This is a genomic window from Bacillus cereus group sp. Bce019 (genome assembly GCF_051781745.1).
Classification (GTDB): domain Bacteria; phylum Bacillota; class Bacilli; order Bacillales; family Bacillaceae_G; genus Bacillus_A; species Bacillus_A cereus.
Map to the genome: position 1 here is coordinate 171,576 of NZ_JBPWJX010000005.1, position 44,649 is coordinate 216,224.

The window sequence follows — 44,649 nt, forward strand, 5'->3', positions numbered from 1 at the left end:
CAGCTCCTTATATTCTACAATTTGTTACAAATTCCTTTTAAAAAAGAGATGTCCCAATTTCGGACATCTCTTTTTATAATAAAGGTGATAATAATCGGTACGTTGATTCAACAATTCGTCTATGAAGACGTCTTTTATGAAAATGATCACCATGAATTTCACTTGATTCTTCTAAATCATCTTTAAAGTCTTGAACAAGTTTTCGAATGCTATCTGTATCATATAAAAAGGCATTTACTTCAAAATTCAAATGAAAACTTCTCATATCCATATTAGCTGTCCCAATTGAAGCTAAATCAGAATCAACGATGACAATTTTACTATGAAGAAAACCTTTTTCGTATTCATATATCTTTACTCCTGCATCTAAAAGCTCTGGGAAGTACGATCTCGATGCGTAAAAGACAGTACGCTTATCCGGTTTACTCGGCATTAATAAACGAACATCAATACCAGCAAGTGCAGCAACCTTTAATGCGGATAAAATATCATCATCCGGAATAAAATACGGCGTTGCAATCCAAATAGATTTCCGAGCAGAAGCGATCATTGCGAAATATAAATGCTTAATCGTTTCCCACTTATTATCGGGGCCACCTGCAACTAGCTGCACTCCTCCCCAATGATCACCCTCAACTGCTTTTGCTTGTAAATATTCAGGGGCTAGCACAGCCTCTCCAGTCATATAAAACCAGTCTTGAAGGAAAATAAGTTGTAAACTTTGAACCGCTTCACCACGTAAATACAAATGCGTATCTCGCCAAAAGCCAAAATATTTATTTTTCCCTAAATACTCATCACCGATATTTAATCCGCCTACAAACCCTTCGTTCCCATCAATCACAACAATTTTCCTATGATTTCGATAATTAATCTTATCGTTTAAAATCGGAAAGCGCACAGGAAAGAATGGAATCATTTCTACACCTGCATCGTTTAATTCTTCAATATACGATTTCGATAACTTAAAACTTCCAACCGCATCATATAAAAAGCGAACAACAACGCCTTCTTTCGATTTTTGTATTAAAATATCTTTAATTTCTGTTCCTAATTTATCATCACGCACAATGTAATATTCCATATGAATGTGATGTTTCGCTCGTTTTAACCCATTTAAAATAGCCCGAAACGTTTCATCTCCATTTGTTAATGTCCTCGTTTCAGTTTGAAATGAAATATTTAAAGCTCCTAATCGATCCGCTAAACGAAATAACAGTTCTTGATGCTTATGATTGCGTAAAATTCGTTCTTCGTAATCTTCATGCCCTTTATATTGTAAAAACGCCTGTTCATCAAGTAACGCCTTCTTTTGGAACATTCTTTTTCTCCGAAAATTTTGTCCAAATAATAAATAAGCAAAGAAACCAAATACCGGAAAAATTCCTAAAACAATTAACCATGTAAGTGTTTTAGATGGATGGCGATTTTCTAAGAAAATAACGCAACCAATTAAAAATGCAGATACTGTAAATAAAATACTAATAATACCTAAAATCGAAACATCTTTTATCCCAATCACATCTGAATAAAATGCTACATCAATAAACATACGTAACGAAACAAATAATGCGAACAATAGCATTATAAAGAAAATCAGCTTTAACGTATTTTTCATCTCTTACCTCCTAACTAAGAAAGCTTTCCTATTCTTCATATAAAAAGCCGATTTCATACTACAGAAATCGGCCTACGTTTTAGCAGGAAAATTATTGCGAATCGTTTCAAGCGCATGCTCTTTCACAATTTGTTTTCCATACTCACTTACACGATGAATTGTTAAAGTTGATTCTTCTCCATATTCTAAAATAATACTTAAAATACGATCGATTTCTTCTTCATCATGTAGCACTTCATCGAATTCCACATATACATAATAGCGGTCCTCAAATGAATACAGCTCATCTTTTATATCTTCAAAGATAAGACGATGACTTAATGAAATGACATCTTCAAAATCATTAAATTTAATTAAAAAGCCAAACGTACCATCTTCATTAAAGTTTGTTCCTGTTTGTTCTTCTACCTCTTCGACTAATTCTTGTTGGAATAATGATTCGATGCCTTCATCTAGAGGAATATCTATAATTTTGTCTACCCCTATCGGTAGTTCCAGCTTTTGTCCGTCCTTTGAAAGCTCTGCTTTCGTGACAAGTACTTCAATCCCTTTATCGACTGCTTGCACTTGAATCCATAACGGTCCATCAATAAAGAAATCGTCATGATCACGAGCTTCGTCCATCATCTCCCAAAAGAGCTCTTCACTTCGTTCGCGATCATACCAAATTTCTTCACGATTAAATCCTCTATCCTCTATATCAATGTACGTAATAAAAAATTTCATCGTATGATCATTAATTCTTTCAATATCCAAAATACAACTCTCCCTTCCTGCTTAGAATTGTTATGAAGGGATTCCCCACTCATATGACAAATCAATAGATTCTTGTACTCTCATTTTATGATAAGATTCTCCAGAATGGAAATAAAATCGATTTATTTTACAAAAATAGTTATATGCCTATCTTTACTCGATAAACTACATAAATATATTATTATAGCGATTTCTTACTTACAAAAAATTTGGACATACATTTCCACATTCCCCCGTACACTGTAATAAAGTGAAACTTCTATTAGAAGAGATTATTTAACAACAACTTTCTTCATCACATACATATAGTTCGCTTATTAAAACATCATAAATGGAGGCAGACGAATGGACTTAGAGTTTTTAACATCCGTACTAATGATTGTCGGTATCGATGTTGTATTAGGTGGTGACAATGCAATCGTCATCGCACTAGCTAGCCGAAATTTACCTGAATCGAAACGAAATAAGGCTATTTTGATCGGTACTCTTTTAGCGATTGTACTAAGAATCATCCTTACTATACTAGCTGTCTATTTACTCGACATTCCATTTCTACAATTGATTGGCGGGGTTTTACTTACATTAATTGCAGTCAATTTATTAACCGATAATAGCAACGATCTTTCTTCTATTCAAGGAAAAACAACTTTATTTCAAGCTGTGCGGACAATTGTTTTCGCGGATCTCGTTATGGGGTTTGATAATGTTATTGCCATTGCAGGTGCAGCTCACGGGAGATTTTTACTCGTTATAATCGGCTTACTCATTTCTATCCCGATTATTATTTGGGGCAGCAAACTTATTTTAATACTTATGGAACGATTTCCATTCCTCATTTATTGCGGTGCAGCGATTCTTGCCTATACTGCAGGAAAAATGGTTACACATGAAGACAGACTCGCAACCTTTTTTCATAACAATCCAAGTTTCACTACAAGCATTCCTTATTTGTTCATTTTCACTATTTTATGCATCGGCTTTATCGTACAACAAGTTCGATTACGCAATGTGAAACATTAAAAAAAACCTTCTACTATATAACAGGTAGAAGGTTTTCATATTATTATAATTAATTTACAAGACGTTGTGCTTCACGTAATTGGAACGTTCTTACTGTACGTGGTAAGAAACGACGAATTTCGTCTTCGTTGTAACCAACTTGAAGGCGTTTCTCGTCAATCATAATTGGACGACGTAAAATCCCTGGATAGTCACGAATCATCTTATATAAATCTTGAAGTGGTAAAGACTCTAAGTTTACATTCAATTCTTGAAAAACTTTCGAACGAGTAGAAATAATCTCATCCGTTCCGCTTTCTGTCATACGTAAAATCTCTTTAATTTCCTCAATCGTTAATGGATCTGAGAAGATATTACGTTCTGTATAGGGAATATGATTTTCCTCTAGCCATAATTTCGCCTTTCTACAAGACGTACAGCTTGGAGAACTATATAATGTTACCATACAAAGCTCACTCTCCTTAAAGAGTACAAATTCTGTACTAAATACAGTTTTAATTTCTAACTTCAGCAATTTTTCGCGATAACTTGTCTTATTGAAAAGTACAAAAATCGCATTTCATGTAAGCAACAACTTATAATAAACAACAATTACTTTTAATAAGTAACTTCTATAATCATTATACAATAGATTTTGCAAGAAATATACAGTAAATTTCCTGCTAGTTGAGAAAACTCTTCCGTGTATTTCACTGCTATGTAACATGATTACGCTCACTTCAGCTGTACTTTAACAATAACTTTCAATCCTTTTACTACTCACTTCTCATGGATTTTTCATATAATATATAGTTATTTATCTATAATCTTCCCTATGAAAAAGAGAACGTTTTCTTACTTTTTCTTGATAAATCAATTAAGAAATGTAAGACTATACAAATGAGAATAAAAAGGAACATTTGTTCTTATTTTAACAAATATCCTCCCTCCTGTCTACACGATTTCTAAAGTAAATTAAATATTTTTCTGACATTTCTTTCTTTTTCATTTTTTATCTCATACAATAAACATACAGACAGGCAAAGGGGGAGTTTTCAAATGATTGCTTTTTTTATTGATTTTATTACGGTTGCTGCCCTCATCATCGGAATAACAGCATTGATTGGTGTCATTACAAATAGCATCGGCGAAAAGCTCTTTGGTGGAAAAGAAAAAATGAAGTTTGTTAACAAAAGTTTGGATGTACAATCTGGCTGGAACCAAGTTGGCGGAAAAGGCATTTATAAGAAACGAACGTATTAAAAAAAAGCAGGCAATCACCTGCTTTTTTTCTTATTTCTCTACTGACGCCCATTTAAAGCTTAAATCGCCGCCATATTTATGGTTATACATATTTTTAATTGAATCTCTTTGTAAATATGCTCTACCACGTTGATATACTGGAACGATCGCAGCATCATCAAGTAACATTTTTTCTGCTTCTAATAAGTTCTTCCAACGAGCATTTACATCGCTTCCATCTTTTTTCGCCTTCATAATGATTTCATCGTATTTTGGATTAGAGTACTTCATCTTATTTTGTGACCCATCTGTTACAAACATATCAAGATATGTAATTGGATCTGGGAAGTCCGCACTCCATCCAGAGAATGACATGACATAATCGCCCGCATCTTCTAATTTTAGTTTTTGTGCGAATGGTTGTTGTTTAATTTTTACTGTTAAACCTGGTAAATTCTTTTCTAATTCACCTTTTAAATATTCACCAGTTTTCTTTGATAACTCTACATCTTCATTTAATAATTCTAATTCGATTTCATTTTTACCAAGTTCTTTTTTACCAGCTTCCCAATATTTCTTCGCTTCTTTCACGTTTGGTTTTACAATATCCCCGTTTACAGCACGGAAATCTTTTTTATCTGGTCCTTTAATAAAGTTATCAGGAATTAATCCTGTTGCTGGCTTAGAACCGTTATTTAATAATGTATCCACGAATGGCTTACGGTCAAAAGCAAGTGAAATTGCTTTACGAATATTTTTATTTGCTAAAGCTGGATCTTTTTGATTTAAACGAAGGAAGAATACAGATGTATCTTCTACTGTTTGGAAATCTGGTTTTCCTTTATATTTATCAATAAACTCCGCTAATAACGACGCTCGATCAATTGCATTTGTTTCATATAAGTTAATTGGCGTAGATGTATCTTTTACAATATTAAAGTTTACTTCTTCAATCTTCACTTCTTTATTGTCCCAATATGACGCGCTCTTTGTCATTTTAAAGCTACGTTCATGTTGCCAATCACTTAATGTAAATGGTCCGTTATAAAGCGTTGTATCCGCTTCCAAACCAAACTTCGTACCTTGCTCTTTCACAAACTTTTCATTCACAGGATAGAAGATTGGATATACCATTAAATCTACAAGGTATGGAATTGAATTATCTAATTCCACTACTAATGTATAATCATCAATCGCCTTTACCCCTAATTGATCCGGACTCATCTCTTTTTTATTAATTTTCTCTGCATTTTTTATATCATACATAATGTACGCTGATTTCGCAGCTGTATCTGGGTTAATCGCTCTTTGCCATGCGTATACGAAATCTTTTGCCGTCACAGGATCACCATTTGACCATTTTGCGTCTTCACGTAATTTAAATGTATATTTTTTACCATCTTCTGATTTTTGGAATTCCTTCGCTACACCAGGAACTAGCTTATCATCTTTTCCTAAACTGTATAAGCCTTCCATCGTATTACCCATTACTCTTGAAGAAACTGCATCAGCTGATAACGCTGGATCCATCGTTGGAATTTCTTGCGTTTCAATTAAGTTAATAACTTGCTTCGCACCGCTTTTCCCGCTATCCCCTTTTGCGTTCGCTTGCGGTTCATCTTTTTGGTAGCTACATGCCCCTAACATCATGCTCATCGCTACTGTTGATACTACAAAAACTGGCATCTTTTTTTTCATACTTCCACCCTCCATAAAAATGTTAGCCCTTTCATTTTCAAACAGAAAGAAATATATATATGTTCTAATAATTCATATTATACACACAAATATATTTTTTGTATATTTATATTTCTATTTCATTAAAATTTCCTGTTAAAAAATAAATCTTTGTAAACGTTTCATATTGCTGATTATTCTTACTAAAGTGTTAAAAACAATATTTTTTATACTTTTCTAAATTATCAGAGAAAAATGAATTTTATATCTCATAATACTTTATGTATAATTATCCTTTTGTTTTTATCATAAAATAGCACTCTCTTCATAATAAAAATATGTAGGCTAAAATGAGTGCAAAGGTTAAGAAAGTATGTTACGATACATTTTGCTAAAAATAGATATCGGTAAAGAGGGGACGGACATGGCAGCAATTCAGGCAAAAAACGGGCCTACTGAGAAATTAAGTTTATTCTTATTAACATGGCCTATTTTTCTAGAAGTTTTTCTTTTTATGTTAATGGGGATCGCTGATACTTTCATGTTAAGTGCATTATCAGACGATGCTGTATCTGGGGTTGGTGCAGCGAATCAATACCTCCATATCGCTATTTTGGTACTAGAAGTCATCGGGAACGGCGCAGCTATCGTCGTATCTCAATACCTCGGTTCCAAACGCTTTATGGAAGCATCTAAAATATCAGCATTAGCCGTCACATTAAATTTAATAGTTGGGCTCGTTATAAGCGCTGGTTTTCTTTTATTTTCGAAACATATGATGCTCGCAATGAACTTACAAGGCGATGTACTAACGTATGCGCAAAACTACTTATCTATCGTCGGAGGAGCCATCTTCCTACAAGCTATTATTAACTCATTAGCCGCAATTATCCGTGTACACGGTTTCACAAAGCAAGCGATGTTTATTTCACTCGGAATGAATATGATTCATATCGCTGGAAACTATGTACTCATTTTCGGGAAATTTGGTTTCCCTGAGCTCGGTGTACAAGGGGCTGCCATTTCTTCTGCTGTCAGCCGACTTATAGCGCTTATTGTTTTCTTCTGGTTACTATACCGCGTTATGGAATATCGTGTAAAATTACAATATTATTTCACCTTATCAAAAGAATATATCGGGAAAATTTTAAAAATCGGGATTCCATCTGCTTTTGAGCAAGTTATGTATCAAGCTTGTCAAATTGTCTTCTTATACTATGCAACATATTTAGGAACGGAATCGTTAGCGGCTAGACAATACGCTACGAACATTTCTATGTTCACTTATTTATTCGCTATTGCAATTGGTATGGGAACAGCCATTATTATTGGCCGCCTCGTTGGTGGTGGCGAAAAAGATGAAGCATACGAACGCTTGTGGAAAAGTGTAAAATGGGCGATTGGTGTAACTTTATGTATGGTCACTCTCGTTATTACATTCCGTACACAATTAATGGGACTGTTTACAGATAATCCGTACATTATCGGGTTAGGCGCAAGTGTTCTTTTACTAAGTGTACTACTTGAAACGGGACGTACGATGAATATCGTCATCATTAATTCGCTTCGTGCAGCTGGTGATGCAAAATATCCTGTTTTAATCGGTGCATTCTCTATGGTGTTAATGAGTTTACCACTAGGTTACTTTTTCGCCTTTCATTTAGATATGGGGCTCGTTGGTATTTGGCTAGCAATCGCCATCGACGAATGGACACGTGCCATTATTATGTTCTTCCGCTGGAAAAGTAGAGCATGGGAGCGTTATGCACTTGTTAAACCTGAAGAACAAGAGGAGAATGTTTCTGTTCAAGTTCAGTAATTTTGCATATGGATATCACTAATGATACATGAGATTTATATCGGCGATTCTTTAAATATATCGACTGACCGACAAATGCATACAATTCTTTTATATAGTAGAAAAAGAGCCATCCTTCCATAACAGAAGAATGGCTCTTTTTCTTATTGATAAATCTCTTTATATTTCTTGTACTCCGCTTCCGAACATAGTACGAAATGTCCTGGGCGAATTTCACGCATTGTTGGTGCCTCACTACCATAATTATGCTGTGATGGATCATATACGATACGTTTACGATTGCGCTCATAATCTGGATCTGGAAGTGGAATCGCTGATAATAGTGATTTCGTATATGGATGAATTGGATTCGCATATAATTCATCACTTGTTGTTAACTCAACGATTTGGCCACGGTACATTACACCAATACGATCACTAATGTATTTTACCATTGATAAATCATGGGCGATGAATAAGTATGTTAAACCTTTTTCTTTTTGTAACTTTTTCAGTAAGTTTACAACTTGCGCCTGAATCGATACGTCAAGTGCTGAGATCGGCTCATCGGCAATGATAAATTCTGGGTCTACAGCAAGCGCTCGAGCGATACCGATACGCTGACGTTGTCCACCTGAGAATTCGTGTGGGAAACGGTTTGCGTGCTCTTTATTTAAACCAACTGTGTTTAATAGTTCATGAACACGGTCCATGCGCTCTTTTTTACTTTTCGCTAATCCGTGAATATCAATACCTTCTGCGATAATATCCCCTACTGTCATACGAGGATTTAATGATGCGTATGGATCTTGGAAAATCATTTGCATTTTACGGTTGAATTTCTTCAGTTCTGCGCGTGATTTCTTACCATGTACATTTTCACCATCGAACAATACTTCACCAGCAGTTGCATCATATAAACGAATAATCGTTCTTCCAGTTGTCGATTTACCACAACCCGATTCTCCTACAAGACCAAATGTTTCTCCGCGGTAAATATCAAATGAAATATCATTAACCGCTTTGACAACACCACCACTCACGTCGAAGTGTTGCTTTACATTTTTTACTTCAATTAATTTCTCACGTTGTTTAGTCATGTTGTTCACCTGCTTTCATTTGAAGAATGCGTCTTTCAACGACTGCCGGCGGTTTTACTTCTGGAGCTTGCTCGTGAAGTAACCAAGTTGCCGCATAGTGCGTATCACTTACTTTAAATAAAGGTGGGTCCATTTCAAAGTCAATTTTCAGTGCCTGTGGGTTACGTGGTGCAAAAGCATCTCCCTTCGGCGGCTTCAATAAATCTGGAGGCGTTCCAGGGATTGCATATAACTCATCTTCTGAACCATCTAAACTTGGCATAGATGCGATTAAACCCCAAGTATATGGATGTTTCGGATTGTAGAAAATTTCATCTACAGTTCCAATTTCAACAACTTTACCAGCGTACATAACTGCCACTCGGTCCGCAACGTTTGCTACTACACCTAAGTCATGCGTAATGAAAATGATTGCTGCTTCTGTTTTTTGCTGAATGTCTTTCATAAGTTCTAAAATTTGCGCCTGAATCGTAACGTCTAGCGCTGTTGTCGGCTCATCGGCAATTAATAATTTTGGGTTACAAGCTAACGCCATCGCAATAACTACACGCTGTCTCATACCACCTGAGAATTGGTGAGGATATTGTTTTAAACGAGCTTCTGGATTTGGAATACCTACAAGGTCAATTAATTCTAAAGCAACTTTACGTGCATCTGCTTTACTCATCCCTTGGTGTTTAATTAGACCTTCCATAATTTGATTTCCAATTGTCATCGTTGGATTTAATGATGTCATTGGATCTTGGAAAATCATCGCAATATCTTTACCGCGTACTTGCTGCATTTCTTTTTCTGTTAATTTCGTTAAGTCACGACCTTCAAATACGATTTCACCATTTTTAATGCGTCCAGGAGGATTCGGAATTAATCCCATTAACGCTTTAGAAGTAACTGATTTCCCTGAACCAGATTCTCCTACAATCGCCAATGTTTCTCCTTTTTTCAAATCAAAAGTAACGCCGCGTACAGCTTGTACTTCACCTGCATGTGTATCAAAGGAGACTTGTAAATCTTTTACCTCTAACAATGTTTTCATCTTTGCCTCTCCCCTCTTTTACTTACGCATTTTTGGATCTAACGCGTCGCGTAATCCGTCTGCCATTAAGTTAAACGCTAAAATTAATATACTGATGACAACCGCAGGGATGAACATCATATGCGGATACGTTTGAATAGATTTATAACCATCATTTACAAGAGAACCTAGTGACGCAAATGGTGGCTGAATTCCTAAACCGATGAAACTTAAGAACGCTTCACCAAACACCGCTGATGGAATTGTAAACATTGTCATTACGATAATAGGTCCCATTACGTTTGGAATTAAATGTTTCACAATTAATTGTGTATTTGTTGCACCTAATGTACGAGATGCTAATACATATTCTTGGTTTTTTAACTTTAAGATTTGTCCACGAACAATTCGCGACATCCCTATCCAACCTGTAATCGCCATCGCGAGTGTAATTGACCAAATACCAGATCCCATAATGATTACCATTAAAATAACGATGATTAAGTATGGAATACCGTTAATAATCTCCATAATACGTTGCATAATATTATCTACTCTACCGCCGTAGAATGCTGAAATACCTCCGTATGCAACCCCAATTACTAAGTCAATTGCTGCCGCTAAAAGAGCGATATATAATGATACGCGTGTACCTTCCCATGTTCTTGTCCATAAGTCACGGCCAAGATCATCTGTACCAAACCAGAAGTACTCTTTAATATCACGTTTTTCATATTGGTCAACACCATATTGATCTGTACCGTCAAATGGTAACCAATGAACATTTTCAATAACTGGAATTTTTGGTGGTAATTTCGCACGACCTAAATCTTGCTCTTTATACGAATGTTTACTTACCATCGGTCCAAAAATCGCTAATAGCGCAATGATAACTAATAATACAAGTCCAAGCATCGCACCTTTATGTTGGAATAAACGTCTTCTTACATCTTGCCAAAACGTTAAGCTTGGACGGGCAATGACTTCATTATCAACATTATTTTGATTGGCTTGTTGAAATAAATCTGGAGATAATTTTTGTACATCTTTCATCATTTTTTCCCTCCCGCTAAACGAATACGAGGATCAATAATTCCGTATAAAATATCGACAATGAAAATAACTAAAATGAAAATCGCACTATAGAAAATCGTAGTTCCCATAATAACTGTATAGTCATTTAAAGTAATCGATTTAACGAATTGTTCCCCAAGTCCTGGTACAGCATAAATTTGCTCGATAACAAGTGTTCCTGTAATTAATGCCGCAACCATTGGTCCTAAAATTGTTACAACTGGAATTAACGCGTTACGAAGTGCATGTTTGACAATAATAACGCCTTGGCTAATTCCTTTCGCTTTCGCTGTTAAAATGTAATCAGCTTGCATAACTTCAATTAACTCTGCACGAGAGAAACGTGCGATTGTTGCGATAACTCCCATCGATAATGCAATTGTAGGCATTACAGTAAACTCTGGTCCTTTCCAGAATGCTACTGGGAACCAGCCAAGTTTTACCCCTACGAAATATTGCAGTAATGCGGCGAATACGAATGATGGTACCGACATTCCGAGTACCGAAATAACTGTTGCACTATAATCTACCCACGTATTATTACGAAGTGCGGCAACAATACCTAAAATTAAACCGATAAATGTTCCTAATATAATCGCTTGTAAACCTAATTGGGCTGATGGTCCAATACGATCCACAATCATGTCTGTTACTGGGCGGTTATCATACTGGAATGATACCCCTAAATCACCTTTTGCTAGGTTACCTAAGTAACGTGCGTATTGAACTGGTACCGGATCATTCAATCCGTATTTTTCAAGAATGATTTCTTTTTGTGCCGGTGATAGCTTCTCCTGGTTTTTAAGCGGAGAACCCGGAAGTAATTTCATCAAAAAGAAAGTCAGTGTAGTAATTAAAAATAATGTCAAAGCCATGTACACGAAACGTTTTAATACATAACGTCCCATATCAAGCACCTCCCCGTTTTTCTCAAAAGCAATAAGATAGTTTAAAATATTCTTACTTTTATTTTTTTAAAATAAGAGCATATGCCCATCATAGGCATATACCCTTGTAAACGATGGAAAAAAAAGATTATTTTTGTTCAACAGATGCCCATTTGTAAGTTAATTTACCACCATAGTTAATTGGGATAATATCTTTTACGGCACCTTTTACTACATACGCTGAACCTTTTTGGAAGATTGGAGTGATAACTGCATCCTCTTTAATTAACATCTTCTCTACTTCTAGAAGGTTGTCCCAGCGAGCTTGTAAATCTTTTGTATCTGTTTTAGCTTTTAGGATTAACTCATCATATTTCTGATTAGAATACCCTGTTTTATTTTGAGAACCATTCGTAACAAACATATCTAAATATGAGATTGGATCTGGGAAATCTGGTCCCCAAATACTAAACGCAATATCATATTGCTGAGAATCTTCTAATTTATTTTTTTGTGCAAATGGTTGCTGTTTAATTTTAATTGATAAACCTGGTAAGTTCTTTTCCATCTCACCTTTTAAGAATTCCCCAACTTTTTTAGCATCTTCATTATCAAAGTTTAAGAATTCTAGTTCGATTTTATCAGTTCCAAGCTCTTTCTTCGCTGTTTCCCAAAGCTTTTTCGCTTCTTTTGGATTTGTTTCAACTAGCTTTCCATTTTCAGCTCGGAAATCTTTTTTATTCGGACCTTCAGCGAAATCTTTTCCAACAAATCCGTAAGCTCCAATTGCACCGTTATTTAAAATAACTTTTGCAATGTTATCACGGTCAAAGGACATTGAAATTGCTTTTCTTAAGTTTTTATTACTTAAGTACTGATTACTTTGATTAAATCTTAAGTAAGCAACCCCTGCTTCTTTTCTTGTTTGGAACTCTGGGCTTTTTCTAAACTTATCAACATATTCAGACGTTAAAGCCGCTCGATCAATCGCGTTTGTCTCATATAAATTTACATCAGTTGCTGTATTTTTTACAATATTAAAGTTGATTTCTTCGATTTTAACCGTTTTATTATCCCAATATGAAGGATTCTTCTTGAATTGGAAACTTTGTTCATGTTTCCAATCACTCATAACGAATGGACCGTTATATAATGTTGTATTTGCCTCTAAACCAAATTTATCCCCTTGTGCTTTTACAAAGTTTTCATTTAGTGGGTAAAATACTGGATAAACTGTTAAATCGATAAAGTAAGGAACGGGATTGTCTAATTCTACTTCTAATGTATAATCATCAATCGCTTTTACACCTAATTGGTCAGCAGGTAATTCTTTTTTATGAATTTTCTCTGCATTTTTAATATCGAACATAATGTACGAATACGTTGCTTTTGTATCTGGATTTACTGCTCTTTTCCATGAATACACAAAATCTTTAGCTGTTACAGGTTCCCCATTCGACCATTTCGCATCTTTTCTTAATTTAAATATGTATTTCTTCCCATCATCTAGCTTTTCGACATCTTCTGCAACTCCAGGCATTCTCTTTTGATCTTTGCCAATACGATATAAACCTTCCATCGTATTATTTAATGCTGTAGAAGATGAAGAATCAGATGCCAATGATGCATCCATTGACGGAATTTCAGATAACTCTGTTAAATTAAGAATCTGTTTTCCGTTACTACTACTCGTAGCGTTCTCTTTCCCTTTTGCTTTTGCGTCATCTTTTTGGTAGCTACACGCGCTAAGCAACATACTTGCAGTTAAAGTTGATGCAAGTAATAACGGTATCTTTTTCTTCATGTTGTGTTGCCTCCCCTAATTGCACTTCCTGTACCCTCACTTGTTAAAAAGTAGAATTGAAAGAATAATCTCCAAGTTTCTACAATTTTCATTATACATATAATATAACAATTGTGAATATAGTTTTTTGTTTTTTTGTTAAAATTTTTAATAAAATATTTATATTTTTAATTTTTCGTAAAGGGATACATTAACATCGCTACCATCATCTTAAAATCAGACCTTTAATTGCGTATAATTTTCAAAAAATTAATCCTAGTACTTATTATAGCTTTTATAGTATAATAATTCTAGTAATATTTTGACGGAGGGGAATATTTTGAATAAAGTTTTTTTTCATACTTGTATACTAATTTTTATAGCGATGATTGCTTCTAGTATTGGTGCATTCCTCATTTCATCTCAATTTTTGTTGAACTTTGTCAACATTTTGTTTTATATTGCACTGTTTTTTATTCTTATCGGCGGTTTTTTATACATATTTCAAAATGGTTTTTTCAATGTAACCATTTACGCATTCCAAAGAGTATTTGGTACGAACAAAAAGATTGACTCTTTAATTGAAGAAGTCGAGGAACCTACAGATAAGAAAGAACGTATTTATAAAACATATTCATTCAAATGGACATATCCAATTTGTATTACAGGTATCTTCCTTGGGTTGTTCTCGACCCTCATTAGCTTTACTATTTTGATGTAGTTTGCAAACACTATCCCATATGATATAATAATCAGCAAAACATTTTGTTATAAAACTTTAGTTCTTTCATATTAAAAGAGCTCAAGTAACAATAAATAAATTTATATGTATGCGATGATAAAGAAGAGTACATATTGAGGCAATTTCAGAGAGCTTGTGGTTGGTGTGAACAAGTAATTGTACAGTATGGAATGGGCTTTTGAGCACCAAACCGAACCGAAAGTAGTAGGCTTTGGCGTTATATCCAAACGTTATTATGGATTAGAGAGATTTCACAGTAGTGAAATAATTAGGGTGGTACCACGGTCCATTCGTCCCTATAGTTTTTGGGATGAATGGGCTTTTTTGTTTGCCTTCTCTTCCCCACATCACGCATTCTATTTTAGGAGGAATTACTTATGTCAGTTATCTTTTCTGGTATTCAACCAAGTGGAACGATTACACTTGGAAACTATTTAGGAGCAATGAAGCAGTTTACAGAGCTTCAAAATGAACACGACTGTTATTTCTGTATTGTAAACCAACATGCGATTACAGTACCTCAAGATCCCGTCGGGCTTCGTAAAAACATCCGCAGTCTTGCTGCACTTTATGTAGCATGCGGCATCGATCCTGAAAAAGCTACTTTATTTGTACAATCAGAAGTACCAGCACACGCTCAACTAGGATGGATCATGCAATCTGTTGCTTACGTTGGAGAATTAGAACGTATGACGCAATATAAAGATAAAGCTTCTGGTAGAGATTCAGTTCCAGCTGGATTACTTACGTATCCACCATTAATGGCTGCTGATATTTTACTTTACAACACTGAAATCGTGCCGGTTGGTGATGACCAAAAGCAACATATCGAATTAACACGTGACTTAGCAGAGCGTTTCAACAAACGTTACCGCGAAATCTTCACAATGCCTGAAATTCGCATTCCAAAAGTAGGAGCTCGCGTTATGTCATTAACAGAGCCTACGAAAAAAATGAGTAAATCTGATCCAAATCCAAAATCAATGATTAGTATGCTTGATGAGCCAAAAACAATTGAAAAGAAAATTAAGAGTGCTGTAACTGACTCTGAAGGTATTGTGAAATTTGATAAGGAAAACAAACCTGGTATCTCTAATTTATTAACAATCTACTCTTCATTCTCTGGAAAAACAGTTGAAGAAATCGAAGCAATGTACGAAGGAAAAGGATACGGCGACTTCAAAGGCGACCTAGCGCAAGTAGTCGTAGAAGCTATTCGTCCAATCCAAGACAAATATAACGAACTAATCAACTCACCAGAACTAGACGAAATCCTAGACAAAGGTGCAGAAAAAGCAAACCGCGTTGCATTCAAACAACTACGCAAAGTAGAAAACGCAATGGGACTAAGCAGAAAACGTAGGTAACATATAAAGCGGAGGCGACTGCTTAGCCCTGACGGCTAAGGTTCTTTCCCACAGAAGGTGCTTTTTACCTTCTTGTGGGGAAGGTTCTTAGACGCGAAGGGTTAGGAGCCGGAGCTAGATTACATATAAAGCGGAGGCAGCTCGTTCAGCTCTGACTGGATAAGGTTCTTTCGCATAGAAGACGCTTTTTGTCTTCTTATGCGGAAGGTTCTTAGACACGAAGAGCTCGCTGCCGGAGCTGGATTTCTACATAAAGCGGAGGCGACTGCTTAGCCTTGACGGCTAAGGTTCTTTCCCACAGAAGGTGCTTTTTACCTTCTCGTGGGGAAGGTTCTTAGACGCGAAGGGCTAGGAGCCGGAGCTGGATTTCTACATAAAGTGGAAGCGGCTCGTTTAGAATGTTCGGTGGAACTAGATTACTACAAAATTAAAAAACCGCCAATTGGCGGTTTTTTAATTTACCTTTTGCTCATTTTCCATTTCCCATAACTTTTCAAAAAATGGCTGTCCTTTTACGAGACGCTCACATAATTGTTCGTGCTTATCAGACCAGCCAGCTTTCGCTTCATCATACAGCTTAGCCCAAATATCTTCAAATTCCATATGTTGAACCATTCCATATGCTGATGGATCCCACTCTGTGAACCAATAGCGAATTTCTGCTGTGTTTTTCGTTGTATGTAATTGATCTAACGCCATAAATAATAATTGTTTTAGCTGTCTTTCTTTACGAGTCAAGCCATTCATAATGAAAGGCGATGGTGATAAAATATGATGTTCTTTTTCTGTTTCTTCTACTTGGAACTCATACTTTTCTGCTTGTACGTTTTCTACCATCTCATATACCATCTGCTCTTGGCGTGGTATAAGTCTACTTTTGCGAATTGGTACATTGTAACCAATTGTGTCAATGGCAATAATGCCTTTCCCATCTGTAACAACAAAGCAATACTCTTGCTGCAAACGTTCATGATTTTTACGAATATAAGCCTTATGATGTACGTCTTCCAGCATTTTTTGCGGAAGCTCTAACAATTCGTTCTCGATGTAATGATATAATGTGGCATCTACTTTTAATAATGGCACTTGATCTAATAGCTCAATCGTATCATCTTTCCGCCATTCGTAAAAATGACAAACGTTATACCCATTCTCTTCACCTTCAAACCAATTTACCCATACATCATGTAGATATAACATTCACTACCCCTCACTTCACTACTGTTTGTACCAATCATTATGTTCATTTTTGCTTAACTTTATTCCACTTGAGGAAATATATTCTAATTATTATTTTTTCTTCTATTAATACTAAAAAAACAGGAAATAGAATTCCTGTTTTTTTATATATGAAATGTATTTGCTTTATTCAATATTTCTTTTGCATCTATAGATAATAAAGAAAGTGTATCTTCTCCTTCCAAAGTTACACAATCTTTGACAATATGAAATCCAAGCGCATAGCCAAGCATCTTCGGATAAGAGTGAAAGCCATTTAATAAGATGTCATGTTCCCTTGTTCCTCGTTTTATACTTATTCTTTCATGTACAACATTTTTCCAATAATAAACAGCCTCTTCTTTTGAAAGATACGCCGTCCACGGTGCATTGTTTTTTTCTGTATACCTTTCTGTTACTGCTTGTTCCGCTAGCCCTTCCATAATCATCGTATCAAGTAATGTATATTCTGTTTCTTTCGTCTCAATTTGATGTAACCTGCATATGTGATGATATTCATGCGCCAATAACACTTTTAATTCTTCTACCGAATTCCGCCCACATACGAATAAGAAAATAACATGACGCATAGATAATCCAGCCCTACCGTTATACTCTTCTTGTACAGTTCGATTATAGGAATCTGATAATAAAATAAAGACAGGGACATCTGGACCTTTTAACCAATTTTTCAGTTTATCATACTCCAGGCTCAATTCTTTCCAAATTTCCTTTTCCTCTAATTCTTTAATTTCCTTTTCTCCGCGCATGATCGGGCGATACATCCCTTTTGAAATTAAAAAGCGATACAACCTTTCTTTTGGCAACGGAATATACTTCGTAAATTTCTCACAAAGTTTTTCTGGCCGTCCATAATATAAATGTAGCCATTCAGCTGTTTCAACAATCCCCATCTTTATCCCTCCTTTTTCTTATGTATATGCTACAGGAGAAAAAGGCGTAAAAATAAATAAGGAGTTTTTTCGCAATAGATTGCGAAAAAACTCCTTATTTCATCGATTATTTATACGATTTAAATACTAACACTGCGTTATGACCACCGAATCCTAATGAGTTACTTAATACTGCATTTACTTCTTGGTGTCTCGCTTGATTTGGTACGTAATCTAAGTCACATTCTGGATCTGGTGTCTCATAGTTAATTGTTGGAGGAATTACTCCGTCTGTAATTGATTTAATAGAGAAAATCGCTTCAACAGCACCAGCTGCTCCTAATAAGTGACCTGTCATTGATTTCGTTGAGCTAATCGCTACTTTATACGCGTGCTCGCCGAAAGTTTCTTTAATTGCCATCGTTTCATATTTTTCATTCGCATCCGTACTTGTACCGTGCGCATTAATGTAATCAATATCTTCTGGCTGTAGGCCTGCATCAGCTAAAGCTTGACGCATTGCACGCACTCCGCCTTCCCCACCAGGAGCAGGCATTGTAATATGGAACGCATCTCCAGTTGCACCATAACCAGCAATTTCCGCGTAAATGTGAGCACCGCGTGCTAATGCGTGCTCTAATTCTTCAAGAATTAGAATACCTGAACCTTCACCCATTACGAAACCGCTACGGTTTTTATCAAATGGACGGCAAGCCGTTGCTGGGTCTTCATTAAATGTTAATGCTTTCGCTGAGCTAAATCCTGCGAATGCCATACTTGTTAGCGGTGCTTCTGCTCCGCCTGTAATCATTGCATCAGCATCACCACGCTGAATTGCTTTAAATGCATCACCAATTGAGTTTGCACCAGATGCACAAGCCGTTACAGAACAAGTGTTAATTCCTTTTGCTCCTGTTGCGATTGATACTTGACCTGCTGCCATATCTGGAATCATCATCGGCACGAAGAATGGGCTCACGCGGCGTGGGCCTTTCTCAGTAAAAATCTTAAATTGTTCTTCGTATGTTTCCATACCGCCAATACCAGATCCAATCCATACACCAATTCGAGGTCCGTTTTCTTCTGTAATTTCAAGCTTTGCATCTGCAACTGCCATTTTCGCTGCTGCTACTGCATATTGTGTAAAGCGATCCATACGGCGCGCTTCTTTTTTATCAATATATTTCTCGACTTCAAAGTCGTTAATTTCCGCTGCTACTTTTGCTGGAAATAGTTCTGGATCAATTCTTGTAAGTCGCCCGATTCCAGATACACCCTTTTTAATGTTTTCCCACGCTGTTTCAACATCTGTTCCGACCGGTGTAACAGCTCCTAGTCCTGTAATTACGACCCTCTTTTTTTCCATACAAAATACACTCCTTTTTTTCTCTCAGTCCTTATTTACCCCAACGAAGAGCGACTGCTCCCCATGTTAATCCGCCGCCAAAACCAACAAGTATAATTAAATCACCGTCTTGAATACGTCCGTTTTGCAATTCCTCTACCATTGCAATCGGAATGGAAGAAGCTGATGTATTACCGAACTTCTCAATCGTCATACTCATTTTTTCTTGTGGTAAATTTAACCTCTCTCTTGCAGATTCCATAATACGAATGTTTGCTTGATGCGGTACTAAGAAATCCACATCTTCTTTCGTAAGACCAGCTTTATCTAAAACGCGAAGACAAGAATCACCAAGTTGACGAACGGCAAATTTAAACACTTCTCTGCCATTCATCATAACATACTCGTCTTGATAAAGGTGCTTGCCGCCACTTCCGTCTGCTCCTAATTCAAAAGATAGAACGCCTTTACCTTCTGAAACAGCTCCCATTACGACAGCACCGGCTCCGTCTCCAAATAGTACTGCTGTATTTCGATCGTTCCAGTCTACAATTTTAGATAGTTTATCACTACCAACTACTAATACATTTTTATACGTTCCTGTTTGAATAAATTGCTGCGCTGTAATCATTCCGTACATAAAACCAGCACATGCTGCACTTAAATCCATTGCAGCTGCATGTTTCGCTCCTATTGCTTCTTGAATTACACAAGCAACTGCTGGAAAAGCACGATCTGGTGTTACTGTTGCTACTAAAATAAGATCGATATCCTCTCCGCTAATTCCTGCATCTTCAAGTGCTTTTTTAGAAGCCTCTACGGCCATATATGAAGTATCTATTGTATCATCGGCAATGCGTCTTTCTGCAATTCCCGTTCTCGTACGAATCCATTCATCGGATGTTTCCATTATTTTCTCTAAATCGTGATTTGTGACTACTTTTTCTGGCACATATCTTCCGATCCCTAAAATGCCCACGTTCACATCGCAGCCCTCCGTTTTATATCAATTATTATGACTTGGTACTAATTTTAAAACATAAATGTATTTTTGTCTAGAATATATTTCGCATAAAACAGAAAGCTAACGCATTATTCACGTTATTTTTCATTAAAAGAAACAGAAACATACCTCTCAAATATAAAAAGACTCAAACCGCTTCTATTTACGGTTCGATCCTCTCTTTCATCTAAAAAGATGCTTTTTATTCTTTATCTGCTCTCCTTCTAAACTAGAGAGTTCTCCTCACTACTTTTCCTTTATCCTCTTCATATCTCTGGTTTTCCCCCAGGCAAGAATAAAAAAGGCCCTGACTGCTTCTATCCACGGTTCGGGCCTCTCTTCCATCTTAAAAGATGCTTTTTATTCTTCATCTGCTTTCCTTCTAAACTAGAGAGTTCTCCTCACTACTTTTCCTTTATCCTCTTCATATCTCTGGTTTTCCCCCAGGCAAGAATAAAAAAGGCCCTGACTGCTTCTATCCACGGTTCGGGCCTCTCTTCCATCTTAAAAGATGCTTTTTATTCTTCATCTGCTTTCCTTCTAAACTAGAGAGTTCTCCTCACTACTTTTCCTTTATCCTCTTCATATCTCTGGTTTTCCCCCAGGCGAGAATAAAAAAGGCCCTGACCGCTTCTATCCACGGTTCGGGCCTCTCTTCCATCTTAAAAAGATGCTTTTTATTCTTTTTATTCTTTTTATTCTTTTTATTCTTTATCTGCTTTCCCGAGCTCATAGGCCTCGTTCATAACTTTCATTAACAACTCTAACACCGGCTGTGCCTTCTCCATATCAAGTGCAATTCCATTATCATCTAAAATTGCCTTTGCTTCCGGTAAATGCTTCATTGCGATTTGTAAAAACTGCATGCTTTTTTCGTTCATATTATGCTCTTCCTCTCCATTAAAACTTTCACATACAATAGTGTAACACGCGTACTACCCTTCGTATAACTCTTTATATTTTTTCATGTGTGCCAGTTGCTTATTTAAACCGTATTCTAACGGAGTATTTCTTTTTATTGAAATTACCTCGATAGCCTCATCTCTTACTTCGTTATTATTTTTATTTACTTTATCATCCGCGCGTAAAAGATTCATACCTTTCTCCCATAATGACTGTTTACCACTAAGTAAATTGTATATACCAAGATGCGCCCCGTTCGTTCCATTTTCCCATAAGTATTCACATACATCTTCAACGTAAAGTAAATCATTCCCCTTTTCCTCAATCGTACAACGGCACTCTTTTTCACCTAATTCTGATAAAATAAGCTGATGAAACATCATAAAGGACGGTTGCCACGGTCCATATAATGTTGGAACTCGAAATACACTATATTGTAAACTCCCTTTTTTCAATCCTTCTTCTACTTTCAAAAATAGGCGCTTATTTTCGGATTCATCTGTACTGCCTACCTCAATAGAAGAAATTAAGTTTAACTTCACTTTTTGTTCTTCACACATTCTTATAATTCGCTTTAAATATTGTAATATGACTCTTTCATTCCGAAATCCACTTTGCTGATTTGGCTCATATAAGCAAAAGTAAACAGTATCGAATCTCTCTTCCTCAACCGATCTCCATCCATCTTCATCTCTTATCGAATAATACGTAAATAACGCATTTCGCCCAATTAATAATAACTTCTCTTCATTAATTTTCGTCATACTATCGAATTCATCAAAATCAAGACCATACACTTCCACTTCTTCTTCAATCATTTTATTTACAAGGTGATAACCTACAAACGTAAGTGCACCTACAATTAGCACGCGTTCCATACCACCAACCCTTTCCCTCTGAAACAAATAGCTCCTCATTTATGTATATGGGAGCTTCATAATTCTTCTTCATATTTTTTAAAGAAATCGGTCGTTTGCCTAACCATTTTATATTTCACATCTTGCAGATGGAACAAGACAGAAGTATCACATTGATTTAGTTGCCTCATTTTCTCATATCTACGCAACTGCTGTTTTCTTCCTCTTTTTTCTTGTGTTGATACGAAAATTTTAACAGGTACACAAGATGGAAGAAGCGTAAATGATTTCTTATTTATTTTTGATTCTAATTCTTCTTCTTTGGCATCATACGCCAAACTTAATTCCTTCACGAGTCTCTTGTAAAAAAACTTATGCTCTTTCTCAAACTCCACATATTCTGGTAAATCTAAACACGGATTTAACATAATGACAGAGCGTATACACTCAGGGTATTTGTTCATCATTTCGAGTGCTACAAGTGCTCCCATACCATCTGCCATAATGTGCATTTTCGCATTCAATGTCTCTTTTCTCAACACAACGTCATATAAACGTTTCGCTAGACGAACAGATTGGTCGTTTCCCCAATGTCTTCCGTATAAATTAGAAGAAAAGACTGTGTAGCCTTGCTCAATAAGGCCATGTAAAAAATAAGATCTACCCGCATGCTGTGTCCATAAACTTGTACCATTCTCAATAAAGTAGTTATAATCACCGAGGAGCATAACAGAAAATCCATTTGGCTTCTCCGGTAAATAAATGACACATGGTTCTTTTTCTAAGTAAAAAAAACGTTCCGTAATACTCATTTTTCCCCCGCCTTATTTTCTAAACATATAAAACCACTCTTTTATAATGTATGAACGGAATGCAAATTTGCGTTGAAAAATCTACAAATATTTTTCTATATTCTTTTTTCAATTGTGTTACAATAAGGACAGATTGAACGAATAGAGGTGTAAAATATGCGTTTCATTTGGGCATTAATTTGGTCGTTCTTACTTGTACATATGATGAGCTATGTAATCGGCTCTATGACTGGCGGTACATACGACTTTAACCAAGCGTCTATTTTCTCAGTTGTTCTTGCTGTGTTAGTACTAGCAATTTCAGCTGCAATTCCAAACGAGCCAGTAGAACAACACTAAAAAAAGAGTCCGGATTTTATCCGAACTCTTTTTTATTTTTATTTCACATGAACGACTAATTCGTTATTTTCTACATCAACAACTACGTGACTATTATCAGTAATTGTTCCTGCAATTAATTCTCGTGCTAATTTCGTTTCCACTTGACGCTGTACGTATCGTTTTAATGGACGAGCTCCGTACATTGGGTCGAAACCGGCTTCCACAACAAATTCTTTTGCTGCATCTGTTAATTCTACTGTAATGTGACGGTCAGCTAGACGACCTTGTAGTTCTTTTACAATTTTATCAACAATGCCTTTAATTTCATTCGTTGTAAGAGGTTTGAATAAAATAATTTCATCCACACGGTTTAAAAATTCAGGGCGGAAATGTCCTCTTAATTGCCCCATTACAAGGTCTCTTGATTCCTCTTTAATCGAACCATCTTCTTCTAATCCATCTAGTAAATGAGCAGATCCAATATTTGAAGTCATAATAATAACTGTATTTTTAAAGTCCACTGTACGGCCCTGTGAATCTGTAATGCGTCCATCATCTAACATTTGTAATAAAATGTTGAATACTTCTGGATGTGCTTTTTCAATTTCATCTAATAAAACAACGGAATATGGTTTACGTCTTACCGCTTCTGTTAATTGACCGCCTTCTTCATATCCTACATATCCAGGAGGTGCACCAATTAAGCGTGACACTGCGTGTTTCTCCATATACTCAGACATGTCAATGCGAATCATTTGCTCTTCACTATCGAATAAAGACTGGGCTAACGTTTTTGCAAGTTCTGTTTTACCAACACCTGTTGGTCCTAAGAAGATGAAAGAACCAATCGGGCGGTTCGGATCTTTAATACCAGCGCGAGCACGAAGAACTGCGTCTGACACTAAGCTTACTGCTTCCTCTTGTCCGATGACACGCTCTGATAAGATTTGCTCTAAGCGTAATAATTTCTCGCGTTCACCTTCCACGAGTTTCGCAACAGGAATACCAGTCCAGCGTGAAACAATATCTGCAATTTCTTCTTCACTTACTTCCTCACGTAATAAACGATTTTCTTGTTTATTATGCGCGCCCATTTCTTCCGCTTCTTTTAACTCTTTTTCAATTGCGGGAATTTTCCCGTGACGAAGTTCGGCTGCTTTATTTAAATCGTAATTGCCTTCTGCTTCTTCTAATTCACGACGCAAACGTTCTAAATGTTCACGTAAGTCACGAACTTTGTGAATGTCTTCTTTTTCTTTCTCCCATTTCGCTCTCATGCCACTTGCAACTTCTTTTAAATCCGATAATTCACGTTGCAATGTTTTTAGACGCTCTTGGCTACCACGATCCGTTTCTTTCCCAAGAGCCGCTTCTTCAATTTCCAGCTGCATAATGCGGCGCGTTACTTCATCTAATTCTGTTGGCATAGAATCAATTTCTGTACGAATTGTTGCACACGCTTCATCAACAAGGTCAATTGCTTTATCAGGTAAGAAGCGATCTGAAATATATCGATCTGATAAAACTGACGCTGCTACAATCGCACGGTCATGAATATTTACACCGTGATAAATTTCAAAGCGTTCTTTTAATCCACGTAAAATTGAAATTGTATCTTCAACAGTTGGTTCTTCTGCTAATACTTGTTGGAAACGTCTTTCTAGCGCTGGATCTTTCTCAATATATTTGCGATATTCATCGAGCGTCGTCGCCCCGATACAATGCAGTTCACCGCGCGCAAGCATCGGTTTTAACATATTTCCTGCATCCATGGCTCCCTCTGTTTTACCAGCTCCAACTATTGTATGAAGTTCATCAATGAATAATAAAATGCGTCCTTCACTCTTTTTAATTTCATTTAATACAGCTTGCAGACGCTCTTCGAACTCACCACGGAATTTCGCACCAGCTACGAGTGCACTCATATCTAACGCAAAAATCGTTCTATCTTTCAATCCTTCAGGTACATCCTTTTTCACGATACGCTGTGCTAGCCCTTCAACGATTGCTGTTTTACCAACACCTGGCTCCCCAATTAAAACAGGATTGTTTTTCGTTTTACGTGAAAGAATACGGATTACACGTCGTATTTCACTATCACGGCCGATTACAGGATCAATTTTCCCTGCTCTCACTTCCGCCACTAAATCACGACCATATTTTTCTAACGCTTCATAAGTTGCTTCTGGATTTTGACTCGTCACTCTTTGATTCCCCCGAACTGTCATTAAAGACTGTAATAAGTTATCTTTCGTAATATGCAATCTTGTAAATAATTGATTTATATCGCCTTTTTCTTCAGAAAAAGCAAGCAATACATGTTCTACTGAAATGTAATCATCCTGCAGTTTTTCTGCTTCTTTTCCTGCTCTTACAAGAAGTTGTTGCAGAGCGCTCGTTACATACAATTTTCCAACTTCTGCACCACTCCCCGTTACAGAAGGTTTCTTTTTAATTAAACTTTCAGCACCTTGCTTTAATGCTTCTATATCAACATTCATTTTTTGAAATATACGTACTGCTAATCCATCTTGCTCTTCTAATAATGCAAGTAATAGATGAACAGTATCCACCTCTTGGTGATGATGAGATACCGCTAAAGATTGGGCACTCATAATCGCCTCTTGTGTTTTTGTTGTCATTTGATTTAAGTCCATCTTTACAGCCCTCCAAAAGTTTGACTTTCTTTGACCTTTGATTTGATTATACGCCAACTGACTTTTTTATACAATAATTTTGCCTATGTATTTTCAAACTTATTATTTGAAAAAGAAAAAGAGAGCATTCATTATACTGCTAAAAAATACGGTAAATGAAATTACAATGTGTAACGACAAAAAAGCCGCAATAACGATTGCGGCTCCTGTTACGGTTTTCTTTTATATGTCCACTGGCGGTTATGATTCGTGTTATCCGGAAACTTTTCACCGGCAGTTAATTTCACCATTTGTGGATCTTTCACCATACTTCCCGTTTCACCAATTTCTACGTAAATGCCATCATTCGGCGCTTTTTGTCCAGAACGAAACCTGCGATTTTGTCCCATCTTCATTCTCCTTCCATGACGTCTTGCCTCATTAGTATATCCATTTTAAAAGAAAGCTTTTCTGTCATGTTTAGGAAACAGTACTACATCTCATTCTTGTACATATATATGAATGACACGAGCATAAGCAGGGATTTCTTTCCTACTTGTAGAAAAAAAAGAAACCAACCTACTCTAGGCTAGTTTCAAAGGAGAGTCAAACATATACGAGAAGATTACATGTTCATTATAGGCCTCATCATACGAGCAATGTAACCCTTTTCACAATTTGTACATAATGAAAGAAACATTGTTTGAACTTTCTAAAAAGATGTTGACTTTTCTTAATTTCCAACGATAAATACTAGACATCACAGCACTTTGAGACGTAAGATGGATATATAGTGAAATTTCCATCTATGGTGATTTCACCAAGTCTAACCTCTTATTTCTGCATATTAAAAACGGAAATACAGATAGATACAAAAAAATTATTATAAGAGGTGAAATTATGAACAAACAACATTTAATCGCATTAGACTTAGACGGTACTCTATTAACAGACAACAAAATAATTTCCACTCGAACGAAACATACAATTGCAAAAGCAAAGGAACAAGGACATATTGTTGTTATTTCAACAGGACGTCCATTCCGTGCTAGTTATGATTACTATAAAGAACTTGGTCTTAACACACCTATCGTAAACTTTAACGGTGCTTACGTACATCATCCTCTTGATTCAAACTGGGAAACACATCACTCTCCTCTTGAGCTAGCAACAGCGCAAGAAATTGTCCGAGCTTGCTTTGATTTTGGCGTAAAAAATATATACGCGGAAGTAATGGACGATGTGTATGTTCGTGAAATTGATGAAGATAAAAAACATATTTTCGAATTCGGCTCTCCTAAGATTTTTACCGGAGACTTATTAAATATTTTAAACGATCATCCAACTTGCTTATTAATTGACGCACATGACGAGCATTCTACTGCAATTCGTCAACATTTAACGGATATGCATGCGGAAGTAATCGACCATAGAAAATGGGGCGCACCTTGGCCGATTATTGAAATTGTGAAAAGCGGATTAAATAAAGCAGTTGGATTACAAAAAATTTCTAGTCATTACAACATTCCACAAGAGCGAATTATCGCTTTCGGTGATGAAGATAATGATTTTGAAATGATTGAATTTGCTGGTCACGGCATTGCAATGGGAAATGCCATCCCTGAATTAAAATCACTCGCAAACCATACGACGTTAACGAACGAAGAAGATGGTATTGCTTTATATTTAGAAGAGGTTCTTGGATTGTAATCTAAAAATTCCCTACTTATAGTTTCCTGCAAAATGTCCATACTATAAGTAGACGCATGAGACATCGCGTCGATTGTTTTCAGCTAAATAAAGGGGGTTTTTCGAATGGGTAAAAAGAACAAATCAAAACGTTTTATCCAACAAGGAGCCGATGCTGTTATGAAGCATGATGCAAGATTCCCGTACAGAGGTACATTAGCTGAGGCAGAAAAAGCAAGAAGTAACTCTTCTTTTGGAGGGGTTTAAATGGGGAACTTACTATTCCAACAAGCTAGAGATGCTGTTGAAAATGCCGTATCTTGTTCAAGCGGTACTGAGCAACAAGATCTCGTGTATAGAGCAAAAAATGCTTTGCAATCCGCTTACGCAAACTCTTCAACTGCTGAAAAAGTTCAGCTCCGTGAAATGCAAGAGCAATTGCAAAACATTACGAATTTACATTAAAAAAGAGGACCAACTTTGGTCCTCTTTAATCTTTCCGAAACAATCCGAACACCCCAACTGTTTGCAGTATATTTGTAAATGCACCTGGGTCCACTTGTTTAATAACCCTCTCTAATTCGTATAACTCATAACGGGTAATAACCATCATTAACATTTCTTTATTTTCATTCGTATAAGCACCTGTTGCTGGTATCGTTGTAATCCCTCTTACTAATCGCGAGTGAATCGCCTTTCTTACGTCTGCCCCATTCTTCGTAACAATTAATGCTGTAATCTTTACATGACGAGTATGAATTGCATCAATAATTCTCGTTGATACATATAAAGTCACTAACGTATATAACGCTTTTTCCCATCCATATACATAGCCAGCAGCGATAATGATAATTGCATTAAAAAAGAAAAAGTATGTACCGACAGGCTTATCTTTTATTTTTGATAAAATCATGGCGATAATATCTAATCCACCTGTAGAAGCACCCCACTTTAAAGCAATCCCTACTCCAATTGCCGAAATAATCCCGCCAAAAATCGCATTTAATATGATATCATTTGAAACCGCTCTAACAGGGATGATTTCTAGAAACAAAGTCATAAATATAACACAAAGAAAACTAAAAAAGGTGAAGGCCTTTCCAACCTTTTTCCACGCTAAAATAACGACAGGAATATTAAATAAGCTAAACAATACTCCCGTAGATATGTGAATCGATAAAAAATCACCTAATATTTGTGATAATAATTGAGACAATCCAGCAAAGCCGCTCGCATACACTTTTGCTGGCGTTAAAAATAAATTCATCCCAATCGCGTTTAATAAACCTGCGATGATTACAACGATTAACTTCTTTATAAGTTCAGTATAATTCAACTTCAAATCCATTTCGAATCCACCTTTACCCTTCATAAATGCACCGCTATACATAGTCTTTACGAAAAAGGAAATGATAAACGTACAACGTTTAGAAATGGAGTTGATACATATGCCACATACGAGTGATAACGACAAAAAAGCACGCGATAATAACGCAAAACGCACACAAAAAAATGAGCAAGAGCAAAAAAATATTCAGCAAGGTAAACGTGCATACTCTAAAAAGACCGATCACCTTTGATTCCATCGTACATCAACAATTATGTTGATGTACTTTTTTACATTTTAAAGGAAAAAAACATTAAAAATTCACTTCATGTTCACTTCTATATTCTACAATAGCGATAACATATTCGGATGAGGTGTTGGCATGAGAGGGAAACATATTTTCATTATTACTGCACTAATAAGTATATTGATGCTATCTGCTTGCGAACAAAAAAATGGCTCAGCTACAGTCGCTACAGCAACAGACTCGACCATTACAAAGGATAACTTCGAAAAACAATTGAAAGATCGTTACGGAAAAGACATGCTATACGAAATGATGGCACAAGACGTCATCACAAAAAAATATAAAGTACCTGATGAAGAGGTAAATAAAGAAGTAGAAAAAGTAAAAAAACAATATGGAGATCAATTCAAAAAAGTATTAGAAAATAATGGTTTAAAAGATGAAGAGGATTTCAAAAATCAAATTAAGTTCAAACTTGCTATGAATGAAGCGATTAAGAAAAGTATTACAGAAAAAGACGTAAAAGACCACTATAAGCCAGAAATTAAAGCGAGTCACATATTAGTAAGTGACGAAAATGAAGCGAAAGAAATAAAGAGTAAACTAGATGCTGGTGCTTCATTTGAAGAATTAGCAAAACAAGAATCACAAGATCTGCTATCAAAAGATAAAGGTGGAGACCTTGGATACTTCAATTCAGGTACAATGGCTCCTGAATTCGAAACCGCTGCCTACAAACTAAATGTTGGACAAATTAGCAATCCCGTAAAATCATCAAACGGTTATCACGTTATTAAATTAACTGATAAAAAAGATTTAAAACCTTACGATGAGGTAAAAAACTCTATTCGCAAAAACTTAGAGGAAGAACGTACTGCTGATCGTGTATTCAGCAAAAAATTGTTACAAGAGGAATTAAAAAAGGCAAATATTAAAATAAATGATAGTGATTTGAAAGATACATTTACTCTTGTTTCTCCTCAAGAAAATTAAAAAAAGCACAACCTTATCTTTTTAAATAAGGTTGTGCTTTTTAATCTTCTATCTTATTTCTTAAAGTAAGTCCAACCTTCTTCTTGGTAAACCTTTTCTTCTTTCATCAACTTACCAAGTGCGCGCTTAAATGCAGCTTTACTCATGTTAAAGCGTTCTTTAATATCTTCTGGATGGCTCTTATCCCAAAACGGCATTGCTCCGCCTCGTTCTTCCATATATGCATAAATTACTGTAGCATCGTCTTCCATTCCTTCTTCTTTACGAGGAAGAAGTGAAATGTTAATTGTACCGTCATCTTTTACGTCAATAATACGTCCTGTTACACGCTGACCGATGCGGACTTGTTCTTTTCTTTCTGTATGGTGTAAGAAAGCACGGAAATGTTCATCTGTTAAAACGAATGAACCTACTTGAAGCGAACGATATACACGTCCATTTACGTTTTTATTACGCATAGATGGCGTTGCATCTACGATAATTTCTTGCATATCACTGTCTCTTGCCGGAAGAGCAATTAAACGATCGCGATTCGTTAATTTTAACGTACAATATAATTCGTCGCCTACTTCTGGCCATACTGGCATATAAATCGGGAACTCATCAGCTGGAATTAGTATATCTTTTGACACACCAATATCAACAAACACACCTAAACTAGGAATAACTTCTACAACCTTTACCCAGTTCCAATCATAAGTTGTAATAATTGGTTCCTTCATTGTTGCTGAAATACGATTTTGGTGATCAAGGTATAAGAATACATCAATCGTATCGCCTTCTTCAATTTCTCCAGCTACTTCGTTTTTATGTAGGAAAATTTCTTCTTCTTCATTCCCAACCATATATCCGATTTCCGTTTCGCGTAAAACAGTTACCTGTTCAATCGATCCTATTTGCAAATACATATTTTTTAATTCCCTTCTATATATATAAAATTATCTTTTTTATCATTCCAAACAAAAGTTAATTATAACATGATTTTTCCTGTATTTGTCCAACTGCCCAAAATTCACTATAATAAAATGAGGTTACATGAATATAAGTACGAAAACACTTAAGTCTAGACTCGTTTTCAGCTATACTTTAGTATGTACAGTACATAACAAGATTAGAAATTTATTTGGAGGTGCTAACTATGGCAAAAGATAGTTCTTTTGACATCGTTTCGAAAGTAGAATTACCTGAAGTAACAAACGCAATTAATATCGCATTAAAAGAAATCCAAAACCGATATGACTTTAAAGGAAGTAAAAGTGATATTAAATTAGAAAAAGAAGTACTTGTTTTAACTTCTGATGACGAGTTTAAATTAGAGCAAGTAAAAGACGTTCTTATCTCTAAACTTGTAAAACGTAACGTTCCAATTAAGAACTTAGATTACGGAAAAGTTGAAGCTGCAACTGGCAACACTGTTCGCCAACGCGCAACACTTCAACAAGGTATCGATAAAGATAATGCGAAAAAAATTAACAACATCATTAAAGAAATGAAATTAAAAGTAAAAACACAAGTACAAGATGATCAAGTACGTGTTACAGCAAAAAGCCGTGATGACTTACAAGCAGTAATCGCAGCTGTTCGTAGCGCTGATTTACCAATCGACGTACAGTTCATTAACTACCGCTAAAAAGAAAACTCCTCTTAATTAGGGGAGTTTTCTTTTTGTCTTGTAGAGACAATATTACGAGAACAAACTATAGAAAAAGGTATATGCGGTGAAAATTGCTAAGTGAACAGGGTCTAACCATACGCATACTTTACAAGTGACCGTATGATTAAACTAGGCCCTATTGTAGAATTTGTTTTATACATGTATTTAGCAGACCTTATTGAAAATAAGAAAAAGACACCTCAAGACGTTTCCCCCTTCGATTTGAATTACTTTTCTTAGTAACTACACCCTAGACCAAAGTCATCTTAAAAATCGCTGTAACTCATAATTCCTCCCTCGCCAAAACGTAACAATTTATGAGTATAAGAATATTTCCCAACCTTTAATGTAATGTAAAATTAATAAGGAACTTAAAAAATGTTAATTAAAAAAGAGTTAGAAGTGGTTATATGAAGAAATTAATACTATGGTTTTTATTGGCCACATTCTCCCTAAATACTGTAGGATGTTCTAATAATACAAATACACTAACGGATAAGTCTAACTGTATCAACAAAGCTTGGTACAAAAAAAATATGTCATGTAATCATTTAAAAAAACATTAAATATTTAATGATAAAGGTCATAAAAAAAGACACCTCAAAGTGCCTTCCTCCGATTTGAAACATCTTAATTTTAATTATATTTGGATGGAGTTAAAAAGAAGCATAAATGGTTAATAAAGATGCAGACTTCAAAATAAAAAGTACACTAAGTAAACTCTTATTCAAAAATTTATATTAAACACTTAATATTTTAGAAGAAAGTTTATAAGTTTAAAACCTACAGGGATTTTCCCTGTAGATTTTATTATATTTCAAGTGATTTCCAAATGAATTATAAGTGGGGTTTTTCAGTTTGGTTTTCAAAATATTTTTCTTTAACCATTTTTATCAGATTTTCTTTTTCTGTTAGTTCAAATATAAATAATGCTTTTTTCATGTTATTTGCAACATCTTCTTCATTAGGTTGTTTAAGTTTCAATAAATTCCAAGCTTTTCCATAGTATAATTCACCTAGTAAATATAAAGTATTTAGATTAATAGCTAGTTTGATACCCATATCATTGTATTTTACTGCCTCTTCATGTTGATTTGCATGACCTAAAATTTTTGCTAAATTAAAAATAATTTTCAATTTAATTTCTTTATCTCTAGGAAAATCTAACTTATTAAAATTAGTTAAACATCTTTTTAATATATTAATACTTTTTTCATATTCTTTATTTTCCGCATAAAATATAGCCATTGTTTGCATAATATCTATTTCTCTTTCTGATAAAAAATCAGAATTAGTTAAAGTCAGTTTTAATGCATTATTTAAAAAATCTAAAGCAGTTTTTATTGATTTATCCACCATAAATATAGCAATTGCTTCATGCCATATTAGAAATTGTTTATCTTCTTTTGTTTGAAAATTATTTAAGTTTTTCTCTTTTTTTACTATTTCATAAAGTTCTTTATATTGTTTTTGCTTTAAGCAATCTTTTATTACGTATTTTACATTTTCTATATATTTTAATTTTTTGTTTTGAGTTAATGCAAATATATTATTTGGGTCAATACCAAGTCTTTCTGATAATTGATATAATAATATACTAGATGGATAAATCACACCTTTTTCTATTTTGCTAATTTGACTTTGTGAACATATTCCATGACATAATTCGGATTGTGATATATTTTTTTTAATTCTAAGCTCTTTAATGGTAATACCCAAATCGTAAAACTCCATTTTCCCACCTACTATTTAGCACTATATTAGTATAAGAGTATTCTCTAACTTTTAATGTAATGTAAAATTAATATAGTTGCAATTATTGTTTGTTTCAAAGGTCTTTCTTTATCCGTATGGACACAAAAACAGGTTAGGAAGAAGGCTTTTTCTCCCTAACCTGAAATCCCCCTCTCATTAGAGAAATTTTCATTTTCGTATCGTTTCTCTTAAGAAATTTCATATCAACAGAATAAACACTATCGCGCCACCGAACAAACTTACAAATACAATAAGAAGACATGAACATAGAGCGAGTAATTTCTCATCTCATCTACGCTTCCTCTTAACTGCAATTAGAAACGCAATAAATAATACATTCACACCAACGATTAAGGAGATAAATAACCAATTCACACCTGTTTCTCCGTTAACTTTATACACGTTTGATTCTTCACGCTTTAAAACGAGATAAAATTTTCCGTTTTCCTCTCTTATAATTTCATCCTGCAACAATCCTCTTAACTCTTGTTTTTCACCAATTTCATTTGCAGGTAAGGAGACTTTTTGTGTTTCTTTCGTATTATTAATTGCTACTAAAGTTACTTCATCTTTATATTTTCGTTTTAGTATGCTCATCCCGCTCTTATCATACAGAAGCTCAAACGTACCGCGTCGTAAAGACGGTCTCGCCTGCCTAAGTTCACCTAGTTTTGTTATGTGTTGCATAAACTTTTCGTCTGACTTAAAATCCATTAATCGTCTATTATCGGGTACACTTCCTCCATCTAATGCAATTTCAGTTCCGTAATAAAAATTCGGAATCCCAGGTGATGTTAACAAATAAGTAAGCGCCAACTTTAAACGTGATGGCGGGTAATACATATTTTCTTTTGCAATACGTGCATATCTTTTTGTTTCTTGATCATCTAAAAACGTAACAAATTCCCCTTCTTTTTTACTCACATCGTATAACGATTTCACCGATACATCCGCTTTGGAAAACGATTCTACTATTTTTTCGTTGTATTCGCTATCCTCCTTTGTCATAATACGAAAATCTTTCTTTATCACTTGCATATCTTTTTGCGCGTTATCCCAAAAGGAACGCGGCTTTTTTTCACTATGTATAACATAACTTCCGTCTAAATCAACTTCTTTTATCCACCATTTCATTGCGTCAATTACCTGTTGTTCGTTTTCTCCAAGCGGAAATTGAAATACAACTTTCATTCCTTTTGCATGAGCTTCTTTTACAAGTTCTTTCACATCATTGTCTGTCCCGAAATGTTCATTTACCTTTTTAAAATTTCGCACGTCTAATCCATCGTACTTTCCACTTTCAAAAAGCGGCGAAAGCATAACGGTAGTAAAACCCATTTCTTTTATGTAATCCAACCTTTTTATAATTCCTCTTATATCCCCGCCTTGATACCCTTCTAAATTACCAACTTCTAATTGTTTGTCATTTTTCGGTTCTCCATTATTGAAGCGATCAATCATAATGGAGTATATAACTTCATCTTTCCACTCTCTTTTTTCGTCTGCAAAAGTATGTATTGGTACAAACAAAACAAAAGCTAAACAAAAACAAATGAATAGTTTCCTAGTCCGTATTTTTCCCACACGCATCCCCCAAGTTTTTAATTGTAAGAATATTATACCAATTATCCAAGAGAAACGCATATGTCGATTTCAATCCTCACAAAATAATATATGTTACATTTTCTAACATCATGTATATATTTTTCTGAATTTTTAGTTGATTTTTAGTTGATTTTCGAATATGATATGAAACATAACAAAGCGATGTTATTTTTTCTAACATTATAGGAGGGAAAATCATGAATATGGGAGATACAGTTTTTATGTTTGTGACGACAGTAATGGTCATGTTGATGACACCAGGATTGGCACTTTTTTATGGAGGTATGGTTCGCAGCAAAAATGTACTCAGTACAACGATGCATAGTTATAGTGCAATGGCTATCGTTTCGATTCAATGGATTGTTATCGGTTATTCTTTATCATTCGGACCAGATTGGCACGGGCTTATCGGTACACTTGATTGGTTCGGTCTAAACGGAGTTACCTACGCACCAAATCCAGACTACTCATCTACTATTCCTCACAATTTATTCATGATGTTTCAACTCATGTTCGCCATTTTAACTCCAGCTTTAATTTCAGGTGCATTTGCTGAAAGAATGCGATTTTCTGCCTTTCTTATTTTTATCCTTCTATGGACAACGATTGTTTACAATCCTGTCGCTCATTGGGTATGGGGCGTCGGCGGGTGGCTAAGGGAACTTGGTGCACTAGACTTCGCTGGCGGAAACGTCGTTCACATCACTTCCGGAGTTGCTGGTCTTGTATTAGCTATTTTCCTTGGAAAACGAAAAAACATAAATGGTTCTTCTCCTCACCATTTGCCATTTACAATGTTAGGCGCAGGCTTACTATGGTTTGGCTGGTTCGGTTTTAACGTCGGAAGCGCATTATCTTTAAATGATGTAGCTTTAACTGCATTTATTAATACAAATATAGCTGCCGCTGCCTCAGCATTAACTTGGATGCTTTCAGAGTGGTTCTTCCAATCAAAACCGACTGCGATGGGAGCTGCTTGTGGCGCCGTTTCCGGTCTAGTCGCTATTACACCAGCTTGCGGGTTCGTTACACCTTTCTCAGCTCTTCTTATCGGAGCAATTGGCGGCGTATTATGCTTCGGAGCGGTCTTTTTCTTAAAAACAAAATTCGGATACGACGATACACTCGATGCATTCGGATGTCACGGCATCGGTGGAACTTGGGGCGGTATTGCGACAGGATTATTTGCAACTACTGCCGTAAACGGCGATGGCGCTAACGGATTATTTTACGGAAACGCCTCGCTGCTGTTGAAACAACTTGTAGCGATCGGCGCAACATATGCGTTCACAATTATAATGACGTATGCCATTATTAAAGCAATCAACTTCTTCCTCCCTGTCCGGGTAGATAAGCACGAGGAACATATGGGGCTTGATATTTCGATGCATGGGGAGAAAGCTTATGAGTATACTGAGCGAGTGAACTAAAAAAGAGATGCAATCTATCGATGATAGATTGCATCTCTTTTTTGCGCACCGGGCAAGATACCCCACCTAGTATAATTGAAAATATATTAACGGTTTTTTGGATATATCAACGATTTTTCAAATATATCGATTGTTTCTTTCAATATATCAACGTTTCGACACAAGATATCGATTTACCAACAAATTCCGACATAACGAAACTGAAGAATACCCGCGTGTAACTTTACACATAAAAAAGACGACCGAAACCCAGTCGTCTTTTCCTATTTATTTCGGAGCATTTCCTACATATTGCGTAATATCAACATTTAATGCCTGCGCTAAACGCATACCGTATTCTTGATCTGCACGGAAGAAGTTACAAACAGCTAATAATTTTGTGCGTTCATTTACGTCTTTTAAGTCATTTGTTAAGTTTGCAATTAAGTTGTCTTGCTCTTCTTTAGAGAATGAACGGTAACGCTCACCTGCTTGTTTAAAGTCATTTGGTTTGTCAATTTTTTCACGAGATACATAGCCTTCTACTTTCATAGTTGAATCGCGGTAAGCTGGGTCTTCAACTGGATTCTCTGCATGACGGCTCGGTTCGTAGTTGATTGTAGATGGGTTTTGATTCACTTGCATCGCACCATCACGTTGTTGATTATGAACAGCTGCGTATGGGCAGTTCACAGGAATTTGTAAGTAATTTGCACCAAGACGATAACGCTGTGTATCTGGGTAAGAGAATAAACGACCTTGTAATAATTTATCTTCCGATGGCTCAATACCATTTACAGTTGCACTTGGAGAGAACGCTACTTGTTCTACTTCCGCAAAGAAGTTTTTCGGATTACGATTTAACGTCATTGTCCCTACTTCAATTAACGGGAAGCGATCTTCTGGCCATACTTTCGTTGGATCTAGTGGATCAAAGTCTAAAGAATCCATTTCATCTAATTGCATAACTTGTACGTGTAAATCCCATTTCGGGTGATTTCCTTTTTCGATCGCGTCGAACAAGTCACGAGTAGCATGATTGAAGTCTTTCCCTTGTACTTCTTGCACTTCTTTCGCATTTAAGTTACGTACACCTTGCTGTGGTTTCCAGTGGTATTTAATATAAACAATTTTACCTTCTTCATTAATCCATTTAAATGAATGGACGCCGAAACCTTCCATTTCACGATAACTTGCTGGTGTACCGTAATCAGAAAATACCCATGTCATCATATGTGTAGATTCTGGACTTAACGTCATGAAATCCCAGTAACGATCTGGCGTTTGAATATTCGTATCAGGTGCTGGTTTTAAAGAATGTACCATATCAGGGAATTTAATTGCATCACGAATGAAGAAAACTGGTAAATGATTACCTACGATATCGTAGTTTCCTTCTTCTGTATAAAATTTAACAGCGAACCCACGTGGGTCACGTGCTGTTTCAGGAGAACCTTGACCATGAATAACCGTTGAAAAACGAACAAATACAGGTGTTTCAGTTCCTTCATTTTGTAAAAATGCAGCTTTCGTATATTGCTTCATACTATTTTTCGTTACGAATACACCGTGAGCACCTGCACCACGTGCATGCACAACACGCTCCGGAATACGTTCACGATCAAAGTGTGCAAGTTTTTCTACTAAATGATAGTCTTCTAATAATACTGGTCCACGACGACCAGCTGTACGAGAATTTTGGTTGTCTCCAACTGGAGCACCTTGGTTTGTTGTTAAGCGATTATTTGGATTCATCTAGGGGGATCCTCCTCTTTCTTTCACAGTAATTATTATTTGTTTAAAATTATTATAAACTAATTATTATTCAAAACTAGATCTTTGTCAACTATTTCCTTCACTTTTTTGGAAACAATTTCAGCCAAACAGTCGATAAATGCAGATTGCGCATTCGGCATATTTGGTCTAAAATATTTGGCATTTAATTCATCCGTTACAACTTTACATTCATAATCGTTGTCATATAAAACTTCTAAATGCTCCGCTACAAAACCAACTGGGCAATATATGAAAGATTCGTACCCATGCTCTTCATATAAATCTTTCGTTAAATCTTGCACATCTGGACCAATCCACGGATCTGGAGTATTCCCAGCACTTTGCCAACCGATTGTATAGTTTTGAATATTTGCAGCTTCTGCAATTAAATCTGCCGTATGCTTTAGTTGTTCTACATATGGGTCTCCTGCTGCAATAATTTTTTCTGGCAAACTATGCGCTGAAAAAATTACGACTGCTTTCTCTTTATCATCAATTTCTGTAAACGTTTCTTTTATTTGGTCTGCCCAATACGAAATAAACTTCGGTTCATCATACCATTGTTCAATTGATTCAATAACAGGACCACCGATTTCTTTTGAAAGACGAATAGCACGATCATTATACGCTTTAATGCTAAATGTAGAATAATGCGGCGCTAATACGATACTAATCGCTTGCTCAATCCCATCACGCTTCATTTCTTCTACAGCATCTTCTATAAATGGAGCTATATGTTTTAAACCTAAGTAACAAGTAAATTCATACTCTGTAAATATATTATTCATTGAATCTGTTAATTTATGCGCCTGTTCTTTCGTAATTTTTGCAAGCGGCGAAATTCCACCAATCGCTTTATAGCGCCCAATTAAATCTTCAAGCGCTTCTTCTGATGGCTTACGCCCGTGACGGATATGTGTATAATACGCCTCTACATCGTCTAATGATTCTGGTGTTCCATACGCCATTACGAGTAAACCTATTTTTTTCTTTTTCATCTATATAACACCTCAATTTTATAAATGAGAATCTTTTTCAAGAACATTTGTTTCCAATTATAACAACTAATAATAAATACGTAAAGATAATTATTCTAAATAAGTATTTTTTCTAATATGATTCTGAATTTTATATGACAATTTTTTTAATAAAAAGCGACTTACTTATAAAGTAAGTCGCTTTTCTCCTATTCTTTAATATTTACTCCATATTCTTTAAACCAAACATGAATTTGCGCTAAATGGGCTAAAAGCTGTGGCCCAGTCATCAATTGACCAAACCATGGTGTTTGAAATGCACTGCCGCCAGACTGAATCAATCCGCTCAACTGCTCTTTATCAAACAGTTCGTGTAAAATTGAACCTTTATCCGTTAATAAACTTTGAAGCCATACTGTTACTGCTTTTGTATAGTGTGGATTGTGCGTTTTCGGATAAGGACTCTTCTTTCTATATAAGATATCATGTGGAAGTACATCTTCTAACGCTTTACGTAATAGACCTTTTTCGCGGTTTTTATACATTTTCATTTCCCAAGGAATATTCCACGCATATTCGACAAGACGATGATCTGCAAATGGAACACGTACTTCTAAGCTCGCCCCCATACTCATACGGTCTTTTCTGTCTAATAATGTTGTCATAAACCATACCATATTTAAATAAAATAATTGACGTCTTTTTGCTTCTAACGGACTTTCTCCCTCTAAAATAGGAACTTCTTGAATCGACTCTTCATAGCGCCTTTGTACATATTGTTGTAAATTTAATTTATTTCTCCATTCTTTTTTTAGAAGTTGTTCACGTGCCTCTGTAGAACGCATCCACGGAAATGCACTCGATTGTAAATCATCTTCTCTATAAAACCACGGATATCCGCCAAATATTTCATCTGCACATTCTCCAGATAAGCCAACGACAAAATCTTGTTTAATTTCTCGGCAAAACCATAATAATGACGAATCGATATCTGCCATACCAGGCAAATCACGAACGAGTACTGCTTCAGTTAAATACTCTGCTAATTTTTCATTCGAAATGACGCAGCGATGATGGATTGTTTGAAATGTCTCAGTCATTAAATTAATAAACGGAGCATCTGAATTTGGCTGGAATGCACTCGCTTTAAAGTATTTTTCATTATCTTCGTAATCAATAGAATACGTGTGTAATTGCCCTTTTCCTGATTTCTCGTATTCTTTCGCTGCGATAGCTGTAATAGCGCTCGAATCTACACCACCTGATAAAAAAGTACATAGTGGTACATCAGAAACAAGCTGTCTTGTAATAGCATCTTGTAATAAGAAGCGCGTTTTCTCTACTGTTTCTTCAAAAGAGTCTTCATGTTTTTTACTTTCTACATTCCAATATCTCCATATGCATAAACCGTTCTTTGAAAATGTCATCGCATGACCTGGACGCAATTCTTTTATACCAGCATAAATACCGTGGCCAGGCGTTCTTGACGGTCCGAGTCCGAATATTTCTGATAACCCTTCTAACGTTACTTCCGCCTTCACATCTGGATGCGATAATATCGCTTTTAACTCCGAACCAAATAGTAAGCGTCCGCTATCATATTTATAAAAAAGTGGCTTTACACCTAATCGATCTCTCGCAATAAATACTTGTTCTTTCTGTTCGTCCCATACTGCAAACGCATATATACCGTTTAAATGATCGACACATTCTTCTTTCCATTCAATATAAGAAGCTAATAATACTTCTGTATCAGAATGACCTTTGAACGTATATCCTCTTCTTAATAATTCCTTTCGAATGTCTTCTGTGTTATAAAGTTCACCGTTATAGCAAATGGCATAATTCGTTTCATCTTTTAAACAAGTCATCGGCTGTTTACCGCCCTCAGGATCCACAACGATTAACCGCTTATGCCCAAATGCGACATTGCCTTTAATCCAAACTTTATTATCATCCGGCCCACGTTTGGCTAATGTCTCAGCCATCTTCGTAACGACATCCCTTTCTCCTTCTAATGAGCGTTTATAATCCACCCATCCTGTAATCCCGCACATATAAATCATCCTTCCATCTTATTTCTTTTCTTGAACGTGCAGTAATCCCCACCCTAAGAGTGCGGATCAAAAAAATGAAAAACTTGACGATAACCTACTATCCACATATGGAATAGCATTTTCACTCAGTAAAACGTGTTTTATTGTATGCCCACCTATGTCTATATGTGTCTAGTTATAAAGAATGCACGAACTGTCTATAACAGGAATAACTACTTTTCATAAAGGAGAAATCGTGTATGATACAACGTAAACATATTTTATATAATCAACCCCGTGCTCATACAGTCGGTAATGTAGAATATATAAACAATGAGTGGGTATTCTTTGATGATGAAAATGATGAAGCGTTTTTATTAGAAGATATTGCCGAAGATGGGTTTGAAATTTTGTATAATAACAATTGGCTACCAGCCCGTTTCTATGAACAAGATGTATTACAAATCGCCAACGAGCAACACCATTTGCAAAACGGTGAAATGATACGTATTCGAAAAAAGTTACTTCTTAGCTATAATGAATGGCTGGAGGAATTACCTGACTCTGTCTTCACATTATTAACGGAATCATTGCAATCACTTCACTACTCTTTATATGATTGCATGTATTGTCATAATTATTTATCTTTCTTACCGCAAGAGGAGTCACGCGAAGGAGTAAATATTCTTTTGTTTGATAACGAAGAAATGATCTGTACACTGCAGCACCATTTCGTCCGTCACACTACGTCAAATAAAAATATGTTCCGTTTTACGAAAGTAAATGGAGAAGAGTTGCATATCGATGCGACATAAAGTGAAACTTTAATCAGTGGGGGAGCCCACTGATTATTAGCCTTCACCAATCTGATGTTTACGGGATAAAGTAAAAAACCACCTTATAATCTCCCAAGTCTTTGAGATTATAAGGTGGCTTTATTTTTTATTAGAATACTTTCCAGCCAATCGGTAATTTCAGCCCAAGGTAAAATACTGCTACTAGCGCAACAATAAATAAGCCCCAAACCGCCCCTGTTGGTTTGTTTTTGCTCATTTTCACAAGAACCATTTCCATTCCACCGATAACTAAAATACCAGCTAACATTTTCAAGCCATACCACATGTGCATGCTACCTGTTGCTGTCTTCACAATACTCATGTACAACATGAAGCCTGTCACAATAATAATGATATACATTAGGCGAAGCCCCATATGTACACCTTTCCCTTTTCTTCCTGCTGAATAAAGTGAATACGCAACGAAGAATAAAATTAAACCTAACGCCCATGCTGTAATATGCATATGTACCATCGTATCCCTTACCTCCTCTTTTCACACTTTTTCACTCTATATGATAACATGTTCATTTATTTTCAGGAAATGTTTCGCTTTTTTACATTTAAATGCTATAATATTTAGAGTATTTACAAACTTCTTGTAATAACAAAAGGGGGAACAATCATGATTCAAACTAAGGATATTATCGAACTTACAGACACATACGGAGCAAATAACTATCACCCACTTCCAATCGTTATTTCTAAAGCAGAAGGTGTTTGGGTAGAAGATCCTGAAGGAAACCGCTATATGGACTTATTAAGTGCATATTCTGCAGTAAACCAAGGTCATCGTCACCCGAAAATTATTAACGCTTTAATTGACCAAGCTAATCGTGTTACGTTAACTTCTCGTGCTTTCCATAGCGATCAATTAGGTCCTTGGTACGAAAAAGTTGCGAAACTAACTAATAAAGAAATGGTACTTCCAATGAATACAGGTGCTGAAGCTGTTGAAACTGCAATTAAAACAGTTCGTCGCTGGGCTTATGATGTGAAGAAAGTGGAAGCGAACCGTGCTGAAATCATCGTTTGTGAAGATAACTTCCACGGACGTACAATGGGTTCTGTTTCTATGTCTTCAAATGAAGAGTACAAGCGTGGATTCGGTCCAATGCTTCCTGGCATCGTTGTAATTCCTTACGGTGATTTAGAAGCATTAAAAGCTGCAATTACACCAAACACAGCAGCATTTATTTTAGAGCCAATTCAAGGTGAAGCAGGAATTAATATCCCACCAGCTGGTTACTTAAAAGAAGCTTTTGAAGTATGTAAAAAAGAAAACGTTTTATTTGTAGCAGATGAAATCCAAACTGGCTTAGGCCGTACTGGTAAAGTATTTGCTTGTGACTGGGACAATGTAACTCCTGACATGTACATACTTGGTAAAGCACTTGGCGGCGGTGTGTTCCCAATCTCTTGCGTAGCAGCAAACCGCGACATTTTAGGTGTATTTGAGCCAGGTTCTCACGGTTCTACATTCGGTGGTAATCCACTTGCATGTGCTGTTTCTATCGCGGCTCTTGAAGTGTTAGAAGAAGAAAAATTAACAGAGCGTTCTCTTCAATTAGGTGAAAAATTAGTTGGGCAATTAAAAGAGATTGATAACCCAATGATCACTGAAGTTCGTGGTAAAGGTTTATTCATCGGTATCGAATTAAACGAGCCAGCTCGTCCTTACTGTGAACAACTAAAAGCAGCTGGTCTATTATGTAAAGAAACACACGAAAATGTAATTCGTATCGCACCACCTCTAGTAATCTCTGAAGAAGATTTAGAGTGGGCATTCCAAAAAATTAAAGCTGTATTATCGTAATGGTAGAGAGGTTGTCCGACATGTTGGGACAACCTCTTTCTTTTTATATTCATTTATATTAAGATGAAATTGTAATTTTCTGTATTTTAAAATCGTAAAGGAGGTGCGACATGCTATTAAGATATGGTAAACATATTAACTATTTAGCTACAGCTTTTATTTTAGTTACATTCTTTGGTTTCCTACTTTCCACAACATGGCTTCATTACTCAACTCCTACTACACTCACACTACTGAAAGCATCATTTTGGACTGCTGTTATTCTTACTATCATTGGTTTTGGACGAGAAAAAAGCGCACTTACGGTTATACTATTTGGCATTTGTACACTTGCATTCATTGGTCTTTACACTTTTGCCGTTATCGATTACCTCTATAACCCAAGGCCATAAAAAAAGAGCTATCTTGGTCATCTCCCTGTCAAGTAGACAGTAATAAAAAGAGTATTATGCCACGGCCTTTTCCCGATATTCTATCGGGGAA

43 protein-coding genes and 1 other annotated feature are annotated in these 44,649 nt (G+C 35.8%); of the genes, 17 read left to right on the forward strand and 26 right to left on the reverse strand.

The window, feature by feature from the left end:
• Window positions 1-73: 73 nt before the first annotated feature.
• Both ACS2QP_RS10970 and mecA read right to left on the reverse strand, forming a co-directional pair.
• Window positions 74-1,618: a cardiolipin synthase gene (locus tag ACS2QP_RS10970; RefSeq protein ID WP_326263383.1), complete on the reverse strand. Its 1,545-nt coding sequence runs from the start codon at window positions 1,616-1,618 to the stop codon at window positions 74-76.
• A gap of 72 nt (window positions 1,619-1,690) precedes the next feature.
• Window positions 1,691-2,374 carry an adaptor protein MecA gene (mecA, locus tag ACS2QP_RS10975; RefSeq protein WP_000350713.1) on the reverse strand — a complete coding sequence of 228 codons (684 nt, stop codon included), beginning with the start codon at window positions 2,372-2,374 and terminating at the stop codon, window positions 1,691-1,693.
• A 345-nt stretch (window positions 2,375-2,719) separates the two neighbouring features.
• Between mecA and ACS2QP_RS10980 the strand changes: the two genes are divergently transcribed.
• Window positions 2,720-3,394 carry a TerC family protein gene (locus tag ACS2QP_RS10980; RefSeq protein WP_000362607.1) on the forward strand — a complete coding sequence of 225 codons (675 nt, stop codon included), beginning with the start codon at window positions 2,720-2,722 and terminating at the stop codon, window positions 3,392-3,394.
• A gap of 49 nt (window positions 3,395-3,443) precedes the next feature.
• Here ACS2QP_RS10980 and spx read toward each other — a convergent pair whose 3' ends face one another.
• Window positions 3,444-3,839, reverse strand: coding sequence for a transcriptional regulator Spx (spx, locus tag ACS2QP_RS10985; protein WP_000258267.1), 396 nt, complete (start codon window positions 3,837-3,839; stop codon window positions 3,444-3,446).
• Window positions 3,840-4,432: 593 nt separating this feature from the next.
• Between spx and ACS2QP_RS10990 the strand changes: the two genes are divergently transcribed.
• Window positions 4,433-4,636 carry a hypothetical protein gene (locus ACS2QP_RS10990; RefSeq protein WP_000559971.1) on the forward strand — a complete coding sequence of 68 codons (204 nt, stop codon included), beginning with the start codon at window positions 4,433-4,435 and terminating at the stop codon, window positions 4,634-4,636.
• A gap of 30 nt (window positions 4,637-4,666) precedes the next feature.
• Here the strand turns inward: ACS2QP_RS10990 and ACS2QP_RS10995 are convergent, their stop codons facing one another.
• Window positions 4,667-6,313: a peptide ABC transporter substrate-binding protein gene (locus tag ACS2QP_RS10995; RefSeq protein WP_438882420.1), complete on the reverse strand. Its 1,647-nt coding sequence runs from the start codon at window positions 6,311-6,313 to the stop codon at window positions 4,667-4,669.
• A gap of 352 nt (window positions 6,314-6,665) precedes the next feature.
• Here ACS2QP_RS10995 and ACS2QP_RS11000 point away from each other — a divergent pair, with 352 nt between their 5' ends.
• On the forward strand, window positions 6,666-8,111 hold the full coding sequence (locus ACS2QP_RS11000) for an MATE family efflux transporter (RefSeq protein WP_326263379.1): 1,446 nt from the start codon (window positions 6,666-6,668) through the stop codon (window positions 8,109-8,111).
• A gap of 143 nt (window positions 8,112-8,254) precedes the next feature.
• Here ACS2QP_RS11000 and ACS2QP_RS11005 read toward each other — a convergent pair whose 3' ends face one another.
• From ACS2QP_RS11005 to ACS2QP_RS11025, 5 genes are all read right to left on the reverse strand, one after another.
• Window positions 8,255-9,190 (reverse strand): ABC transporter ATP-binding protein, encoded by a 936-nt coding sequence (locus ACS2QP_RS11005; RefSeq protein ID WP_000166348.1) that lies wholly within the window; start codon window positions 9,188-9,190, stop codon window positions 8,255-8,257.
• Complete coding sequence (locus ACS2QP_RS11010; protein WP_438882421.1) at window positions 9,183-10,226, reverse strand: ABC transporter ATP-binding protein; 1,044 nt, start codon at window positions 10,224-10,226, stop codon at window positions 9,183-9,185. Before ACS2QP_RS11010 ends, ACS2QP_RS11005 begins: the two co-directional genes overlap by 8 nt.
• Window positions 10,227-10,244: 18 nt before the next feature.
• A complete protein-coding gene (opp3C, locus tag ACS2QP_RS11015; RefSeq protein ID WP_000974106.1) occupies window positions 10,245-11,261 on the reverse strand; it encodes an oligopeptide ABC transporter permease in 1,017 nt (338 codons plus the stop codon).
• Window positions 11,258-12,187 carry an oligopeptide ABC transporter permease gene (opp3b, locus tag ACS2QP_RS11020; RefSeq protein ID WP_000534167.1) on the reverse strand — a complete coding sequence of 310 codons (930 nt, stop codon included), beginning with the start codon at window positions 12,185-12,187 and terminating at the stop codon, window positions 11,258-11,260. Before opp3b ends, opp3C begins: the two co-directional genes overlap by 4 nt.
• A 127-nt stretch (window positions 12,188-12,314) precedes the next feature.
• A complete protein-coding gene (locus tag ACS2QP_RS11025) occupies window positions 12,315-13,970 on the reverse strand; it encodes a peptide ABC transporter substrate-binding protein (RefSeq protein ID WP_438882422.1) in 1,656 nt (551 codons plus the stop codon).
• Window positions 13,971-14,289: 319 nt separating this feature from the next.
• Between ACS2QP_RS11025 and ACS2QP_RS11030 the strand changes: the two genes are divergently transcribed.
• From ACS2QP_RS11030 to ACS2QP_RS11040, 3 genes are all read left to right on the forward strand, one after another.
• Window positions 14,290-14,670, forward strand: coding sequence for a DUF3899 domain-containing protein (locus ACS2QP_RS11030; protein ID WP_001044997.1), 381 nt, complete (start codon window positions 14,290-14,292; stop codon window positions 14,668-14,670).
• A 105-nt stretch (window positions 14,671-14,775) separates the two neighbouring features.
• Window positions 14,776-14,992, forward strand: a binding site (T-box leader).
• Window positions 14,993-15,068: 76 nt separating this feature from the next.
• Entirely contained in the window at window positions 15,069-16,058 is a 990-nt protein-coding gene (gene trpS / locus ACS2QP_RS11035) for a tryptophan--tRNA ligase (protein ID WP_000110982.1), read from the forward strand.
• 321 nt (window positions 16,059-16,379) lie between these two features.
• On the forward strand, window positions 16,380-16,547 hold the full coding sequence (locus tag ACS2QP_RS11040; RefSeq protein ID WP_176133240.1) for a hypothetical protein: 168 nt from the start codon (window positions 16,380-16,382) through the stop codon (window positions 16,545-16,547).
• Here the strand turns inward: ACS2QP_RS11040 and ACS2QP_RS11045 are convergent.
• The 7 genes from ACS2QP_RS11045 to ACS2QP_RS11075 form a co-directional block, all read right to left on the reverse strand.
• Complete coding sequence (locus tag ACS2QP_RS11045; protein WP_050252206.1) at window positions 16,512-17,258, reverse strand: YjbA family protein; 747 nt, start codon at window positions 17,256-17,258, stop codon at window positions 16,512-16,514. The genes ACS2QP_RS11040 and ACS2QP_RS11045 overlap by 36 nt on opposite strands.
• Before the next feature lie 143 nt (window positions 17,259-17,401).
• Window positions 17,402-18,190 (reverse strand): DUF2268 domain-containing protein, encoded by a 789-nt coding sequence (locus ACS2QP_RS11050; protein WP_000513277.1) that lies wholly within the window; start codon window positions 18,188-18,190, stop codon window positions 17,402-17,404.
• A gap of 106 nt (window positions 18,191-18,296) precedes the next feature.
• Window positions 18,297-19,535, reverse strand: coding sequence for a beta-ketoacyl-ACP synthase II (fabF, locus tag ACS2QP_RS11055; protein WP_000412656.1), 1,239 nt, complete (start codon window positions 19,533-19,535; stop codon window positions 18,297-18,299).
• Window positions 19,536-19,566: 31 nt separating this feature from the next.
• Complete coding sequence (gene fabH, locus ACS2QP_RS11060) at window positions 19,567-20,499, reverse strand: beta-ketoacyl-ACP synthase III (RefSeq protein WP_001100547.1); 933 nt, start codon at window positions 20,497-20,499, stop codon at window positions 19,567-19,569.
• A 722-nt stretch (window positions 20,500-21,221) separates the two neighbouring features.
• Window positions 21,222-21,398 carry a ComZ family protein gene (locus ACS2QP_RS11065; RefSeq protein WP_001986215.1) on the reverse strand — a complete coding sequence of 59 codons (177 nt, stop codon included), beginning with the start codon at window positions 21,396-21,398 and terminating at the stop codon, window positions 21,222-21,224.
• A 54-nt stretch (window positions 21,399-21,452) separates the two neighbouring features.
• Window positions 21,453-22,325: an NAD-dependent epimerase/dehydratase family protein gene (locus tag ACS2QP_RS11070; protein WP_438882423.1), complete on the reverse strand. Its 873-nt coding sequence runs from the start codon at window positions 22,323-22,325 to the stop codon at window positions 21,453-21,455.
• A 29-nt stretch (window positions 22,326-22,354) separates the two neighbouring features.
• On the reverse strand, window positions 22,355-23,089 hold the full coding sequence (locus tag ACS2QP_RS11075; protein WP_000028712.1) for a hydrolase: 735 nt from the start codon (window positions 23,087-23,089) through the stop codon (window positions 22,355-22,357).
• Window positions 23,090-23,245: 156 nt separating this feature from the next.
• On the opposite strand from ACS2QP_RS11075, the gene ACS2QP_RS11080 reads away from it, so the two are divergent.
• Window positions 23,246-23,428, forward strand: coding sequence for a YjzD family protein (locus ACS2QP_RS11080; RefSeq protein ID WP_001211116.1), 183 nt, complete (start codon window positions 23,246-23,248; stop codon window positions 23,426-23,428).
• A 38-nt stretch (window positions 23,429-23,466) separates the two neighbouring features.
• On the opposite strand, the gene clpB is transcribed toward ACS2QP_RS11080, so the two are convergent.
• Window positions 23,467-26,067: an ATP-dependent chaperone ClpB gene (gene clpB, locus ACS2QP_RS11085; protein ID WP_000365401.1), complete on the reverse strand. Its 2,601-nt coding sequence runs from the start codon at window positions 26,065-26,067 to the stop codon at window positions 23,467-23,469.
• A 209-nt stretch (window positions 26,068-26,276) separates the two neighbouring features.
• Window positions 26,277-26,456: a YjzC family protein gene (locus ACS2QP_RS11090; protein ID WP_000531421.1), complete on the reverse strand. Its 180-nt coding sequence runs from the start codon at window positions 26,454-26,456 to the stop codon at window positions 26,277-26,279.
• A 490-nt stretch (window positions 26,457-26,946) separates the two neighbouring features.
• Between ACS2QP_RS11090 and ACS2QP_RS11095 the strand changes: the two genes are divergently transcribed.
• The 3 genes from ACS2QP_RS11095 (at window position 26,947) to ACS2QP_RS11105 (ending at window position 28,200) form a co-directional block, all read left to right on the forward strand.
• Entirely contained in the window at window positions 26,947-27,756 is an 810-nt protein-coding gene (locus ACS2QP_RS11095; protein ID WP_153582176.1) for a Cof-type HAD-IIB family hydrolase, read from the forward strand.
• Between the two features lie 105 nt (window positions 27,757-27,861).
• Window positions 27,862-28,002 (forward strand): hypothetical protein, encoded by a 141-nt coding sequence (locus ACS2QP_RS11100; RefSeq protein WP_000516816.1) that lies wholly within the window; start codon window positions 27,862-27,864, stop codon window positions 28,000-28,002.
• On the forward strand, window positions 28,003-28,200 hold the full coding sequence (locus tag ACS2QP_RS11105; protein WP_000527407.1) for a DUF3813 domain-containing protein: 198 nt from the start codon (window positions 28,003-28,005) through the stop codon (window positions 28,198-28,200).
• A 25-nt stretch (window positions 28,201-28,225) separates the two neighbouring features.
• Here the strand turns inward: ACS2QP_RS11105 and ACS2QP_RS11110 are convergent, their stop codons facing one another.
• The gene (locus ACS2QP_RS11110) at window positions 28,226-29,083 is read right to left on the reverse strand and encodes a YitT family protein (protein WP_000364433.1); all 858 of its coding nucleotides are present in this window, start codon (window positions 29,081-29,083) and stop codon (window positions 28,226-28,228) included.
• A gap of 100 nt (window positions 29,084-29,183) precedes the next feature.
• On the opposite strand from ACS2QP_RS11110, the gene ACS2QP_RS11115 reads away from it, so the two are divergent.
• Both ACS2QP_RS11115 and prsA read left to right on the forward strand, forming a co-directional pair.
• Complete coding sequence (locus ACS2QP_RS11115; protein ID WP_001120851.1) at window positions 29,184-29,315, forward strand: DUF3941 domain-containing protein; 132 nt, start codon at window positions 29,184-29,186, stop codon at window positions 29,313-29,315.
• 129 nt (window positions 29,316-29,444) lie between these two features.
• A complete protein-coding gene (prsA, locus tag ACS2QP_RS11120; RefSeq protein WP_332283595.1) occupies window positions 29,445-30,302 on the forward strand; it encodes a peptidylprolyl isomerase PrsA in 858 nt (285 codons plus the stop codon).
• A gap of 53 nt (window positions 30,303-30,355) precedes the next feature.
• Here prsA and ACS2QP_RS11125 read toward each other — a convergent pair whose 3' ends face one another.
• Window positions 30,356-31,210 (reverse strand): CvfB family protein, encoded by an 855-nt coding sequence (locus ACS2QP_RS11125; RefSeq protein ID WP_000281263.1) that lies wholly within the window; start codon window positions 31,208-31,210, stop codon window positions 30,356-30,358.
• 230 nt (window positions 31,211-31,440) lie between these two features.
• Between ACS2QP_RS11125 and ACS2QP_RS11130 the strand changes: the two genes are divergently transcribed.
• Window positions 31,441-31,932 carry a YajQ family cyclic di-GMP-binding protein gene (locus ACS2QP_RS11130; protein ID WP_001040149.1) on the forward strand — a complete coding sequence of 164 codons (492 nt, stop codon included), beginning with the start codon at window positions 31,441-31,443 and terminating at the stop codon, window positions 31,930-31,932.
• Window positions 31,933-32,793: 861 nt separating this feature from the next.
• Here the strand turns inward: ACS2QP_RS11130 and ACS2QP_RS11135 are convergent.
• Both ACS2QP_RS11135 and ACS2QP_RS11140 read right to left on the reverse strand, forming a co-directional pair.
• The gene (locus ACS2QP_RS11135; protein WP_326263374.1) at window positions 32,794-33,690 is read right to left on the reverse strand and encodes a helix-turn-helix domain-containing protein; all 897 of its coding nucleotides are present in this window, start codon (window positions 33,688-33,690) and stop codon (window positions 32,794-32,796) included.
• A gap of 309 nt (window positions 33,691-33,999) precedes the next feature.
• Window positions 34,000-35,355 (reverse strand): alpha-amylase family glycosyl hydrolase, encoded by a 1,356-nt coding sequence (locus ACS2QP_RS11140; protein WP_153582178.1) that lies wholly within the window; start codon window positions 35,353-35,355, stop codon window positions 34,000-34,002.
• A gap of 158 nt (window positions 35,356-35,513) precedes the next feature.
• Between ACS2QP_RS11140 and ACS2QP_RS11145 the strand changes: the two genes are divergently transcribed.
• On the forward strand, window positions 35,514-36,746 hold the full coding sequence (locus ACS2QP_RS11145) for an ammonium transporter (RefSeq protein WP_438882424.1): 1,233 nt from the start codon (window positions 35,514-35,516) through the stop codon (window positions 36,744-36,746).
• A 267-nt stretch (window positions 36,747-37,013) separates the two neighbouring features.
• On the opposite strand, the gene katB is transcribed toward ACS2QP_RS11145, so the two are convergent.
• The 3 genes from katB to asnB all read right to left on the reverse strand — a co-directional run bounded on the left by katB (window position 37,014) and on the right by asnB (window position 41,535).
• Entirely contained in the window at window positions 37,014-38,480 is a 1,467-nt protein-coding gene (gene katB, locus ACS2QP_RS11150) for a catalase KatB (protein ID WP_001069176.1), read from the reverse strand.
• A gap of 59 nt (window positions 38,481-38,539) precedes the next feature.
• Complete coding sequence (gene hemH, locus ACS2QP_RS11155) at window positions 38,540-39,499, reverse strand: ferrochelatase (RefSeq protein ID WP_153582181.1); 960 nt, start codon at window positions 39,497-39,499, stop codon at window positions 38,540-38,542.
• Between the two features lie 188 nt (window positions 39,500-39,687).
• The gene (gene asnB / locus ACS2QP_RS11160) at window positions 39,688-41,535 is read right to left on the reverse strand and encodes an asparagine synthase (glutamine-hydrolyzing) (RefSeq protein WP_438882425.1); all 1,848 of its coding nucleotides are present in this window, start codon (window positions 41,533-41,535) and stop codon (window positions 39,688-39,690) included.
• Between the two features lie 239 nt (window positions 41,536-41,774).
• Between asnB and ACS2QP_RS11165 the strand changes: the two genes are divergently transcribed.
• Complete coding sequence (locus ACS2QP_RS11165) at window positions 41,775-42,329, forward strand: DUF2777 domain-containing protein (RefSeq protein ID WP_000616046.1); 555 nt, start codon at window positions 41,775-41,777, stop codon at window positions 42,327-42,329.
• Window positions 42,330-42,459: 130 nt separating this feature from the next.
• On the opposite strand, the gene ACS2QP_RS11170 is transcribed toward ACS2QP_RS11165, so the two are convergent.
• Entirely contained in the window at window positions 42,460-42,825 is a 366-nt protein-coding gene (locus tag ACS2QP_RS11170; protein WP_000233494.1) for a YisL family protein, read from the reverse strand.
• Between the two features lie 150 nt (window positions 42,826-42,975).
• On the opposite strand from ACS2QP_RS11170, the gene rocD reads away from it, so the two are divergent.
• Window positions 42,976-44,166, forward strand: a complete 1,191-nt coding sequence (gene rocD / locus ACS2QP_RS11175; protein WP_000616658.1) for an ornithine aminotransferase — start codon at window positions 42,976-42,978, stop codon at window positions 44,164-44,166.
• 110 nt (window positions 44,167-44,276) lie between these two features.
• Window positions 44,277-44,558 (forward strand): hypothetical protein, encoded by a 282-nt coding sequence (locus ACS2QP_RS11180; protein ID WP_000926857.1) that lies wholly within the window; start codon window positions 44,277-44,279, stop codon window positions 44,556-44,558.
• Window positions 44,559-44,649 lie beyond the last annotated feature (91 nt).

Bases quoted from the DNA above. Each gene is read 5' to 3' on its own strand.
- ACS2QP_RS10970 (WP_326263383.1), bottom strand. From the start codon at position 1,618: ATGAAAAATACGTTAAAGCTGATTTTCTTTATAATGCTATTGTTCGCA.
- ACS2QP_RS10980 (WP_000362607.1), top strand. From the start codon at position 2,720: ATGGACTTAGAGTTTTTAACATCCGTACTAATGATTGTCGGTATCGAT.
- spx (WP_000258267.1), bottom strand. From the start codon at position 3,839: ATGGTAACATTATATAGTTCTCCAAGCTGTACGTCTTGTAGAAAGGCG.
- ACS2QP_RS10990 (WP_000559971.1), top strand. From the start codon at position 4,433: ATGATTGCTTTTTTTATTGATTTTATTACGGTTGCTGCCCTCATCATC.
- ACS2QP_RS10995 (WP_438882420.1), bottom strand. From the start codon at position 6,313: ATGAAAAAAAAGATGCCAGTTTTTGTAGTATCAACAGTAGCGATGAGC.
- ACS2QP_RS11000 (WP_326263379.1), top strand. From the start codon at position 6,666: ATGTTACGATACATTTTGCTAAAAATAGATATCGGTAAAGAGGGGACG.
- ACS2QP_RS11005 (WP_000166348.1), bottom strand. From the start codon at position 9,190: ATGACTAAACAACGTGAGAAATTAATTGAAGTAAAAAATGTAAAGCAA.
- ACS2QP_RS11010 (WP_438882421.1), bottom strand. From the start codon at position 10,226: ATGAAAACATTGTTAGAGGTAAAAGATTTACAAGTCTCCTTTGATACA.
- opp3C (WP_000974106.1), bottom strand. From the start codon at position 11,261: ATGATGAAAGATGTACAAAAATTATCTCCAGATTTATTTCAACAAGCC.
- opp3b (WP_000534167.1), bottom strand. From the start codon at position 12,187: ATGGGACGTTATGTATTAAAACGTTTCGTGTACATGGCTTTGACATTA.
- ACS2QP_RS11025 (WP_438882422.1), bottom strand. From the start codon at position 13,970: ATGAAGAAAAAGATACCGTTATTACTTGCATCAACTTTAACTGCAAGT.
- trpS (WP_000110982.1), top strand. From the start codon at position 15,069: ATGTCAGTTATCTTTTCTGGTATTCAACCAAGTGGAACGATTACACTT.
- ACS2QP_RS11045 (WP_050252206.1), bottom strand. From the start codon at position 17,258: ATGTTATATCTACATGATGTATGGGTAAATTGGTTTGAAGGTGAAGAG.
- ACS2QP_RS11050 (WP_000513277.1), bottom strand. From the start codon at position 18,190: ATGGGGATTGTTGAAACAGCTGAATGGCTACATTTATATTATGGACGG.
- fabF (WP_000412656.1), bottom strand. From the start codon at position 19,535: ATGGAAAAAAAGAGGGTCGTAATTACAGGACTAGGAGCTGTTACACCG.
- ACS2QP_RS11065 (WP_001986215.1), bottom strand. From the start codon at position 21,398: ATGAACGAAAAAAGCATGCAGTTTTTACAAATCGCAATGAAGCATTTA.
- ACS2QP_RS11075 (WP_000028712.1), bottom strand. From the start codon at position 23,089: ATGAGTATTACGGAACGTTTTTTTTACTTAGAAAAAGAACCATGTGTC.
- ACS2QP_RS11080 (WP_001211116.1), top strand. From the start codon at position 23,246: ATGCGTTTCATTTGGGCATTAATTTGGTCGTTCTTACTTGTACATATG.
- clpB (WP_000365401.1), bottom strand. From the start codon at position 26,067: ATGGACTTAAATCAAATGACAACAAAAACACAAGAGGCGATTATGAGT.
- ACS2QP_RS11090 (WP_000531421.1), bottom strand. From the start codon at position 26,456: ATGGGACAAAATCGCAGGTTTCGTTCTGGACAAAAAGCGCCGAATGAT.
- ACS2QP_RS11095 (WP_153582176.1), top strand. From the start codon at position 26,947: ATGAACAAACAACATTTAATCGCATTAGACTTAGACGGTACTCTATTA.
- ACS2QP_RS11100 (WP_000516816.1), top strand. From the start codon at position 27,862: ATGGGTAAAAAGAACAAATCAAAACGTTTTATCCAACAAGGAGCCGAT.
- ACS2QP_RS11105 (WP_000527407.1), top strand. From the start codon at position 28,003: ATGGGGAACTTACTATTCCAACAAGCTAGAGATGCTGTTGAAAATGCC.
- ACS2QP_RS11110 (WP_000364433.1), bottom strand. From the start codon at position 29,083: ATGGATTTGAAGTTGAATTATACTGAACTTATAAAGAAGTTAATCGTT.
- ACS2QP_RS11115 (WP_001120851.1), top strand. From the start codon at position 29,184: ATGCCACATACGAGTGATAACGACAAAAAAGCACGCGATAATAACGCA.
- prsA (WP_332283595.1), top strand. From the start codon at position 29,445: ATGAGAGGGAAACATATTTTCATTATTACTGCACTAATAAGTATATTG.
- ACS2QP_RS11125 (WP_000281263.1), bottom strand. From the start codon at position 31,210: ATGTATTTGCAAATAGGATCGATTGAACAGGTAACTGTTTTACGCGAA.
- ACS2QP_RS11130 (WP_001040149.1), top strand. From the start codon at position 31,441: ATGGCAAAAGATAGTTCTTTTGACATCGTTTCGAAAGTAGAATTACCT.
- ACS2QP_RS11135 (WP_326263374.1), bottom strand. From the start codon at position 33,690: ATGGAGTTTTACGATTTGGGTATTACCATTAAAGAGCTTAGAATTAAA.
- ACS2QP_RS11140 (WP_153582178.1), bottom strand. From the start codon at position 35,355: ATGCGTTTCTCTTGGATAATTGGTATAATATTCTTACAATTAAAAACT.
- ACS2QP_RS11145 (WP_438882424.1), top strand. From the start codon at position 35,514: ATGAATATGGGAGATACAGTTTTTATGTTTGTGACGACAGTAATGGTC.
- katB (WP_001069176.1), bottom strand. From the start codon at position 38,480: ATGAATCCAAATAATCGCTTAACAACAAACCAAGGTGCTCCAGTTGGA.
- hemH (WP_153582181.1), bottom strand. From the start codon at position 39,499: ATGAAAAAGAAAAAAATAGGTTTACTCGTAATGGCGTATGGAACACCA.
- asnB (WP_438882425.1), bottom strand. From the start codon at position 41,535: ATGTGCGGGATTACAGGATGGGTGGATTATAAACGCTCATTAGAAGGA.
- ACS2QP_RS11165 (WP_000616046.1), top strand. From the start codon at position 41,775: ATGATACAACGTAAACATATTTTATATAATCAACCCCGTGCTCATACA.
- ACS2QP_RS11170 (WP_000233494.1), bottom strand. From the start codon at position 42,825: ATGGTACATATGCATATTACAGCATGGGCGTTAGGTTTAATTTTATTC.
- rocD (WP_000616658.1), top strand. From the start codon at position 42,976: ATGATTCAAACTAAGGATATTATCGAACTTACAGACACATACGGAGCA.
- ACS2QP_RS11180 (WP_000926857.1), top strand. From the start codon at position 44,277: ATGCTATTAAGATATGGTAAACATATTAACTATTTAGCTACAGCTTTT.